49 protein-coding genes, 1 rRNA gene and 1 pseudogene (1 of these 51 running past the window's edge) are annotated in these 57,671 nt (G+C 41.5%); 21 read left to right on the top strand and 30 right to left on the bottom strand.

The genetic code is table 11. The features are described from left to right. The 3 genes in view from folK to aroQ are tightly spaced (at most 9 nt apart) and all read right to left on the bottom strand, a layout consistent with a single transcriptional unit that may run on beyond the window. Positions 1-138, bottom strand: partial view of a 2-amino-4-hydroxy-6-hydroxymethyldihydropteridine diphosphokinase gene (gene folK, locus OFO10_RS06415; RefSeq protein WP_270866547.1) — the start only. Its footprint begins 381 nt before the window's first position; 138 of the gene's 519 nt are visible here — the first part of the coding sequence; the start codon lies at positions 136-138; the stop codon falls past the left edge of the window. Beyond that, the gene (locus OFO10_RS06410) at positions 138-1,169 is read right to left on the bottom strand and encodes a M24 family metallopeptidase (RefSeq protein ID WP_270866546.1); all 1,032 of its coding nucleotides are present in this window, start codon (positions 1,167-1,169) and stop codon (positions 138-140) included. Before OFO10_RS06410 ends, folK begins: the two co-directional genes overlap by 1 nt. A gap of 9 nt (positions 1,170-1,178) precedes the next feature. Beyond that, a complete protein-coding gene (aroQ, locus tag OFO10_RS06405) occupies positions 1,179-1,646 on the bottom strand; it encodes a type II 3-dehydroquinate dehydratase (RefSeq protein ID WP_270859780.1) in 468 nt (155 codons plus the stop codon). Between the two features lie 121 nt (positions 1,647-1,767). Here aroQ and mqnF point away from each other — a divergent pair, with 121 nt between their 5' ends. Genes mqnF through luxS form a run of 4 tightly spaced genes read left to right on the top strand, consistent with a single transcriptional unit; the run spans position 1,768 to position 4,525 of the window. Then, positions 1,768-2,982, top strand: coding sequence for an aminofutalosine deaminase family hydrolase (gene mqnF / locus OFO10_RS06400; protein ID WP_270866545.1), 1,215 nt, complete (start codon positions 1,768-1,770; stop codon positions 2,980-2,982). Beyond that, on the top strand, positions 2,970-3,842 hold the full coding sequence (sppA, locus tag OFO10_RS06395; protein WP_270866544.1) for a signal peptide peptidase SppA: 873 nt from the start codon (positions 2,970-2,972) through the stop codon (positions 3,840-3,842). The genes mqnF and sppA overlap by 13 nt, the downstream gene beginning before the upstream one ends. A gap of 13 nt (positions 3,843-3,855) precedes the next feature. After that, positions 3,856-4,011: a hypothetical protein gene (locus OFO10_RS06390; protein WP_270859783.1), complete on the top strand. Its 156-nt coding sequence runs from the start codon at positions 3,856-3,858 to the stop codon at positions 4,009-4,011. A gap of 10 nt (positions 4,012-4,021) precedes the next feature. Beyond that, positions 4,022-4,525 (top strand): S-ribosylhomocysteine lyase, encoded by a 504-nt coding sequence (gene luxS, locus OFO10_RS06385; RefSeq protein ID WP_270866543.1) that lies wholly within the window; start codon positions 4,022-4,024, stop codon positions 4,523-4,525. A 198-nt stretch (positions 4,526-4,723) separates the two neighbouring features. On the opposite strand, the gene OFO10_RS06380 is transcribed toward luxS, so the two are convergent. The 4 genes from OFO10_RS06380 to OFO10_RS06365 all read right to left on the bottom strand — a co-directional run bounded on the left by OFO10_RS06380 (position 4,724) and on the right by OFO10_RS06365 (position 10,063). Continuing rightward, on the bottom strand, positions 4,724-5,221 hold the full coding sequence (locus OFO10_RS06380) for a flavodoxin (RefSeq protein WP_270866542.1): 498 nt from the start codon (positions 5,219-5,221) through the stop codon (positions 4,724-4,726). A gap of 245 nt (positions 5,222-5,466) precedes the next feature. Beyond that, positions 5,467-5,790 carry a DUF2325 domain-containing protein gene (locus tag OFO10_RS06375; RefSeq protein WP_270865353.1) on the bottom strand — a complete coding sequence of 108 codons (324 nt, stop codon included), beginning with the start codon at positions 5,788-5,790 and terminating at the stop codon, positions 5,467-5,469. 169 nt (positions 5,791-5,959) lie between these two features. Beyond that, a complete protein-coding gene (nifJ, locus tag OFO10_RS06370) occupies positions 5,960-9,511 on the bottom strand; it encodes a pyruvate:ferredoxin (flavodoxin) oxidoreductase (protein ID WP_270866541.1) in 3,552 nt (1,183 codons plus the stop codon). Between the two features lie 138 nt (positions 9,512-9,649). Further along, positions 9,650-10,063: a hypothetical protein gene (locus OFO10_RS06365; RefSeq protein ID WP_270862801.1), complete on the bottom strand. Its 414-nt coding sequence runs from the start codon at positions 10,061-10,063 to the stop codon at positions 9,650-9,652. 97 nt (positions 10,064-10,160) lie between these two features. On the opposite strand from OFO10_RS06365, the gene dut reads away from it, so the two are divergent. From dut to OFO10_RS06350, 3 genes are read left to right on the top strand one after another with little or no spacing between them, the layout of a single operon-like run. Continuing rightward, a complete protein-coding gene (gene dut / locus OFO10_RS06360; protein WP_270866540.1) occupies positions 10,161-10,853 on the top strand; it encodes a dUTPase in 693 nt (230 codons plus the stop codon). 9 nt (positions 10,854-10,862) lie between these two features. Further along, positions 10,863-11,612 (top strand): EI24 domain-containing protein, encoded by a 750-nt coding sequence (locus tag OFO10_RS06355; RefSeq protein WP_270866539.1) that lies wholly within the window; start codon positions 10,863-10,865, stop codon positions 11,610-11,612. Between the two features lie 55 nt (positions 11,613-11,667). Continuing rightward, positions 11,668-11,883: a hypothetical protein gene (locus tag OFO10_RS06350; protein WP_270859918.1), complete on the top strand. Its 216-nt coding sequence runs from the start codon at positions 11,668-11,670 to the stop codon at positions 11,881-11,883. 35 nt (positions 11,884-11,918) lie between these two features. Here the strand turns inward: OFO10_RS06350 and OFO10_RS06345 are convergent, their stop codons facing one another. Further along, positions 11,919-12,326, bottom strand: a complete 408-nt coding sequence (locus OFO10_RS06345) for an acyl-CoA thioesterase (RefSeq protein WP_270862798.1) — start codon at positions 12,324-12,326, stop codon at positions 11,919-11,921. Positions 12,327-12,448: 122 nt separating this feature from the next. Here OFO10_RS06345 and ciaB point away from each other — a divergent pair, with 122 nt between their 5' ends. Continuing rightward, the gene (gene ciaB, locus OFO10_RS06340; protein ID WP_270866538.1) at positions 12,449-14,269 is read left to right on the top strand and encodes an invasion protein CiaB; all 1,821 of its coding nucleotides are present in this window, start codon (positions 12,449-12,451) and stop codon (positions 14,267-14,269) included. Positions 14,270-14,896: 627 nt separating this feature from the next. Here the strand turns inward: ciaB and OFO10_RS06335 are convergent. Next, a complete protein-coding gene (locus tag OFO10_RS06335; protein WP_270866537.1) occupies positions 14,897-19,585 on the bottom strand; it encodes a hypothetical protein in 4,689 nt (1,562 codons plus the stop codon). Positions 19,586-19,809: 224 nt separating this feature from the next. After that, on the bottom strand, positions 19,810-20,337 hold the full coding sequence (locus tag OFO10_RS06330) for a hypothetical protein (protein ID WP_270866536.1): 528 nt from the start codon (positions 20,335-20,337) through the stop codon (positions 19,810-19,812). Between the two features lie 100 nt (positions 20,338-20,437). Here OFO10_RS06330 and OFO10_RS06325 point away from each other — a divergent pair, with 100 nt between their 5' ends. After that, a complete protein-coding gene (locus OFO10_RS06325; RefSeq protein ID WP_270866535.1) occupies positions 20,438-23,881 on the top strand; it encodes an acyl-[ACP]--phospholipid O-acyltransferase in 3,444 nt (1,147 codons plus the stop codon). A 131-nt stretch (positions 23,882-24,012) separates the two neighbouring features. Here OFO10_RS06325 and OFO10_RS06320 read toward each other — a convergent pair whose 3' ends face one another. From OFO10_RS06320 to OFO10_RS08255, 4 genes and pseudogenes are all read right to left on the bottom strand, one after another. Beyond that, positions 24,013-24,684, bottom strand: coding sequence for a DUF799 domain-containing protein (locus OFO10_RS06320; protein ID WP_270866534.1), 672 nt, complete (start codon positions 24,682-24,684; stop codon positions 24,013-24,015). After that, positions 24,681-25,043: a DUF4810 domain-containing protein gene (locus tag OFO10_RS06315; protein WP_270866533.1), complete on the bottom strand. Its 363-nt coding sequence runs from the start codon at positions 25,041-25,043 to the stop codon at positions 24,681-24,683. The genes OFO10_RS06320 and OFO10_RS06315 overlap by 4 nt, the downstream gene beginning before the upstream one ends. Continuing rightward, the gene (locus OFO10_RS06310; protein ID WP_270859927.1) at positions 25,043-25,699 is read right to left on the bottom strand and encodes a CsgG/HfaB family protein; all 657 of its coding nucleotides are present in this window, start codon (positions 25,697-25,699) and stop codon (positions 25,043-25,045) included. Before OFO10_RS06310 ends, OFO10_RS06315 begins: the two co-directional genes overlap by 1 nt. A 69-nt stretch (positions 25,700-25,768) precedes the next feature. After that, positions 25,769-25,888, bottom strand: a pseudogene (locus OFO10_RS08255) (DMT family transporter); the annotation flags it as partial. Positions 25,889-25,904: 16 nt separating this feature from the next. Here OFO10_RS08255 and OFO10_RS06305 point away from each other — a divergent pair. Then, on the top strand, positions 25,905-26,051 hold the full coding sequence (locus tag OFO10_RS06305; RefSeq protein ID WP_270866532.1) for a hypothetical protein: 147 nt from the start codon (positions 25,905-25,907) through the stop codon (positions 26,049-26,051). Between the two features lie 6 nt (positions 26,052-26,057). Here the strand turns inward: OFO10_RS06305 and OFO10_RS06300 are convergent, their stop codons facing one another. The 10 genes from OFO10_RS06300 to OFO10_RS06255 are packed head-to-tail and all read right to left on the bottom strand — an operon-like array spanning position 26,058 to position 38,250. After that, complete coding sequence (locus OFO10_RS06300) at positions 26,058-26,744, bottom strand: aspartate/glutamate racemase family protein (protein WP_270866531.1); 687 nt, start codon at positions 26,742-26,744, stop codon at positions 26,058-26,060. Between the two features lie 57 nt (positions 26,745-26,801). Beyond that, positions 26,802-27,695, bottom strand: a complete 894-nt coding sequence (locus tag OFO10_RS06295) for a DMT family transporter (protein WP_270866530.1) — start codon at positions 27,693-27,695, stop codon at positions 26,802-26,804. Next, positions 27,682-29,634 (bottom strand): hypothetical protein, encoded by a 1,953-nt coding sequence (locus OFO10_RS06290; RefSeq protein WP_270866529.1) that lies wholly within the window; start codon positions 29,632-29,634, stop codon positions 27,682-27,684. Before OFO10_RS06290 ends, OFO10_RS06295 begins: the two co-directional genes overlap by 14 nt. Next, positions 29,624-32,884, bottom strand: a complete 3,261-nt coding sequence (carB, locus tag OFO10_RS06285; RefSeq protein WP_270866528.1) for a carbamoyl-phosphate synthase large subunit — start codon at positions 32,882-32,884, stop codon at positions 29,624-29,626. Before carB ends, OFO10_RS06290 begins: the two co-directional genes overlap by 11 nt. Further along, complete coding sequence (gene mreC, locus OFO10_RS06280) at positions 32,884-33,633, bottom strand: rod shape-determining protein MreC (protein WP_270859932.1); 750 nt, start codon at positions 33,631-33,633, stop codon at positions 32,884-32,886. The genes carB and mreC overlap by 1 nt, the downstream gene beginning before the upstream one ends. Continuing rightward, positions 33,626-34,660 (bottom strand): rod shape-determining protein, encoded by a 1,035-nt coding sequence (locus OFO10_RS06275; RefSeq protein ID WP_270862807.1) that lies wholly within the window; start codon positions 34,658-34,660, stop codon positions 33,626-33,628. Before OFO10_RS06275 ends, mreC begins: the two co-directional genes overlap by 8 nt. A gap of 8 nt (positions 34,661-34,668) precedes the next feature. Further along, entirely contained in the window at positions 34,669-35,904 is a 1,236-nt protein-coding gene (gene clpX / locus OFO10_RS06270) for an ATP-dependent Clp protease ATP-binding subunit ClpX (RefSeq protein WP_270866527.1), read from the bottom strand. Then, positions 35,904-36,692, bottom strand: coding sequence for an acyl-ACP--UDP-N-acetylglucosamine O-acyltransferase (lpxA, locus tag OFO10_RS06265; RefSeq protein ID WP_270859935.1), 789 nt, complete (start codon positions 36,690-36,692; stop codon positions 35,904-35,906). The genes clpX and lpxA overlap by 1 nt, the downstream gene beginning before the upstream one ends. Position 36,693: 1 nt before the next feature. Next, a complete protein-coding gene (gene fabZ / locus OFO10_RS06260; RefSeq protein ID WP_270859936.1) occupies positions 36,694-37,152 on the bottom strand; it encodes a 3-hydroxyacyl-ACP dehydratase FabZ in 459 nt (152 codons plus the stop codon). Between the two features lie 30 nt (positions 37,153-37,182). After that, entirely contained in the window at positions 37,183-38,250 is a 1,068-nt protein-coding gene (locus OFO10_RS06255; RefSeq protein ID WP_270866526.1) for an epoxyqueuosine reductase QueH, read from the bottom strand. A gap of 67 nt (positions 38,251-38,317) precedes the next feature. Between OFO10_RS06255 and OFO10_RS06250 the strand changes: the two genes are divergently transcribed. The 8 genes from OFO10_RS06250 (at position 38,318) to OFO10_RS06215 (ending at position 47,869) form a co-directional block, all read left to right on the top strand. Then, complete coding sequence (locus tag OFO10_RS06250; protein ID WP_270866525.1) at positions 38,318-41,704, top strand: DUF748 domain-containing protein; 3,387 nt, start codon at positions 38,318-38,320, stop codon at positions 41,702-41,704. A gap of 578 nt (positions 41,705-42,282) precedes the next feature. Then, positions 42,283-43,044 carry a 4-hydroxy-tetrahydrodipicolinate reductase gene (dapB, locus tag OFO10_RS06245; RefSeq protein WP_270866524.1) on the top strand — a complete coding sequence of 254 codons (762 nt, stop codon included), beginning with the start codon at positions 42,283-42,285 and terminating at the stop codon, positions 43,042-43,044. Position 43,045: 1 nt separating this feature from the next. Then, positions 43,046-44,392: an amidophosphoribosyltransferase gene (purF, locus tag OFO10_RS06240; RefSeq protein ID WP_270866523.1), complete on the top strand. Its 1,347-nt coding sequence runs from the start codon at positions 43,046-43,048 to the stop codon at positions 44,390-44,392. Positions 44,393-44,394: 2 nt separating this feature from the next. Further along, positions 44,395-44,604, top strand: coding sequence for a tautomerase family protein (locus OFO10_RS06235; protein ID WP_270866522.1), 210 nt, complete (start codon positions 44,395-44,397; stop codon positions 44,602-44,604). A 34-nt stretch (positions 44,605-44,638) separates the two neighbouring features. Next, entirely contained in the window at positions 44,639-45,106 is a 468-nt protein-coding gene (bcp, locus tag OFO10_RS06230) for a thioredoxin-dependent thiol peroxidase (RefSeq protein ID WP_270866603.1), read from the top strand. 108 nt (positions 45,107-45,214) lie between these two features. Beyond that, the gene (locus tag OFO10_RS06225) at positions 45,215-45,979 is read left to right on the top strand and encodes a polysaccharide deacetylase family protein (protein ID WP_270866521.1); all 765 of its coding nucleotides are present in this window, start codon (positions 45,215-45,217) and stop codon (positions 45,977-45,979) included. A 215-nt stretch (positions 45,980-46,194) separates the two neighbouring features. Next, a complete protein-coding gene (locus OFO10_RS06220; protein ID WP_270866520.1) occupies positions 46,195-46,917 on the top strand; it encodes a hypothetical protein in 723 nt (240 codons plus the stop codon). A gap of 82 nt (positions 46,918-46,999) precedes the next feature. Beyond that, positions 47,000-47,869 carry a hypothetical protein gene (locus tag OFO10_RS06215; protein ID WP_270866519.1) on the top strand — a complete coding sequence of 290 codons (870 nt, stop codon included), beginning with the start codon at positions 47,000-47,002 and terminating at the stop codon, positions 47,867-47,869. 637 nt (positions 47,870-48,506) lie between these two features. Here OFO10_RS06215 and OFO10_RS06210 read toward each other — a convergent pair. The 3 genes from OFO10_RS06210 to OFO10_RS06200 all read right to left on the bottom strand — a co-directional run bounded on the left by OFO10_RS06210 (position 48,507) and on the right by OFO10_RS06200 (position 51,499). Next, positions 48,507-49,844 carry an acetyl-CoA carboxylase biotin carboxylase subunit gene (locus tag OFO10_RS06210; protein WP_270866518.1) on the bottom strand — a complete coding sequence of 446 codons (1,338 nt, stop codon included), beginning with the start codon at positions 49,842-49,844 and terminating at the stop codon, positions 48,507-48,509. After that, entirely contained in the window at positions 49,841-50,302 is a 462-nt protein-coding gene (accB, locus tag OFO10_RS06205; protein ID WP_270859945.1) for an acetyl-CoA carboxylase biotin carboxyl carrier protein, read from the bottom strand. Before accB ends, OFO10_RS06210 begins: the two co-directional genes overlap by 4 nt. A 147-nt stretch (positions 50,303-50,449) precedes the next feature. Continuing rightward, positions 50,450-51,499 (bottom strand): type II asparaginase, encoded by a 1,050-nt coding sequence (locus OFO10_RS06200; protein WP_270862513.1) that lies wholly within the window; start codon positions 51,497-51,499, stop codon positions 50,450-50,452. Between the two features lie 131 nt (positions 51,500-51,630). Here OFO10_RS06200 and dcd point away from each other — a divergent pair, with 131 nt between their 5' ends. The 3 genes from dcd to OFO10_RS06185 are packed head-to-tail and all read left to right on the top strand — an operon-like array spanning position 51,631 to position 55,635. Continuing rightward, positions 51,631-52,191: a dCTP deaminase gene (gene dcd / locus OFO10_RS06195; RefSeq protein WP_270866517.1), complete on the top strand. Its 561-nt coding sequence runs from the start codon at positions 51,631-51,633 to the stop codon at positions 52,189-52,191. 9 nt (positions 52,192-52,200) lie between these two features. Then, positions 52,201-54,429, top strand: a complete 2,229-nt coding sequence (gene topA, locus OFO10_RS06190; RefSeq protein WP_270866516.1) for a type I DNA topoisomerase — start codon at positions 52,201-52,203, stop codon at positions 54,427-54,429. A gap of 54 nt (positions 54,430-54,483) precedes the next feature. Further along, positions 54,484-55,635, top strand: coding sequence for a cation:proton antiporter (locus tag OFO10_RS06185; protein WP_270866515.1), 1,152 nt, complete (start codon positions 54,484-54,486; stop codon positions 55,633-55,635). A 72-nt stretch (positions 55,636-55,707) separates the two neighbouring features. Here the strand turns inward: OFO10_RS06185 and OFO10_RS06180 are convergent, their stop codons facing one another. From OFO10_RS06180 to rrf, 3 genes are all read right to left on the bottom strand, one after another. Then, positions 55,708-56,385: a hypothetical protein gene (locus OFO10_RS06180; protein WP_270866514.1), complete on the bottom strand. Its 678-nt coding sequence runs from the start codon at positions 56,383-56,385 to the stop codon at positions 55,708-55,710. A 203-nt stretch (positions 56,386-56,588) separates the two neighbouring features. Then, positions 56,589-57,131 carry a tetratricopeptide repeat protein gene (locus OFO10_RS06175; RefSeq protein ID WP_270866513.1) on the bottom strand — a complete coding sequence of 181 codons (543 nt, stop codon included), beginning with the start codon at positions 57,129-57,131 and terminating at the stop codon, positions 56,589-56,591. Positions 57,132-57,360: 229 nt separating this feature from the next. Beyond that, positions 57,361-57,479 (bottom strand): 5S ribosomal RNA (rrf, locus tag OFO10_RS06170). Positions 57,480-57,671: the final 192 nt, after the last annotated feature.

Below are 57,671 nucleotides of genomic sequence, written 5' to 3'. Positions count from 1 at the left end.
GTTTCCGCCAAGCCCTAAAATATAGCAAAATTTAAAATTCTCTTTTTTTTGGAATTTGCGCGGGAAATTCCGGCTTTTTATCACTCGCACGGCCTCATTTAGCCTTAAAAATCCGTTTTTTTGCGCTAGAATTTGCATTATTCGCTCATGACCTCGCAACCATTTTTTGTCACGATTACGGTATCTTCGATCCTCACGCCAAACTCGCCTTGCAAATAAATCCCAGGCTCTATGCTAAAAATCATGCCTTCCTCTAAAATGGCCTTCGAGCGCGGGCTAATAATCGGCAATTCGTGGATATCCACGCCCACGCCGTGCCCCGTAGAGTGCAAAAACTGCGCCCCAAAGCCCTCGCTTGCGATATAATCTCGCGCGATTTTATCTATTTCGCGCGCAGCGACACCGGGTTTTACGGCGTTTATGGCGCGTTTTTGAGCTTCTTTGACAATGCTATAAATTTTATCTTTTTTCATATCGCCAAAATTTTGATTTTTGCTAAAATTTATTCCCTCTTGTGCGCTAAATTTCGCCGTTCTTGTGCGATCCGAGCAGTAGTTTTTATACCTCACCCCAGCGTCCAATAAAAGCAAATCGCCGTCTTTTAACCTCTCATCGCTAGGCAGAGCGTGAGCCTTGGCAGCGTTTTGGTTAATCGCCACAATCGGCTCGAAGCTAAGGGCTAAATTTCCGCTATCTTTGAAAATCAAAGTCGCGTTATAAAATAGCTCTTTTTCGCTCATACCAAGCCCATTTTCGCTCACAAATTTGGCAAATTCATCAAATTTGCTAGCACCGATTTTAGCGGCAGTGCGCAGTATTTCGAGCTCATTTTCGCTCTTTATCGTGCGACGAATTTGGCTAAAATTTGGCTTTGGGATAAAGCGCGTTTTTAAATTTTTACTTAGTGCGTTAAATGCGCCAAAACTAAAATCATTAGGATCAAAAATCACAGCTCGAACCTTATAAGAGCGCAAAATTTTACGCGCAGAAAGGGTTAAATCCGAGCTTTGCACGATTTGCGCATTTTTGGCTAACTCGCTAGCTTCGAGGCTGTATCTAGCGTCTGTGATAAAAAACCGCGCGCCATTAAGAGCTAGAAATATGCAGTTATCGCACGCATATCCGCACTCCCAAAATACGGCGTTAGTATCCCTTAAAATGTAGTTCATCTGCTTTGATTACGCCTCTTTTTTCGCCTCTTTTGCAGCCTTGATTTGCTCGAAAATTTGAAGCATACCAATCATTGCTAAATGGTAGCCCACAGGGCCAAAGCCGATGATTTGACCAGCTGTAACAGGGGCTATCATTGATTTTTCGCGGAATTCCTCTCTGCGATTGATGTTTGAGATATGCACCTCGATCGTAGGCAACGCCACAGCCATAAGCGCGTCTCTCATAGCGATTGATGAGTGAGTGTAAGCGGCTGGGTTGATGATGATTCCGTCGCATGTGCCGTAGCACTCTTGGATTTTATCGACTAGCTCGCCCTCGAAATTGCTTTGGAAAAACTCGATTTCTACGCCACTTTGCTCTGCTACGACTTGCATTTGTCTGTGGATATCTTCCATTTTCATACGGCCGTAAATCCCTGGCTCGCGTAGTCCTAGAAGGTTGATATTTGGTCCTTGGATTACCATAATTTTCATTTTTTGTCCTTTTTAAAAAAATTTAATCGCTCATTATAGCCAAATATTGCTTATTTTTGACTATCTTAAATTTTTACTAATTTATTGTAAAATATTTCATCACAAATCACAAGGATTAATTATGAAAATTTTAAAGGCGAAGTGGATTTTAACCTGCGATGAAAAATTTAAAATTCACCGCGACAAAGCCGTAGTTTTTGACGAAAAAATAGAAGAAATTTTAAAACCAAATGAAGCTAGGGAAAAATACCCCGAGGCTGAATTTATCGATTGCGGAAGCGATATCGCTATGCCAGCGTTTATCAACACACACACGCATTTAGAATTTAGCGCGAACCGCACGCACCTAATCTACGGCGATTTCGTAAAATGGGTCGCCTCTATCGTAAATGCCAGAGAAGAGCTCTCCAAACAAGCCTTAGAAACGATAATCGAAAAAGAAATTTTAACTATGATGAAATCAGGCGTGGCTACAATCGGCGAAATTTCTAGCTTTGGCACAGAGGCTCAAATTTGCGCCAAATCGCCTGCGCGCTTCGTGTTTTTCAACGAAATTTTAGGCGCAGATAAAAACACAATCGACGCAAATATAGATAAATTTAGCGAGCGCTTCACAAGGTCTGCTGAGCTTGTAAGCGATCTGTTTATCCCGGCAGTCTCCGTGCATGCGCCATACTCCACACACCCAGAAATCACGAAATTTGCCACTGATTTTGCCCGCGATAACGAGCTTTTGATGAGTTCGCATTTCATGGAGAGTAACCACGAGCGCGACTGGCTCAAACACGGCAAAGGCGCGTTTAAAGAGTGGCTTGGGGCGTTTTTGCCAAATCCAAAACCATTTTATTCGCCAAAAAGCTATATCGAGTATTTCAAGGGCGTGCGCACGCTCTTTACGCACTGCGTCTTTGCAGATCTCAAACTTTTTGATAAAAAACTCCACTCTATCACGCACTGCGCGGTCTCAAACCGCCTTTTAGGCAGAGATAGATTAAAGCTAACTAGCGTTATTAAAAACGGCTATTTATTTTCTATCGGCACAGACGGGCTAAGCTCGAATATCAGCCTAAATTTCCTCGACGAGCTTAGGGCAAATCTCTTTGTGCATGACGGATTGGAGCTTAGCAAACTTGCGCGCGAACTTTTGCTAGGTGCGACAAACCGCGCGGCAAAATCGCTGGATTTGAATTTAGGCGAGCTAAGCAGTGGCAAAATCGCAGATATCGCCGTATTTGGGGGATTTGAGTGCGATGAGAGCCAGCTAGCGTTACAGCTGATTTTACAGAGTAAAAACGCAAAATCACTATATATCAAAGGCAAAAAATGCAATTTCTAAAAAACCTTTTTACGCCCATTTTAGCGGTGCTTGGCTTTATAAATAAATATTTTAAATCAATGATATTTTTGCTCATTGTGTTTTTGATTTTTAGCGGGGATAAGAGCACGCAAAGTCCAAATGCAAATTTAGCCACGATAAATTTGACTGGCGCGATTATGGACGATAGCCAAATTTTAGAAAAAATCAAAGAAATCGAAAACAACGGCGCAATCAAGGGCGTTTTGCTCATCATTGATAGCCCAGGCGGAGCTCTAAGCCCAAGCGTAGAAATCTCACAAGCGATAAAAGCCCTAAACGCCAAAAAGCCAGTCGTAGCATACGCTAAGGGCACAATGGCGAGCGGAAGCTACCTTAGTGGCGTGTGGGCTAGTAAAATTTACGCAAACCCAGGCTCGTTTATCGGCTCAATCGGCGTGATTATGCAAGGGCTTGATGTTTCGAATTTAACCGAAAAAATCGGCATTAGCGAGCAGGTCGTTAAGGCTGGGGAATTTAAAGAAGCTGGAACCATGATGAGGCCATGGAGCGAGGCTGAGAGGGAAAGTCTGCAAAGCCTAGTAAATCAAAGCTACGAGCTGTTTGCGCGAGAAGTGGCAAGTGCGAGAAAGCTTAAATTTGACGAGCGCGAGGTGTGGGCGAACGCTAGGGTATTTTTAAGCGCGCAGGCCAAAAAACTAGGCCTAATCGACGAGGTCGGCTCACTGCAAAGCGCCAAAACAGCGTGCGAAAAACTAAGTGGCGTATCAAATCCAATCTGGCTAGAACCAAGCCCGTATGAAAAAATGCTAAATAAACTCGCCACGCAGGGCTCTGCGATGATTTATAATCTTGCTGGCGCGCGTTTAATGGCATTTTAAGGGCTTTTCGCGCATGCTGATAATTCGCAAGATAATTTTCGCGGTTTTGATTTTTATGGCTATCGTCACGACCGCGGTGTTTTCGATGTTTGTTTATAATGTCTTTTTCTCTGACGAGAAAAGCCCTAGCGAAATTTTATTTGAAAAAAAAGAAATCAAACGACTTTAAAGGAGAAAAAATGCCACTGCTTGATAGTTTTTTAGTAGATCATACCAAAATGAAAGCCCCTGGCGTGCGACTCGCCAAAAAAATGACCACAAAGGGTGGCGATAGGATTTGCGTTTTTGATTTGCGATTTTGCAGGCCAAATTTAGAGATTATGAGCGAGCGCGCCACGCACACGCTCGAACACCTTTTTGCGGACTTTATGAGAGCGCATTTAAACAGCGCCGATGTCGAAATCATCGACATTTCGCCAATGGGGTGCAGGACTGGATTTTATATGAGTTTAATCGGCGAACCGCGCGAAGAGGAGATAATTCACGCATGGAAAAGCTCTATGCGCGATGTGCTAGCGGTAAAATGCCAAAGCGACATACCAGAGCTGAATAAATTTCAATGTGGCACCTACGAAATGCACTCTTTGCAAGGCGCCAAGCAAATCGCACAAAATGTGCTAAACAAGGGCATTTGCGTCATCAAAAACGACGAAATCAAACTTGATTTATCTTTGGTGAAATAAATCTGCCAAATCTCTCATCAAAAGCACGCTTTGCTCACGCAATAACCCAGCTAAATTTAAGGCTTTGCTTAAAATTTAGCTGATTTTATTTATAAAACACTTCGACTTTGTTTGCAACCAGAATTACAAGTGCTAAAATTTGTAAATTTTAAAATTTATATTTGAAAAATCAAAAAGAGACCATAAGGTATCTTAAAATCATTGAAGTTCTTGGGTGATTTGGGTCAACCAAGCCTTTATGCGACCTTCTGTGAGGGCGCTTTGGTTGTCGTTATCGAGGGCAAGGCCTACGAATTTGCCGTCTTTTATGGCTTTGCTTGCGCTAAATTCATACCCCTCGGTCGGCACCGCGCCTATGATTTTTGCGCCAGCGGTTTTAAATCTGGCATACAATTCTGCCATTGCGTTGCAGTATGCGCCAGCATAGCTCGAACTATCGCCCATGCCAAAAATCGCTACCGTTTTGCCGGCTATGTTAATTGCGAGCGAATCAAAATCAAAGCTCGCCCAATCGTCTTGGAGTTCGCCATCGTTCCAAGTAGAGCTTCCTACGATGAGTGCGGTGTAGTTTGCGAGGTCCGCTGGCGTGATATCTGCTACATTTTTGATTTCATTTACTATGCCTAAATTTTCGCTTATGAGTTTTGCGGCTGCTTCTGTGTTTCCCATCGAGCTACCGTAGATAATGCCTATCATTTAAAATCCTTTATAAGCTAAATTTCGAGGGTCTATATTACTAATTTTGCTATGAATTTATACTTAAATTTGATGATTAATTCGCATACAAATCGCGCAAAATGCGAAATTTGGATTTTGCTGAAAGTGCGATTAAATCGCGGTTTGGTTAAATTTAGCAAATTTTAAAAGGGCTAAATTTGGGGTTTGCAAAAAAGCTAAATTTCACCCAAAATTTCAGCAAGAAATTTGGGCGAAATTTTAGATTAATCGTTTTTGTCTTTGTCGCAACAAAATGTATTTTTTAGCCCGAAAATTTTACAATATTCGCAAAATACACAGCTCACGCTTCGTTTTGCGCACACGAGCGGGATATTGCGTTTTTTGACTTCGCTTTTTATTTTTTTCATCGTGTTGTGGTTTAAAAAACTAGTTAGCATTACCACGCAGTCGGTATTTTGCGGGATTGGTTTGCGATTGACGCGGTTTTCGTTGCGTGCGTCCCAATGCTCGATATGCGTCGCGCCAAGATTGTGCAAAACAGCCTTTATCGGAGTGATTTCATCCGCGCCTATTACTAAAACACTCATTTTATCCCCTTTTGTTTTGATATTGGTTATTATAACACAAAAAATTTAAAACTTTCTGATAATGGATATAAAAATCTCAGAATTTTTATAAATTTAAAAAGGCTAAATTTGGGGAATTTAGAAAGAATAAAGAAAAAAGGTTGCGGTAAATTTACCGCAACCTGCGAGATTAAATCTCGTCTGAATAATCAGAATTTGCTAAGCGTTTTAGCTGTCTGTATCGTTTTTGAGAGTCTTGTTTGTTTTTAGCATAAAGCTCGTCAGCGTGCTCTGGGTTGTTTTTCCTTAGAGCGTTGTAGCGAACTTCGTTCATCAAAAAGCTCTCGTATAGATCCCAATCAGGCTCTTTTGAGCTGATTTTTAGTGGGTTTTGACCAGCGTCTGCTAAGCGTGGATCGAAGGTATAAGTTGGCCAGTAACCGCATTTTGTCGCAAGCTCAGCTTGTGCGCCAGAGTGGTTTAGACCGCCTTTGATACCATGAGCGATACAAGGGCAGTAGCAGATGATGAGTGATGGACCATCATAAGCCTCTGCTTCCAAAATCGCTTTGATTGTAGCAGCTTGGCTAGCGTTTGAGTTGATTTGAGCTACGAAAATATTTCCGTAAGTCATAGCGATTTGTCCCAAATCTTTCTTTTGAACTGCTTTTCCGCCAGCTGTGAATTGAGCGATAGAACCGCGGCGACTAGCTTTTGAGCTTTGGCCACCTGTATTTGAATAAACCTCAGTGTTTAGAACCAAAACATTTACATTTTCGCCACTAGCTAAAACATGATCAAGTCCGCCATATCCGATATCATAACCCCAGCCGTCGCCACCGATAATCCATTGTGATTTTTTGCTTAGGTAAGATTTTCTCTCTAAAATTTCGCTAACGCCCTTAACGCCTTTGTTTTGCTCTAAGATTGGGATTAGTTTGTCTGCGATTTCGCGAGATTTTACAGTGTCGTTGCGATTTTCAATCCAGTCATTATATAGAGCTTTTAGCGCGTTTGGAGCTTCTTCCATTGTATTTAGCATAACATCTTCGATTTTATGGCGAATTGTCTCTGTTGCTACCTTCATACCAAGGCCGAATTCTGCGTTGTCCTCGAATAGCGAGTTTGCCCACGCGACACCGCGTCCGTTTGCGTCTTTGCGGTATGGAGTAGAAGGAGCAGAACCGCCGTAGATTGAGCTACATCCTGTCGCATTTGCTACAATCATGTGATCGCCAAATAATCTTGTGATAAGTGTGATATATGGAGTCTCACCGCAACCTGGGCATGCGCCGTGGAATTCGAAATATGGTCTAGCAAAGCCGACATTTTTGACATTGTTTTTCGGTGCCAAATCATCTTTGTAGCGAACATTTTCAAATAAATAATCAGCGCTTGTTTGCTCGCCTTTATCCATTTCTTCGCCAAGTGGAACCATAACCAAAGATTTCTCTTTGCTTGGGCAGTTTTCAGCACACAATGCACAACCGGTGCAATCTAGCGGGCTTACTTGAATTTTATATTTCATACCTGCAAAATCTTTGCCTTTTGCGTCAAGTAGGTGCTCTTTTGTGTATTGTGGAGCGTTTGCTACATCGTTTTCATCTAGCAAGAACGGTCTGATTACAGCGTGTGGGCAGACGAACGCGCATTGGTTACATTGGATACAATTTGCCTCGATCCATTTTGGCACAAGCACGCCTACACCGCGTTTTTCGTATTTTGTAGTGCCTGCTTCAAATGAGCCGTCTTCGTGTCCGATAAATGCTGATACTGGCAAATCGTTACCGCGCGCTGCATTTACAGGTTTTACGATTTTTTCGACAAATTCTGTGCCTTTGTATCCCACGCTATCAGATTTTACTTCGTCTTTCAAATTTGCCCATGCAGGATCGACTGGGACTTGAACTAAGCCGTCAGCGCCCTTATCAATCGCGTCATAGTTCATTTGCACGATTGCGTCGCCTTTTTTAGCGTATGATTTGTATGCAAATTCCTTCATATATTTTTGAGCTTCTTCAAACGGAATAATTTTTGCTAGTTTGAAAAATGCTGATTGCATAATGGTATTTGTGCGGTTGCCTAGTCCGATTTCGTGGGCTAGTTTAGTAGCGTTTAAAATGTAGAATTTAACATTTTTTTGCGCTAGGATTCTTTTTACTTTGTTTGGTATTTTTTTGATAGTTTCCTCTGCGTCCCAGATTGAGTTTAAAAGGAAGGTTCCGCCATCTTTGATACCGTCGATTACATCGTAAATTTCAAGATACGCTGCTACTGAACAGGCTACGAAATTTGGATTTGAAACTAGGTAGGTTGAGCGGATTGGTTTTTTACCAAATCTTAGGTGCGAGCGTGTGTAACCGCCTGATTTTTTGCTATCGTAAGCAAAATATGCTTGCGCATAAAGATCTGTTTTATCGCCAATGATTTTGATTGAGTTTTTGTTCGCACCGACTGTGCCATCTGCGCCAAGTCCGTAGAAAAGACACTCGATCTCATCTGCTTCGCCAAGAGAAATTTTCTCGCCGACTGGCAATGATAGGAAGGTAACATCATCTTCGATACCCACAGTGAAGCCATTTTTTGGTTGGTCTGATTTTAGGTTGTCAAATACAGCGATCATTTGAGCTGGATCGACATCTTTTGAGCTTAGGCCATAGCGTCCGCCGATGATTAGTGGAGCTTTTTTGCTGCCATAAAATGCTGATTTGATATCTAGGTATAGTGGCTCGCCGATACTTCCTGGCTCTTTTGTTCTATCTAAAACGCAAATTCTCTCTACTGATTCTGGTAGGACAGCAAATAGGTGTTTTACGCTAAATGGTCTGTAAAGATGAACTTTGATAACGCCAACTTTTTCGCCTTTTGAATTTAGATAATCAACTACCTCTTCAAGAGTTTGATTTACTGAACCCATTGCGACTACAACTCTTGTAGCGTCTTTTGCGCCATAGTAAGTGAAAGGCTTATACTCTCTGCCTGTGATTTTTGAAATTTTTTCCATATAATCAGCTACGATATCTGGCAAAGCGTCGTAGAATTTGTTTGTTAGCTCTCTTGTTTGGAAGTAAATGTCATCGTTTTGAGCTGTTCCACGAGTTTTTGGGTGCTCTGGGTTTAGTGCATTATCACGGAAAGCCTTAACTGCGTCATAATCGAGCAATTTGTCAAATTCAGCGTAATCCATAACCTCGACTTTTTGAATTTCGTGGCTTGTACGGAAGCCGTCGAAGAAGTGTAGGAAAGGAACGCGACCTTTAATCGCTGCTAGGTGAGCGATACCGCCTAGATCCATTACTTCTTGCACGCTGTCGCTTGCTAGCATAGCAAAGCCTGTTTGGCGACATGCATAGACATCTTGGTGATCACCAAAGATAGAAAGAGCTTGCGCTGCAAGGGCTCTGGCTGCTACATGGATAACGCCTGGTAGCATTTGACCAGCGATTTTATACATATTTGGAATTTTAAGTAGTAAGCCTTGTGAAGCTGTGTAAGTTGTAGTAAGCGCACCAGCTTGCAGTGAGCCATGCACTGTTCCAGCGGCACCTGCCTCGCTTTGCATTTCTACGACTTTAACTGGCATACCAAAAAGGTTTTTCATGCCTTTTGCAGCCCACATATCTGTATAATCAGCCATTGGTGAGCTAGGTGTGATAGGGTAAATTCCTGCAACCTCGGTAAAAGCGTAAGAAACATAAGCCGCGGCTTCGTTTCCGTCCATAGTTTTCATAACTTTTCCCATAATTTCTCCTTACTGTTCGGGATTGTGTAAAACCTGTAAATTTTAGCTAAAAGTTGCTTAATTTGTTGTAAGTAATTAAAATAAAAATGAAATTTTATGGATACAAATTCAACTGAATTTAAGTAAAAGGAGTAAAATTTACTCCTCTTTTTTGCGCTCCCAAACGCGCTTTTTACCGAAGGTTACGACATTATCGGTTAGCTTCATCCAATCAAGCCTAATGGCAAATAGCTCAGGGTTCATCGCCTTGGCAACGGCAAATCTTTTGAAGTAAATTTTAGCCTCGTTTTCATCTGCGCTACGAATTTTGCCCTTAAACTGAATTCCTTTAATCCTAGAAATGATTTTGGTATCCAAAGCAATCGTGCCAGAGACGAAACGATTGGTAAAAAGTGCCTTGATATGCGTAGAATCTTCATGCCCTGAGAAAATCAAGGTTTTGTTATCTTTATCGTAAGCGTAAAATGCGTTTGAGCAATACGGCAGATTTTCGACTAGCACGGCGATTGACATAAGCTTCATTTTGCTTAAAAATAGGTCAAATTTATCCATAAATCCCCCTGTAAAATTTAAAATTTCAAAAATTTGAGTAATTATACCTACATTTTCTTTTATGCGCTATAATTTCGCGCTAAATTTAGGAGAAGTTATGGAAAATTATAAAAAAATAAAAGAGATGTTTTTAATGCAACAACGCCTAAACGACGAAACCAACGGCGTGGGCTGGGAGGACGGATACACCAAAAATGGCAAACTAATCAACTGGAAGCGTTGCATTTATATGGAGTGTGCTGAGCTGATCGATAGCTTTGCGTGGAAGCACTGGAAAAACATCGCCGCAGCCCCTGATATAGATAATATCGTCATCGAAATCGTGGATATTTGGCACTTTGTGATGAGCTATGTTTTGGAACAAAACAAAAATTTAAAGAGCATTGATGAGATTGCTAGCGAAGTAATCAGCGTAAGCGCGTTTAGAGAATTTAGCGCGCACCGCGCAAATATCGAGGATTACTCGATTTATGAAATCGTAAATGATATCGAGCTTTTGATGCACGAGACGAGCGGATTTAATTTTAGCGTGGGTTCGCTTTTGCAGGATTATTTCAGAGTGGCGATTAAGTGCGGGGTAAATTTGGAAGTGCTTTTCGCCAAATATATCGGCAAAAATGTGCTAAATAAATTCCGCCAAGACAACGGCTACAAAGAGGGCAGCTACCGCAAAATTTGGAACGGCAAAGAGGATAATGTCGTTTTGGTCGAAATTTTAAATAGCGGCGTTTTGGAAGTGGGCGAAATTTACGCAAATTTAGAAAAAGCCTATAAAAACAGCGAAATTTAAAGAAATTTAATGGGTAAAATTTTTCGCCTTTCAATCAAAGATTTTTTTACGAAAAAATTCATCGCCCTTTCGCTTTTGCCGTTTTTTTGCGCGCTTTTGGTGCTTGGGTATTTTATGTATTTTGGCGGAAGCGAGATTTTTGCCCTGCTCGAAGAGGGGGCAAAAAGCGGGGATTTTAGCTTTTTGGACGAGGAGCGATTTCCGCTGATTGCCAAACTTTTAGCGTTTGGCGCCACAAAATGGATAATCGGCGTGATTTTTTACACCTTTGGGACATTTTTGGTGCTAATGCTAAGCGTGTTTTGCGCGCTTTTTATCGCTGGATTTCTTACGCCGATTGTTACAAAAGAGATAAATTTAAGACACTACCATTTAGAGCGCGCCGATGAGCCAAATTTGGGGCGAGTGCTAACCCTAATGGCGATTGAAATTTTAAAATTTATTGGAATTTTACTGCTTTGCTTGCTACTTTTAGCAGTTCCCTTAATAAATCTTTTTGTGATAAATATACCATTTTTTTATATTTATTATAAACTCATTTTAATCGATGTCGCTTCAAACACCCTAGATAAAAAAAGCTTTGAGAAATGCTATAAAAAGGGCGGTGGGTATAAATTTATGCTTAGCGTATTTTTGTTTTATTTAGCGTGTTTGATTCCGCTCGTGGGTCTGTTTTTCCAGCTGTTTTTTATCATATACTTATCGCATATAATATTTTTATCGCAACTAAAATTTAAAAAAATTAATGCAAATCAATGAAATTTATGCCAAATTTATATAAAATAGCGGTTTAGTTTATTTCAAAGGATTTTTCATGAAAACTGGCAATGTCTATATCTGCAATATCTGCTCACTCAAAAGTAGCGATGACGAAAACGCCGTATTCATCAAAGCTCACAAAAATGGCGAAACCGTGCATATTTGCACCGCCTGTATGCCAAGCGTAATACACGGCTCTGGTATGATTGTAAAAAGTAATGCGGAGCTAGAATCTGAATTTTTCGAAGAGTTTAAAAAACACACAAAATAAAAATTTGGCAAATTTTAAAATTTGCCAAATTTAGCCTAAAATCCCTTTAATTTTTTTAGCTCTGGATCGATTACGAGTTTGTTGCCCTCGCTATCGACGGCTACATAGGTTACTTCTGCGCTTGTTACATGCTGGCAAATGCGAGAGCGCGACTCCTTGCAATACCTCTCGGCTGTGACATTTACCAAAACCGTAATCGAAGTGTTGCCGATTTTGGTAACGGTTGCGTGGCAAGTGACTAAATCTCCCACGAAAACAGGCTGTTTGAAAATCACCTCTTTCATCGATATCGTGACCACGCGCTCAGGCGCAAACTCCCTTGCTGCGACCGTTCCAGCCAAATCAATCTGTGATAAAATCCACCCGCCAAAGATATTTCCGGCTGGGTTAGTGTCTGTTGGCATAGCGATGATTTTTATAACTGCTTCGCCCATGTGTTCCATATTTTCTCCTTATTTGTAAATTTAAGCTTGGCATTGTAGCAAAGCCAGATTAAATAAAAAGTTACTAAAACTCTCTTAAAAAAAATTTTGCTAAAATTAGCCAAAATTTTAAAGGGAAAAATATGAATAATTTCGATCGATTAAATGAATTGGTGAGCGAAACAAAGGCAAATTTAAACGCACTTTATGCAAATTCAGATAGCGAAATCATAAAACAAGGTCTGCAAATTTGCGGATTTAGCGACACACAAAGCGCGAAAATCGCGATTTTAAGGCGCATTGTGGATTTAAAAGAAGAAGCGATGATGCAAGAATTTCGTAAGCTAGGCTATGACGCAAACAAACAAAGCTTGCTACGCGAAAAAATGTATGATTATGTCAGGCAAATACACTCTGACATGCACGCCGCGCTTATCGCAAAAATCGAAGAGGAAAAAATTTTAAACCCATTTTATTTAGAACTTATCAAAAGCGTGCATAAAATCGGACTTGTAATCAATCAAATGCAAAAAAGCTGGCAAAAACTCATCATTGATACCAACAACAAACGCTTAGAGATGAATTTCGCCAGTATCGCGGACGCCAAAGAGTATCTTTTCGAAAACGAGCTTTTACAGCGCACGCCACACGATGAAATTTGCGATCGTTGCTATGGCGCGATTATCCAAGATAGCGAGGGCAAATTTGTCATGGCACCCTATGCCGTGGCGTTTGAAGAGGATAGCAAGGAGCTAATCGGCACATTTAATAAAGCGATTTTAGAGCTAGAAGACCTAGCTAGCAACGCCGAGGAACGGGCATATATCTACTACCTAGCCAAGCTTCGCACAGCCTTTGCCGAGCGCAACAATGTCTTTGTAATCGGCGCGTGGCGGGACGCTGAAATGGCGTGGATGGAGACCAAATCCCCGATTCAAATCGGCCACCCGCTTGAATACTACGAGGATAACTACACACACGCAGTCGCGCTAGAATGGGACATCAGACTATCTCAGCCGACTAGGTTTGACGCGGATAAATTTAAGGCCGAAATAAGTGCAAGTTTTGATAAAATTTACAAACAAATCGGCGCAAATAGCCCTGTAATGCGCTCACTCGTGCTTTCAAACATTGATAAAACCCAGCTTTATATCTCCACGCCGATGATTTATTACGGCGCGGATTTAAACGGGCTATTTTCGGCACAGGTCGTGCCAAACGACGAATTCGTCAGCACAAACTGCGGAAAGAAAATTTTCGCATTTGTAAATTTTGTCTATGAAAGCGCCAAAGCCAAGCCATTTATGAAAATTTCATCGCAAATTTTTGATTTGGATTATCTAAATTTTGGGCGCGAAATTTTATTCAAACAGCCTAAAATTTGGCGTATGGTTTATGAAATCTCCACAATCGGCCACGAGTTTGGTCATATATTTTTCATCGACGAGGACACAGAGTCGCTGATGAATAAATCAGGCGCTTTCAAGCTCGTCGAAGAATACAAGGCCACCACGGGCGGACTAATCAACTTCTTTTTCAACGAAAAACCAGAAATGCGCCTGCCGGTCCTTGACGAGCTAATCCGCCGTAGCGTGGGGCTCATCGCGTGGCAAAGGGTAAATGATGTGAGGCCGTATTATTGCGAGGGGCTAATTCATCTGACGCTACTATTCCGCGCTGGCGTGCTGAAATTTGACGGCGCGAAGCTCGCGGTCGATTTTAGCGAGGCTGGGTATGAGAGATTTAAGGAAATTTGCCTGAAAAATTATGAAATTTTAGCGAGCACTTATTACAAAAAGCTCGACGCTTACGACTTTTTGGACGGATTTGTCGAAAATACTAGCGGCGTGTATCTGCCAAAAGACGCGGTGTGTAGGGAGTTTGTGGAGTATTACTACGCGCTTTATGAAAAAATCGGCAACGAAATTGACGAGAGTGGCGAGCGCGAAAAATGGGCAAATTAGGGTCAAATTTAGCTTTTTTGGGGTTTTAAACACTGCGCCCAGGATTTTGAAATTCTAAATTTTGCTTGCCATTGTTATTGCGAGGAGCGACAGCGACGAAGCAAAACAAGCGTAGCGGTGGCGTGCGTAGCACGGCAGGTTTGGACGAGCCGTAGGCGAGGTCAATCCAGAAAATTTTTTAACCCTTAATTTGTCATTGCGAGCGAAGCGAAGCAATCTACGAGTTTAAAATTCCTTGTGCTAAATTTGCTGTCATTGCGAGCGTAGCGAAGCAATCCAGGGAAATTCAGATAAATTTCAATTCTTAAATTCTCTCTAAATTTTACTGGATTGCTTCGGCGTTATCACGCCTCGCAATGACACGCTTGTAAATGTTTTGGTTATTTTTACTCGTAGATTGCCACGAATTTTGCTAACGCAAAATTCTCGCAATGACAAATTAAACAAATTTCAGCTATTCCAACCCATAAAAAAACCCGAGATTGCTCTCGGGTTTGGGTAAAATTCGGAGTTAAATTCAAGGGTTAAATTTCGCAAATTTGGCAAAATTTTGCCAAATTTAGCGTTTAAAATTTTAAATTATTAAGGCCGTGGCAGGTTTCCCTGCCACGAAGCAATCAATTTTAACTAAAACGCAATGCTAAGTGCCATTTGTGCGCTTACGCCTTCTTGTTTGCCAGCGTAGCCTTTTACACCAGCGTCGAATTTAAGCGTTTCGGTTTTGTATTGATAGCCGATTTCGCCAATTCCTGTTAGACCTTTTAGATCTGGGCTTAGTATCTCGCCTGTGCTACCATTTGGCACGATAAATCGTCCTCCTGCTTCTGAGCTAAACTCATATTCGCCAGCCAAACCAACGAAGAATTTATTATGCTCATCGATTTTGAAATTATCTTGCAAGCCAGCTCTAATCTTGTGTGATTGTAGGGCGTCGAAGTGAGTATCGACTCCGTCTATTTTGATATCGGCTGCGTCGATATGGGTGTAGAAATATCTAGCATAAAAATCCAAATCGTTGCTTTCGCTTAGCGGGACGATTTTGCCACCGCCTACATGCACAGCGCAGTATGTAGAGTCTATGCCCCAATCATAGTATTTGCTAACGCCGTTGAAATTTAGAGTGCCGTCGAAATTCGTAGTTAGCTGACCTACTCTAAATGAGCCCTCATAGTATGAGCCAGTGGTGTTTTCTTGTTTGCCAAATGCGCCCACACCAGCATAGTATGCATCACCGCTACCCTTGGTGCCGTCATCTAGGTAGGCATCATAATCTACATTGCCGTATTCGATGAAAATACCCATTGTAAATTCGCCCTTGCTATTTGGTGCTTTGCCTGCAAGACCGGCGTTTGCGTTAAAGCCCAAACTATCTACATGAGAACCTGTGTTGTAGCGTTTGTCGTAACCCTCTACGATAGCATAAGGGAAAAGCTCGGTATATCCATCAGGTATAATGCGCTCTAAGTGGTTTGAGATGAGATATGAACCCTCCCAAACAGCCGCCATACCAGCAATCCTTGCTTCATTGAAAATTTTGGTTTGGTCAGTTGGCGTAATCGGTGTCGTTTTATCCACAGATAAATCTAAGGAATTTGTTACATCTATCATTAAAATTGAACCGATTTGATAGTTTGCACTTTTTGGCTTATTATTTGCCAATTCGTTATTACCGTCAAACAAATGCACTCTACCGCCTTGTTTCTCCAAATCATCCAAATTATCGACATATATCATTACATTTGAATTTGATAAGTCCGTATTAGAACCGTCACTTAGTTTGACAGCAGTTGTGCCGACGCCCGGATTTTTAGGCAAGTAGAAATTGATTTTTTCAAAATTTTGCACATCTTTTACTGTGATTTTATCCATTTCGATAGTATTGCTTGAATCTTTACCTATGTTTAGGGTATTTCCGCTTGGGTCGCTACCACCGATTGTGACATTGCTTAAATCAAGCGGTTTGCTCGGGTCTTTTGGATCGATTGTGATTGTGTTATCTATGATATCACCTCCGAATTTTGTAAATTCCTCATCCCCTAGCGTTTTGTCTAGCTTCTCCTCTACCTCGTTTTCAGCCGTGATATAGATATGGTTTTTGTCGCTATCAGCAAACATACCTTGTAAATTTCTAGTGTAAGTTTGGCTATCGATTATACGATATTCATTATTTGTTTGGATGACATTGATTGCGGTTGAGCCGTCTTTTATAGTTTTAGTCTCTTTGCCGTAAGCGTAGTTTTTAAGATCGTTGAAATTTACATTTTCTGCACTGTCTGCACTACTAGTGTGAGCGATGAGATACGCTTTTTGATTTGCACTTAATCCATAACTATTCTCTGGATTATATGTGGTGTCATTGATTTGAATTTCAACCTTGCTTAAATCAGTATTATCATCAGCTGTTAATTTTAAAGCTGCATTATCAGCAGAAGTCATTTTAGTAATATCGCCTGTAAAATTCATAACCTGAAAGTTAGCCACATTTCCTGCTTTTAGCTGAGTATCCTTTACATTTAGAGTATTGCCTGTGCCATTGTTTCCACCATAGATTGTTCCTGTAACTTCACCTTTTTCAAAGTTTGCAATATTGTTATTTGTAGCTTTTGATTGGCTATATCCTACATAAATATTACCATCTACTTTATCGCCTTTTATGTTGATAGTATTATTTGAGACTTCGCCACTATTGCTTTTTCCTACATAGATATTTGTAGCTTTTACATTTTTTACATCTAGTGTATTATTTGAAATATTTCCGCTATTGCTATTAGCTAAGATAAAATCCCCTGTTATTGTTATGTTCTCAGGCATTATATAAGTAGCTTTTTCTAATTTTGCAGAATCTGATTTAGCTACTGTTAAAGAGCCTGTTATTGTTTGGTTGTCTGCATTAATTAATTTATTTGTAGCTATATCTATGCTTCCGTCATCAGTTTGAGCTAGGATAATATCTGCCGTTACACTAGTATTGTTTAAATCAATGCTATTGCCTGAGACCTTGCCTTTTTGGCTAAATCCACCTATGATTGTAGCATTTGATAGGTTGGCGTCTTGATTAAGATAAATGTTGTTGTTTTCAACACTATTTTTAGTAGAATCATCACTGTCGCTATATCCGCCGTAAATAGTTTTTTTGACTAAATCACCAGCGTTTGCTTCGATATAGACATGATTTCCTGTGTTCGAAGGCTGATTAAATTTGCTAAATTCATTGGTGTCAAATTCGTTATCATTCCAGCTCTCTGTTATTTCATCTATACCTGTGATAAATAGGTCTTTATCGCCATTTTCCACAAACATACCGCGCAAATTTCTTTTGTATTCTGTGGAGCTTAAAATTTTATAAATTTGATCAGGTTGATATATATCGGCTATTTTTATACCTGAATTTTCTTTTAACTCCTTGCCAATCCATGTCGGATTTGCCGGATTTTCGAGTTTAATTTTATTATAGTTTTGCAAAGGCGCATTAGATTTAATGAGATAGTATTTTTTGTTTGGCTGTTTTAAATCGATTGTTTTGTATTTATAATTAAATGTATCGCCTATGCCATAACTTGTTTGTGGCTTTGTGCTACCGTCGCTTAGGGTTCTTTGTAAATTTTCTATTATATCATTTTTAGCTTCTGCGCCACTTACGACAACGGCGATTGTATCTAAATTTGCACCATATTTTATAGCATTTTTAGTTAGCTCGGTTATAGCATTTGCGCCACCGCCACTGTTTCGTTTTTTATTTACGCCTACTCCGTTATCTCCGCCGACGAGCACTTCGACAGCCCCGTCGCTAGAACTTTCGTTTAAGAAATTTATAGTAACGCCGTTTAAATCGGCTCCGTTTGCGCTATCTGTTAGAATAAGAACCGCATCAGCATTTGTGCCGTCTTTAACGGCATTAAATTGCAAAGTGTTGAAATTTGAAATTTGTCCTGCTTTTATAATACCAAGATTATCTTTGTCTTTTCCTAGGATTAGGGTATTTTTATTGCCGTTATTTCCACCGCCGACTATGCCAGAGACTTCGCCACCCATGAAATAAACAGCGTTTCCACTCGTTTCACCACCCTGAGTATATCCGCCGTAGATATTTTCGTTAATAGTGCCACCAGACATAATGACAAGGTTATCTTTTGCAGTTCCGTCAGCACCTTCTTTTACTTCGCCACTGTAAGCAGATTTTAGCTCGGTAGTGCCGTTGATGACAACTATATTATCGCTTGTGTTGCCTAGTTCGCTACTGCCACCGACTACGATACCTTTTGCAAATTTTAAGTCATTTATATATGCTCTGTTGCCAACTGCTTCTGAACTTGATAGAGTAGAGGTATTGGCCTTGATACCGCCCGCATATATAGTGTTGCTAGCGTTTGGTATTGTTACATTATCTAAGATAAGCTGATTATAGCGGTTGTTTCCTGTCGCTTTACCTTGCGAATAACCACCAAAAATACTAACAGTGTTGAAATTTAGCTTCGTTCCGCCACTTATAGATAGAGTATTGTATTCACTATCTCCCGCACCATAAGTGGTTCCGCCACGAAGATCTCCATATCTAGCTTTTGTTGAATATCCGCCACCTACTATAACGAGAGTATTATACTTGGCGTGATTTGCGCTATCTATTTCAGCCTGTGCTTGACCACCCCATGCGCTTGCAAATTTTGAATTTTCTATATAAACATGGTTGTTGTAAATTTCACTATCATTGTTTGCATTATTGCTACCTTTTCCACCATAGATACAATAGCTTACATCTGAGTTGCTTATTTCTACTGTATTATTTTTGGCTACACCGCCTTTTCCATCAATTCTACCGCCTATGACAGAAGGGTAAATCTCGATTTTCTTATTAGGGTCATTAGGGTCTGTTTGTTTATCGCCTATTTCAATAGTAGAATCTTTGATTATAAGTTTATTTTCTTGGACAATCGAATTTTCGCTACTAAGATCTGCTACTCTACCGGCAGCAATTATTCTTCCAGAGCTAGGACCTTTAAAATTTACTTGGTCTATTATTTTTATTGTATTGCCAGAAACATTTGAATTTGCAGCCCCTTTTGCATAACCACCATAAGCATCTCTTCTAGGGTCAAATGTGATGCCGTCTGTGGAGGTGCCGCTAATAGTAACCGAAGCACCTGTTGTCAGTAGGTTTCCTGCGTTATCTACGCCTATATAGGGGTTAGAACCTACGGAACCAGTAGGAGTGTTGGTTCCGGTAATTTTATTATCGGCATTTGCGATATTTGCTGCGCTAACAGCAAAGAGCACAGTGGCTAAGACAATGCTTCCTCTGCTTTGATTTAATGCTTTCATCTCAAACTCCTTTGAAATTTTATAAATAGCTGAAATTATAACTAAAATTACAGAAAAAAGCGGTAAAATTTAAAGAATTTATGGGAATTTTTGCATTTGTTTTAAAAATTTGACAAATTAGGCGTTTTTGGATGCAGATTAAGCGCAAATTCTCGCAATGACAAATTAAACAAATTTAGCTCGCTATTGTCATTGCAAGGAAGCGAAGCACTGAGAACGCAAAATCAAATTTTCTGATTTAAATCCACGCTTTCGATTGCTAAATTTCGAAATTTAGCCAAATTTTCCACTTCGCGCGCAGTATCCTCGGTGTAAGGCAAAACTATATGAAATCCGCGCTCAAAGCCCAAAAAATAGTTTTCGCTCGTTCTAGCTATGCGGTTTAAATCGCTAGTAGCGAACTTCTCGCTCGCACTCGCCTCTCCATTAGCGAAGCTAATCTCACTCTCGCTCCACAAAAAATTCATCACCACGCTCGAAGGCTCGATATTTTCGGCGTTTGCGATATGTTTGCGAAGCATTTTGCGATAAAATTTAGGGAAAAACACCAGCCACAACGCGCCCATGATTAGCGAAGCGACGCTTGCAATCGGGGCTGTTTTGAAAAGTCCGTCGATGATGATACCAAAGATCAAAAACTCAAAGGCGATCGCATAGGTGCTGACGATTTTTTGTTTTTTTGCTTTTTTGCTGTGAAGTAGCATAAATTTGTTAAGTGCGCTCACATCGCGCTCGGTGATAGTTACTTGCATAATTTTCCTTGATAAAATTTGGCGCATTTTATCAAATTCGGCTTAAATTTTCTATGTTAAATTTAAAAGGTTAAAATTCGCGCAAATTCAAGGAAAAATTATGAAAAATTTACTCAAAATCAGCGGATTTTTGCCCTTTATGATAATAATGTTTATCAACGCTAGCGTAGATCTCGCGCACAAAATCACTATCCAAAATGTCCTAGTTAAGAGCTTTTCGGGCGACACGCTCATTGCGCTGACCGCGCTAGTAAATATGCTAATCTTGCTTCCATATATTTTTTTATTTAGCACTTCTGGCTTTTTAAACGACAAATTCTCGCGCACGAAAATCACGCGCGCTTGCGCCCTGCTTGGCGTGGTTTTGTGCGCGCTAATCACGCTTGGATACATTTGCGGGTGGTTTTATTTCGCATTTTTTATGACGATTCTTTTAGCTGCGCAAAGCGCGATATACTCGCCCGCAAAATACGGCCTAATCAAAAAAATCGTCGGAGCGAAAAATTTAGGCGCGGCAAACGGCGCAGTGCAGGCTCTAACCATAATCGCGATTTTGCTCTCATCGCTTGTGTTTTCTGTGATTTTCGAAAGTTTCGCAAAGCAAGGCGCAGGTGCTGGCGAGCTTTTGCGCTCGGTGTGGTTTATAGGGCTTTTGCTCGTGGCTGGCTCTATGGTGGAGGCGTATTTCGCCTATAAAATTCCATATTTTGACGCGGCTGAGCCTGAGGCGAAATTTGAATTTGCCAAATTCGCAAAATTCGAGTATCTAAGGCAAAATTTAAAATTCGTAACTTCGGATAAAAATATCTTGCTCTGCACGCTTGGACTTTCGATGTTTTGGGCTGTTTCACAGCTCGTGATTGCGACATTTCCAGCGCATTTTAAAGCCATTAGCGGAAATGATAATGTGATGATTATCCAAGTCATTTTAGCACTAAGTGCGATCGGAATCGCGCTGGGAGCGGTGTTTGCAGGAAGCTACTGCAAAAAACATATCGAGCTAGGAATCGTGCCATTTGGCGCGTTTGGGCTTGGGGCCTCGCTGATGATTTTAGCAAACGCAAATTCGGCTTTTACGCTATCTTTGGCGTCGCTATTTTTCGGATTTAGCGGTGGAATTTTCATCGTGCCACTTAATGCGAATATTCAGTTTTTTACCCGCGATGAGCGCATGGGGCGCGTGCTAGCGGGGTCAAATTTTATCCAAAATATCTTTATGGTGCTGTTTTTGATAATCGCGATAATTCTAGTAAATTTTGCCGTGTATAGTGGCGAAATCTTTGTAATGTGCGCGCTGTGCGTGCTAATCTGCGGAATTTTTAGCGCGAGATACCTGCCGCACCTTTTCATGCGAATTTTGCTTTTGCCGTTTTTGAAATTTGGCTATAAAGTCCGCGTCGATGGGCTAGAAAATATCCCGCAAAGTGGCGGAGTTTTGCTACTTGGAAATCACATTAGCTGGATTGATTGGGCGGTCGTGCAGCTTGCCTGCCCGCGCGCTGTGCGCTTTGTAATGCATAGAAGCTATTATGAGCTGTGGTATTTGAAGTGGTTTTTGAAAATTTTTGGCGTAATTCCGATCGGCGCAGGGGTTAGCAAAAGTGCGCTTGGCGCGATAAAAGAAGCCCTAAACGCTGGCGAAGTGGTGGGGCTTTTCCCAGAGGGGCACATTAGTTACAACGGCAGAATTGATGAGTTTCAAGCGGGATTTGAGCACGCTGCAAAGGGCGCAAATGCCGTGATAGTGCCGTTTTATATTCGTGGGCTTTGGGGTTCGACATTTTCGAGGGCTAGCGAACATTATAAAAAAACAATCTCCAAGCTTGGCACGCACGCTTTGAGGGTGAGTTTTGGCACGGCTTTGGATATAAATGCTAAGGCGCACGAGGTCAAAAAGACCGTGAGAGAGCTATCGTTTTTTAGCTGGGAAAAATACCTTAGCTCGCTTGATCCCTTAGCGTATAACTGGCTAAATCAGGCGAAAATTTCGCCATTTAAAACTATCGCGGTCGATAGCACAGGGGTGAAATTTACAAATTTAGCGATGATGAGCGCGCTAATAATGTTTCAAAAACGCCTAACACCGCGCATAGGAAATGAAAAAAACATAGGCATAATCCTGCCTAGCTCCGTGATTGCAAGTGCGATAAATTTGACGATTTTAGCCATGGGGAAAATCAGCGTAAATCTCAACTACACTCTAAGCGAAGAAAATCTCGTGTATTGCGCTACAAAGGCGAATTTGCGCACCATAATCAGCTCGAAAAAATTTGTCGAAAAGCTAAAATCGCGCGGATTTGAGCTAGAAAGTAGCCTTGGCGAGAGATTAGTGTATTTGGAGGATATCGGCGCAGATATCACGCGCAAAGAGCGCATAAGCACGGCAATAAAGGCACTTTTGATGCCTAAATTTTTATTCGAGGTTTTGTATATCGCGCCACACGCAATCGACGATGAGGCTACGATTTTATTTAGCAGTGGAAGCGAGGGACGCCCAAAAGGCGTGGTGCTCACGCACAAAAACATAATGGCAAATGTGCGCCAAATCTCCGAACTCGTAAATGCCACGGGCGAAGACGCGCTTTTGGCCTCTTTGCCGATTTTTCACTGCTTTGGGCTAACCGTTACGACGCTATTTCCGCTAAATGACGGACTTTTGAGCATACATGTCCCAGACCCGACAGACGCGTTTTGTGTGGGTAAAATGAGCGCGAAATACGGCGCGTCGATTATGTTTGGAACCTCGACATTTTTTAGACTTTATGCCAAAAACAAACGCCTAAATCCGCTAATGCTTCGAAATTTGCGTCTTGCAATCGCAGGTGCTGAAAAGCTAAGCGAGAGCGTGAAAAAGGACTTTAAGGTCAAATTTGGCGTGGATATCTACGAGGGATACGGCACGACCGAAACTGCCCCAGTCGTCAGTGTAAATACGCCAAATATTTTAGAGCCTGATTTTTTCAAAGAACTTGCCTTCAACCGCGAAAAAAGCGTGGGTTTGCCACTAGCTGGCACGATAATAAAAATCGTCGATCCTGCGAATTTCGCCGAGCTTGGAAACGGCGAAGCAGGGCTAATCCTAATCGGCGGAGCGCAGGTGATGAAATGCTACTACGACGAGCCAGAGCGCACAGCGCGCGCAATTATCGAGATCGACGGCGTGAGGTATTATAACAGCGGCGATATCGGATACTGCGACGATGACGGGTTTTTGTTTATCACAGACCGCCTTTCGCGCTTCGCAAAAATCGGTGGCGAGATGATAAGTCTGGGCGCAGTAGAGGGGGCGATAGGCGAAATTTTAGGCTCTGCGGTTAGCTTTTCGTGTGTAAATTTGGCCGATGAGAAAAAGGGCGAGAAAATCGCGCTACTATATAGCGCCGAATTTGGCGAAGATGAAATTTCGCAGATGATAAAGGGTGTAAATTTAGCTCCGATAATGCAGCCAAGCGTGGTAAAAAAAGTGGGCGAAATACCGATTTTAGGGAGTGGCAAGGTGGATTTTAAAGCTGTGAAAAAAATGGCAGAGGATATGGGGATTTAAAAAATTTGCTTAGCGCGTTTTGTCATTGCGAGCAAAGCAATCTACAAATACAAAATTTAAAGTTTGCAAATTTGCAGAATTTTAAAATTTAGGGCAAATTTACCAAATTTGATAAATTTGCCCAGCAAAAACTAATTTTTTTGCAGTTGTTTATCTTTGCTGAAATTTGGCGAAAGTGGGCCATAAAGCAAGCAATCGTTGCAGTCTTGACCCAAAAGCAAAGCGTCGCTCATAGCCGATACATCGTAGCTTTTATCCGAGATACTTGACGCGATTTGCTCTATCGCGGCCGAGATTAGCATCACAAAAAGATTTCCGCCACCACTCCCTGAGCCACTTTGAGCCGAGGCTGTCTTTTGCCACAGCGTCGCGCCAGAGCCTAAATCGACTAGCTTTCCTTCGACGCTAACGATAGTGTTGCTAGAAACGACCTTGTAGCTCGAACCGTATTGTAGGACTTTTAGATACAGCGCGGCGTCTGCGCCAAAAATCTCTTTTAATTTCGCTGCTGAAACGGCGTGGATTTCGCCCGCTTCGCTAAGGCCGTTGCTTTTGAAGGTCTCGTGCGCTACGCTTACAGGCAGGACATAATACCCAGCCTCGCTTAAAGGCATTACGCTGTGAGCCAAAACCGCGCTTGCGCCCTTAACCTCAACGGATTCGTTTGTCGGCATTAAGACTAAAATCGAGGTTGGCTTTTTTTGCAAAAATGCTGAATAATCGGTCTTGGGAGCGTTGTTTGCGCAACCAGAAAGTAAAAATACGAGGCAAAATATAGCCAAATTTATAAATTTATTTTTCATTTTGCACCCTTTTTAGCTTTTTTATCACTGAGTAAAAACTCCATATATCCCCTTGATTGCGGGAACGCTGTGGCTTCTTTTTGGAAATACGACTTAGCTGCGGCTGTATTTCCTAGTGCATTGTATAAAAGCCCCACATGCGCATAAAGACCTGGCGGAACCTTTTTCGCGCTAGCTTCTGCTTTGGCGATAGATTTCTCTAACGATGAAATTTGCTCGTTTATATCGCCCTCTTCGTTAAGATATAAATAAAGCGATTTTTGATACTCGCCGTCCCAGTGATACAGGCTCTGCCTGCCACCGCCAGCACACCCCACTAAAAGCGCCCCGAGGCAAAATGCAAAAATTAAATTTTTCATTAAAACGCCTTATTATCGACGCCAAGGGCTAGTTTGTCGCTGGCTTCTTTGATCGCTAAGCTTAGGACTTTTCCATTTAGCGTAGCGTCGTATCCAGCCGTGCCACCAAAGCCGATAACTTCGCGGTTGCTTAGCGAATACTCACCAGCGCCGCTGCTTGAATACACGACCTCGCTAGTAGCGACATTTACGACATTAAGATTAACTTTGGCGTATGCGATTTGAGTTTTGCCTTTGCCCAAAATTCCAAAAAGCTGATGATCGCCGACAGTTTTTCTGCCAAACTCCACGACATCGCCTGTGATGATGTATTTCGCCCCTTTTAGACTTTGGGCTTTTTTCGAAATTTTGCTCTCTTGCTTCATCGCCTCTAAATTTGTGCGCTCTAAGACATTAAAACGCCCGCTTTGCTGTAAATTTGTGATTAAAATACTCAAAGCTTGGCTTCCTAACCTATCCTCGCCGTCTGAGAAAATACCGCTATTATAGGTCGATTGATTTGCGAATCTACCCACGCTGACGGCTACTTTTTCGCCGTGATATGGGCTAAGTGCGACTTGCGAAACGGGTGTTTCGATGACTCTTTGCTTTTCTGTGGCGCAACCTGTGAAAATCACTGCACCAAAAAGCGCTGAAAGTAAAATTTTCTTTTTCATAATAAATCCTTAAATTTGAAAATTTAAAAAGCTAGATTATACGCAAAATTTGGTCAAATTTGGCTAAATTTAGCCCTTTTTCGCTAATAAAAATATACACGAAAGTATCAGCACAAATCCTACGAAATCCAAAAACACAAATTTTGTCCCTAGCCAAAAATGCGCAAACACAGCTGCGCTTATAAATTCGTTTGTGGCAGCAAAAATGACGAAGTTAATCGGCGAAATTTACATTAGGTATTTGGACGAAAATTTCGATGAAATTTATGAGGGAGAATTTGATCCTGTTTCAAATTTAAATCGCCAAAAGATTAAATATATAATCACAAATAAGCTTATAATGGGAGATTAAATCCCATTATAACGCCATTTTAGCGCATTTTTTAGCGTGGATTATCGTCGTGTCAAATACCGGAATTTCCAAATCATCTTGCAAAATCAAAAGTCCGATTTCTGTGCAACCTAAAATCACACTTTTTGCCCCTAAATTCGCAAGTCTATCGATGATTTTTAAAAATTTCTCTTTTGAATATGACAAAATTTTACCTAAACAAAGCTCATTAAAAATGACCGAGTTTATAAATTCGATCTCGTCATCATTTGGGATAAAAACTTCTATACCTTGTTCGATTAATTTTTCTTTATAAAAATCCTGCGTCATCGTGTATTTCGTGCCAAGAAGTATGGTTTTATCGATATTTTGGGCTTTTAGTTCATCAGCAGTGGCTGTGGCGATATGCAAAATGGGAATTTGCAAATTCGCACTGATTTGTGGTTCAACCTTGTGCATTGTGTTGGTGCAAATAGCGATAAAATCGGCTCCTGCGAGTTCTAAATTTTTAGCGACACTGGCTAAAATACGACCAGCTCTCTCCCACTCGCCCTTTGCCTGACACTCTTCGATCTCGCTAAAATCCACACTATAAAGCAGAATTTTTGCACTATGCAAACCTCCAAGATGAGCTTTTATCTCTTCATTTATGATTTTGTAGTAAGTAGCCGTGCTTTCCCAACTCATTCCGCCGATTAGTCCGATAGTTTTCAAAAAAAAATCTCCTTGAAAAATTTAAAATTCAGATGATTTTAACAGAATTTGGTAAATTTAACCCTTTTTTGCTAACAAAAATATACACGAAAGTATCAGCACAAATCCTACGAAATCCAAAAATACAAATTTTGTCCCTAACCAAAAATGTGCAAACACAGCTGCGCTAACTGGCTCAATCGCGGCGATTAGGCTTGCTTTTGGCGCGCCGATTAACTTCACCCCAACCATATAAAAGCTAAATGCCAAAACCGTGCCGAAAAACACCACGCCCAAAAACGCCAAAACACCGCTTAAATCGCTAACGCCAGCTAAATTCCACACGCCCAAAACCCCGCCTAAAACCACTCCGCCAAGCACCATGCCCCAGCCTAAATTTAGCACGACGGGGTATTTTTGGTTTAGTTTTTTGGGCGCGAGATTATACACGCAAACGCAAGCTGCGCTAAGCAGACAAAAAATAAGCGCTTTTTGGCTGATTACAAGCGAGCCCAAATCCCCATGCGTAGCCAAAATCACAACGCCTAAAATCGCCAAAATCAGCGAAACAAACTCATTGATTTTAGGCAATCGCGCCTCCGTGATACACACAATCGCCAAAATCATCGCGGGCGCGGTGTATTGGATCACGGTGGCAACAGCGGCGTTTGAAAGCTCGATAGAATAAAAGTAAAAATATTGCGTCAGCATTAAGCCCAAAATCGAAAAAGCTAAAAACTGCGCCCTCAAATTCGCGTCCAAAATCGGCGCAAAAACTCGCCTATCTCGCAACGAAAAAGCACAATAAATCACCAAAACTCCCCCAGCACAAAGCAGGCGAAGCGGGACAAGCCAGTTTGCGCTCACACCCTTTATTTCGAAGAGATACTGACCGCAAACCCCGCTAAATCCCCACAAAACCCCACCAAGAAAGGTTATGAAAATGCCAAAAATTTGACTATTTGCCTTCATTTCGTCTTAGCATTTCATCATAAATTTCATCAATCGAATTAAAGCTTTTGCCTAAAAATTTGGTGCAAGCGTTTATTGTTTTTTTGCCAAATTTGCCGTCTATTGCGACATTGTAGCCGTTTTGGCGCAGGGTTTGTTGTATGAATATGACCTTTTGCTCGTAGCTTGGCGAAATTTCGCTGTTTTTGACAGGCAAAATTTCATTAGTGCAGTTTAGAGTTTTAAATTTCTCACAAATTTCATAATCTTTTATAAATTTTTCACTGATTTCAATCTGCTCTAAAACAAAATTTTCAACCCTATTTTCAAGGCGCAAAGTGGGATTTTGCGACGCAAAATAGCCATAAATTCCACCCACAATCCAAGCGAAAACTCCGCAAATCGCCATTTTTTTAAAAGGATCTTTATTTCGCATTTTTTGGCGATATTCTTTTGGGATTTTACGCCTTTTAAGTAGCGTAGAAAGCGAGCTTAGCGTGTAAAAAACTAGCCCTAAAACAAGGCTTAGCACAAACACTCCAAACGCGCTTTGAAAAATAGCGCTAAATGGAGTGCGCGAAAACGAGCTTTCTAAATTTAGCTCCGTTAAAATTAGCGCAAAAATCGCAAAAATCGCCCCTCCAAGCCCCCAGATTAGCCCAGAATACACAGGCGAAATCCTATCTAACACCCCCTTCATCATCGCACTTAGCCTAAGCGCGCTCTCATCGCTGATATAATCATCGCAACTTTGCCTTACCGCATAGCCTAACTCTTCGTTTTTATCGCGCCTAATGGAGGCGATTAGCTTCATTGATTTATCCAAAACGCTCTGGGAGGCGTATTTGTTAAAAAACGAATAAGCCTCTCTTTTGGTTATTTTGCCGTCAAGTCCGATTTTTTCTAAACACTCGATTTCATCGGCAAATAAATCATCGAAAAATTTCGATTTGATAAAGGCATAAGGCGGATTTGCAAACCCCACGCCAAGATATGTTTTGTCTAGAATTTGATATTGCAGTTCGCTAAAATGGCTATTTCCCTCATAAACGCAAAGCTCGATATCGCTAGAATAATTATTAAATTCGACCAATTCAAAAGGAATTTTCTCGCTTAAAAGCTCCATACCAGCACTTTGGGCAAATTCGTCAAATTCGTTAGCGTATTTTTTGGACGAGGTTTTTATATTTGCGCTTGATTTTGCCATTATGCTTACGGTTCTAACATCTGTGAAAATCCCGTATCCACTGCATTTTTGGCAGGTTACCTCCCCGCTACCTCTACACGAATTACACCTAAGGCTTCCAGAGCCATAGCACGAGCCACAGGTCTGCAAACCGCTTCCGCCACACGAGTAGCAGGTCGCATAATAGCTTTGCGAGACATACTCGCCGTTTTGATACACCTGCCTATATGAAAGCACGCTTCCAGTGCCCCCACAAGCAAAGCAGTTGCTTCTGCCACTTCCGCCACAAGATGAGCAGCCCACATTTCCGCGCCCGCCGCAGTTATTACAGCGAACTAAACCGCGCCCGCTACAACTACCGCAATAATACGAAAACGAAAATTTCTCATAATCGCCCAAATTTTTTGTAGAACCAGAAAATTTAATCGCTTCGTTTGCTTTGGTGGCTTTTAAATTTTCCACAAAATCTTGGCGACTTTGTTCGTCGTTTTGGGCTAAATCCAAAAGGCTTTGTGTGTATTCCTCAAAATCGATTTTGTTATCGCCAAAGTGTATATCAACGCTCGCGTCGCCTTTTAGGGTTTGGGTGGCGTATGAGCCGTAAAACTGCCAATAAACGAAAATTTTGGTATTAAACGGGAAAATTTGGCTTGAAATTTTTTTAACATCGTTTTTGCTAACTTGATTGCCATTAGCTAAATTTTGAATTTGGAGCAGGAGATTGTCCCCTAGCCCCAATTCATCGTCATTTTCAGACGAAATTCTATCTTGCATTTAGATACTCTTGCAAACTTTTCACTTCCAGTGCGCTTCCGTCTTGGACCGCACACACTGACATAGTAGCAGCGAGCGCGGCCTTGATATTTGTAAAATACGGCAGTTTAAATCTCACCACAGCTTGGCGGATTTTAAATGTATCTGACGAGCTTGATTTGGTGTCGCTGGTGTTGATGACAAGGGCGATTTCGCCATTTTTTAGCTTATCTTCGATATTTGGGCGACCTTCTGAAATTTTATAGACGAACTCGCACTCTAACCCTGCCTCTTTTAGCGCCTTGCAAGTCCCGCCAGTGGCAATCAGACTAAATCCAGTCTCAACCAAAGTCTTAGCTAGGCTTACCCCTTTTTCTTTGTCGCGATCAGTCAAGCTCATAAACACAGCGCCCTTGCTTGGCAAGACATTGCTGGCTGAAATTTGGCTTTTGGCAAAGCTTTTTGCGAAATTTTCGCTAATTCCCATAACCTCGCCCGTGCTTTTCATCTCAGGCCCTAGCGCGATATCGCTACCTGGGAGTTTATTAAACGGAAATACGCTCTCTTTGACACATACTCTGCCACTCACGCGCGGTTTTAAAATGCCCTTTTCCTCGCACAAAACGCCAAATTTATCGTAAAATTTAAGCGCCTCGCGCAAATTTCCTTGCCACATTACGCGAGTGGCGACTTTGGCCATTGAAATTCCAGTTGCTTTGCTCACAAACGGCACGGTTCTACTAGCTCTCGGATTGACCTCAATCATATAAAGCTCGTCCTCAAAAATCGCAAACTGAATATTCATAAGCCCCACGACGCCCAAATTTAGCGCGATTTGTTTTGTGGTTTCGTTGATTTTATCAATCATCTCATCGCTTAGGCTCATTGGAGGCAGTATGCTTGCACTATCACCAGAGTGGATTCCAGCCTCTTCGATATGCTCCATTATAGCGCCGATATAGACATCTTTGCCATCGCTTATAGCATCGACATCAAGCTCAGTCGCGTCAAGCAAAAATTTATCTAATAATACCGGTGAGTGGTAGCTCACGCTCACAGCCTCGCTCATATACTCTTTTAGCTCATCGACATTATGCACTCTTCTCATAGCCCGTCCGCCAAGCACATAACTAGGGCGCACAAGGACTGGATAGCCGATGATCGCGGCTTTTTCGATTGCTTCGGCTTCGCTTATGGCTGTGTCGTTTTTGGGCTGTTTTACGCCGATTTTAGTAATAAATTCGCTAAATTTCTTGCGATCTTCTGCGATATCAATCGTGCGCGCGCTCGTGCCGATAATCTTGGCTCCAATTGCATTTAAGCGTTTGGCAAATTTAAGCGGAGTTTGTCCGCCAAAATGCACGATTACACCCTCTGGCTTTTCTGTCTCGATTACGGTGCGAACATGCTCGAAATCAATCGGCTCGAAATACAAAATATCGCTCGTATCATAATCAGTAGAAACCGTTTCTGGGTTGCAGTTATACATAATGCTCTTTATGCCAAGGTCTTTTAGCGCGTAGCTTGCATGCACGCAACAATAATCAAACTCTATGCCTTGACCTATGCGGTTTGGACCACCGCCGATAATTAGGACTTTTTTGGCGTTTTGTGGCGTTCTGGTTGGCAGGTTTGGCGTGATATTTGTGCTAGAATACAAATACGGCGTGAGAGCCTTAAATTCGCCTGCGCAGGTATCGACTTCGTTATACTCTAAATTTATGCCGTGTTTTGCGCGCGCAAAGAAAATATCGTTTTGCGTAAGGCCTAGATTATCGACTTTGTTAATCAAATGCGCGATCATTTTGTCCGAAAAGCCCATAGTTTTGGCTTTGCGAAGCAAATTTGGAGCATTTAGGATATCCATGTCGATTTTGGCTTCAAATTCAACGATTTCGTGAATTTCGCGCAAAAACCACGGATCGATTTTGCTAAATTCAAAGACCTCATCTACGCTAAATCCCTCACGGTAAGCTTGCGCGACATATAAAATTCTATCCTGTCCTGCGTTTCTAAGCCCAAAAATCAAATCATCTTTGCTTAAATTTAACTCGATAAAGCCATAGTAGCTTTTCTCCATTGAGCAAAGCGCTTTTTGAATACTCTCTTTAAATGTGCGTCCAATCGCCATTACCTCGCCGATACTCTTCATTGCAGTGCCAAGGTGCGGGTTCGCGCCCGGGAATTTCTCAAAGGCAAAACGAGGGATTTTTGTGACGATATAATCAATCACAGGCTCGAAACTCGCAGGCGTGCCCGTGATATCGTTTTTGATTTCATCTAGGCTAAATCCCACAGCTAGCATGGTAGCGACTTTGGCTATCGGGTAGCCTGTGGCCTTGCTAGCTAGGGCTGAGCTACGGCTGACACGCGGATTCATTTCGATTACTATCATACGACCTGTGCGCGGATTTATGGCAAATTGCACATTACTTCCACCCGTATCGACGCCGATTTCACGCAAAATCGCAAAACTCGCGTCCCTCATGCGCTGATATTCTTTGTCTGTGAGCGTCAAAGCCGGTGCAATCGTAATGCTATCGCCCGTATGCACGCCCATAGGGTCAAGGTTTTCGATAGAGCAGACGATTATGCAGTTATCTTTATTATCCCTGATAACCTCCATTTCATACTCTTTCCAGCCAAGCAAACTCTCTTCAATCAAAATTTCATGGATTGGGCTGATATCAATGCCGTTTTGCGCGATTTCTTTAAATTCGTCGATATTATACGCTACGCCACTTCCTGCGCCTCCAAGCGTATAACTAGCGCGGATAATTAGCGGAAAGCCGATTTCTTCGGCTGCTTGATGAGCTTCTTCCATAGTGTAGGCGTATTTTGATTTTGGCAAGTCCATGCCGATTTTAATCATAGCTTCTTTAAAAGCCACGCGGTCTTCGCCCTTTTTAATCGCTTCTGGTTTAGCACCTAGAAATTTCACATCGCCTAACTCGCCACTTTCATAGACTTCCATTGCGACATTTAGTGCGACCTGACCGCCCATAGTAGGCAGTATCGCATCGACGCCCTCTTTTTTAATAATTCGCAAAATGCTCTCTTTTGTGATTGGCTCGACATAGGTCGCATCTGCAAAATCAGGGTCTGTCATAATCGTAGCTGGGTTTGAATTTATCAAAACTACGCGATAGCCCAAATTTTTCAAAGTTTTAGCAGCTTGTGTGCCACTATAATCAAATTCACACGCTTGACCGATGACGATAGGACCGCTTCCGATAAGCAATATCGTCTTTACATCTTCTCTTTTTGGCATTATCTTTCCTTTGTAACGACATACAAAAACGTTGGCATATTTGGATTTGCGTATGGCTCTATGACAGCGCTTTTGTATAATTTACCACTCTGAACTGATTTGACCCGCCCCACAGGCACGCCCTCGAAAAATATCTCGTCCTTTCCGCTCGTATAAACTTCATCACCGACTTTTGGATCTAGCCATTGTGGGATAAATTTCACCACCAAAGCATTTCCCTCGCCGTTTGCAACGCCTGGAATTTGGCTCTCGCCGATTGAGACAGAAAAATTGCTTTTTTCATCTTTTTGGAGTATGGCTAGGGGTTTGTTATCGCGATTTACGACGATTCCTGCGGTTTTGCCCTCGCTAATGAGACCATAGACTTTATCTGGATTGAAATTTTTAAAATTTATCCAAAATTTGTTGTAATCATTTAAACTAGCGTAACTTAGCGTCCTAACAAGCTCGACACGCGGTTCATAAGCGGAGCTGTTTTTATCAAGCAAAATTTTATTTAACTCCCCCGCAAAGGTGCCAAGAAGCATGGCGGATTTTTTCAGCTCCTCGTTTTCGGCACGCAGGGCTTCGATAGTGTTTGCTTGATCGATATGTTTTGAAATTTTGTTTTTTATAAAGCTCGTAATATCTTTGTAAGTATCGATAGCTCCTCCGCTAAGACCGATAAATTTACCATGAATTTGCGATCCAAAAATAAGCGAAGTAGCCACCAATACCACAGCGATGAGTAGAAACTTTACATTAGTCATTTGCTGCTTGTTTTAGCGATTTGATCTCTTCTAGGGCCTTGCCAGTGCCGTTTGCGACGCAAAGAAGCGGTTCATCTGCTACGAATACAGGCAGTTTCACAGCCTCGCTTAGATATTTATCTAGCCCTCTAATTAGCGCGCCTCCGCCGGTTAAAACCACGCCGTTTTCTACGATATCAGCTGCGACTTCTGGCTGGATACTTTCAAGCACAAATTTTAGCGCGTCAGCGATTTCGCGGATTGAGTCTTTTATCGCCTCTCTGACATCTTCGCTAGTTAAATCAACCGAGCTTAAAAGCCCACTGATTTGGTCCTTGCCTTTGACCGTGTAGGTTAAATCTTTTGGTTGTTGGATTGCGGTGCCGATTTTGATTTTGATCTCTTCGGCTGCACGCTCTGAGATAAGAAGGCTGTATTTTTCTTTGACATAATTTACAATGCTAGCGTCGATTTTATCGCCTGCTACGCGCACTGATTTTGCATTTATAATGCCCCCTAGTGAAATCACACCAATCTCTGTCGTGCCACCACCGATATCTACGACTAGCGAGCCTTTTGCCTCAGCTACTGGAAGCCCTGCGCCAATAGCTGCTGCCATTGGTTCTTCGATTAGATAAACCTCGCGCGCCCCTGCTATCATCGCACTTTCTCTCACGGCCTTGCGCTCGACTTGCGTTAGACCATAAGGCACAGAGATGATAATTCTAGGGCTTACAAAAAAGCGTCTTTTGTGAGTTTTTTCGATGAAATATCTAATCATCTTTTCGGTCATATCAAAGTCTGCGATAACGCCGTCTTTCATCGGGCGCACAGCCTCGATATCGCCTGGTGTGCGACCTAGCATTTCCTTAGCTTCTGCGCCCACAGCTATGATTTTTTGTTTGCCATAGCGTTCGTTTTGCACAGCCACGACGCTTGGTTCGTTTATAATTATACCTTTGTCTTTGAGCAATACAAGCGTGTTTGCCGTGCCAAGATCAATTCCCATATCACTAGAAAATAAGCCTAATAAAGAATCAAGTAACATTTATTCCCCTATGCAGTTAAATTTTGTTTTACTAATATCGGCTTTGCGCCCTCACTGACTACCTCTTTTGAGATAATCACATCATATCCACTAAGCTCTGGTAGGTCAAACATTATATCAATCATAATCTCTTCAATAATCGATCTAAGTCCCCTAGCACCAGTTTTGCGCTTGATAGCAAGTTTTGCTACCTCGCTTAAAGCTTCATCGTCAAATTTCAAATTTGCCCCGTCGATTGCGAAAAGTTTTTGGTATTGTTTTAAAATCGCATTTTTTGGCTCGGTTAAAATTCTAACCATTGCCGCCTCGTCGATTTCGTTTAAACTCGCCATGACATGAAGTCTGCCGATAAGCTCAGGGATTAGCCCATAATGCACCAAATCATCGGCCTCTACCATGCCAAGCAAATTTTGGTTTTCTTTTTTGCTTCGTTTTTCTTGCCCAAAACCAAGCACATTTTTGCCGATTCTGCGTCCGATAATCTCGTTTATGCCGTCAAACGCTCCACCGCAAACAAATAAAATATTTGTCGTATCAATCTGAATAAAGTCCTGGTTAGGGTGTTTTCTGCCACCTTTTGGCGGGATATTCACCACACTTCCTTCGATGATTTTAAGAAGTGCTTGTTGCACGCCCTCGCCACTGACATCGCGCGTAATCGAGCGATTTTCGCTCATTCTAGCGATTTTATCAATCTCATCGACAAATACAATGCCTCTTTGAGCCCTCTCGACATCGCCATCGGCTGCTTGAAGCAGGCGAGTTAGGATATTTTCGACATCTTCGCCCACATATCCAGCCTCTGTTAGGCTTGTAGCGTCGCTGATTGCAATAGGCACATCTAAAAACCTAGCCAAAGTCTGCGCCATAAGCGTCTTGCCACTTCCTGTCGGTCCGATTAGCAAAATATTTGATTTTGAAATTTCAGTATCGTCGCCCTCTATCTCATCTTTGCGAAAAATTCGTTTGTAGTGGTTATAAACACCCACGCTAAAAATCTTTTTCGCCCTTTCTTGGCCGATTACATATCTGTCCAAAACCTCCATTAAAGCCTTTGGTTTAATCGCCTCGAAATCTATCTCACCTGCGATTCGTTCGCTCTTTTTCGCGACCTCTCCGCCATGAAGTGCTGCATAAGCCTGATCTATACAATAGCTACAAATCGAAGCCGTGCCACTATCGTTTGGGAAAATCGTAAGTCCGTCCTTTTCGCTCGAACCACAAAAACTACATTTATCTAACATTAATTTCTACCCTTATCTAGCGGAATTCCGCGTTTTGTATTTAATATAAAATCGCACATTTTTTTCACATGCTCGTTATCTGTTTCGTTTATCAAAATTTCAGCCTGCTCTTTTAAGCCAACGCCTTGATTAAATAAAAATTTATACGCTTTGTTGATGATTTCGACCGTATCTCTATCAAATCTACGGCGAATTCCTGTTAAATTTAGCCCCCTGATATAGGCTCTGTTTCCCTCCGCTAGACAAAACGGCACTATGTCTTGTCCAAGCGCGCTAGCCCCTGCTATCATGCAACTCTCGCCGATTTTGACGAATTGATGCACGGGGGTTAGACCGCCGATTACTGCGTAATCGCCCATTTGCACATGCCCAGCCAAAGTGGCTGAATTTGCCAAAATGATATTATCGCCCAAAATACAATCATGCGCCACATGGCAATACGCCATCATAAAGATATTATCGCCAATGCGCGTAAATCCATCTCCCTTGTGCGAACCAGAGCTAATGGTGCAAAATTCGTGGATTGTGGCGTTTTTGCCGATTATAAGACCTGTTTTTTCGCCTACTTCGAAGCTGATATCTTGCGGGATATCGCCCACAATCGCATAAGAGAAAATTTTAGAATTTTCGCCGATTGTAGTATCGCCGATGATGCGCGCGCCCTGCTTTATGAGTGTGCCAGAGCCGATTTTGGCCTGAGCGCTTATGAACGCATAAGGCTCGATTATGACATCATCGCCCAAAACTGCGCCATCTTCTACGATAGCGGTGTGATGAATTTTGCTCATTTTATTTATCCATTACCATTGCTTGAAGTTCTGCCTCGGCTGCCAAAACATCGCCTCCTGCGTCATCTTTGATATACGCTTCGCCCTTTAACTGCCAAATTCTGCCTCTGTGTTTAATCGCCTCTAAGCGGTATTCTAAGCGATCGCCTGGGCGCACTGGTTTGCGAAATTTCGCCTTGTCGATACTCATAAAATACACAACCTTATCGCTTAAATCCGTGCCCTCAGCTTCCATTGATTTAAACGCCAAAATTCCCCCAGCTTGGGCAAGTCCCTCGATAATCATCACGCCAGGATAAATCGGGTGACCAGGAAAATGTCCTTGGAAAATTTGCTCGCCATAGGTGATGTTTTTGTAAGCGATTATCGTTTTTCCCATATCCATATCGGTAACTTTGTCGATCAAAAGCAACGGGTAGCGGTGCGGGAGTATGTTTAAGATTTCGGTTATGTCAATCATTTCGTATCCTTGATAAAAATTCTTGCCATTTTACCCTAACTTTACTAAAATTTCCCTAACATCTAAAAATATCCGAGATAGCGCGTAAATCTCCACTTTGGCTGGGTAAATTTCATCTACGACGATGATTGGCGAAAGCGAGCGCGCACCGCAAATTTTCGCGCGAATTTGCTCTTGTTTTTTCAGGCTTGGCGGATTTTTTAAAATTTCGGCTGTGTTTTTGAAATCTGTTTTTAAAATTTCGTTGAAAAATTTAAGGCTTAAAATTTTAATCTCGCCCCTATCGCAGTAAAATTTCTCGCAACTCTCATTTATGCTAAATTTGACAAATTCACGCCTAAAATGGGAGTTATGCAAGATAAATGAAGGCCTTATCTGCCCAGAGAATTTCACCCACGCCCTAAGCAGGCGGTAGTTTAAAAACTCATCTCTAATAATCTCAAATTTCACCCCCTCGCGCCTAAATTTCGCCACTTTTTTATAAATTTTAAACTTTTCCTCTATCGAAGCAGGCAAAATTTCCCCGCCAACTGGCGACATAAGTTCGTAAATTTCGCCCTCTGTGCGCTGTGCGCGTAGCGCAAACATGCAGCCGCAGTAGTTTTGGTGATAGAGGCTGTCTTTTTTGGCTAGGGCAAACTGCTCGTTCGTGCCGCCGTTTTTGCGAAAATCAGGCGCGATAAACTCCAAATTTTGCTCTTTGCAGATTTTTTCTAGCGAACGGGCGAGCTGGGCGTGCGATTTTTTGGGGCTCATTAAAAGCGTCGTGGTGATTTTTTGCTCGCCGACAGCGCACGCGAAGCAGGCGGTGTTTTGCATACGAAAATCGAAGCAAAACTCACAACGCTTGCCCTTTTCTGGCTCGTTTTCAAGGCCTTTTGCCCCACTAAGCCACGCCTCATAATCATATTCCCCAGCGTAAAATTTGATCCCAAGCCCATCGCACACGCTCTTTGCGTCCTCCAACCTCAGCAAATACTCGCTGTAAGGGTGTATGTTTGGGTCGTAAAAATACCCTACCAAGGGCTCATCGCACTCGCTTGCTAACCTACGCAAAAAATAATCACAATCCACCGCACAACAGATATGAACTAACAAAATCAGCCTTTTAATTTAATTTGCTATAATTTTAGATTATTAAATTTAACAATCAATAGGCGCAAAAATGGTGAAATTTTTAGCAAAACACAAGAAAAAATTTATTTATAGCATTTGTGGGATTGGCGCGTTTTACACGCTTTTTGGCTTTTTTGGCGTGCCACTTCTCATCGAAAAAGCAGTTCCAAAAATCCTAGAAAACGAGGCAAATTTCAGCGTTAAAAGCGCGAAATTTAACCCATTTACCTATGAATTAAATATCACAGCTCCCTCACTTTCGACCTTCAAACCGCTATTTTCTGCTGAAAAAATCGATGTCAAGCTGAAATTTGGCGAGCTGTTTAACAAAACCATAGATATCCAAACCCTGCGCCTTTTAAGCCCTAAAATCAGCATTTCGCGCGAAAATAACGGCTCGTTTAATTTCGAGAGCCTTTATGCTAATAGCGAGAGCGAAGAAACAGACGAAAATTCGAGCATAAATGTCAAACTGGATAATTTCAAAATCGAAAACGGCGGGGTTTTTTACGAAGATTTGAGCCTAGAACGGCCCTTTAAAATCGAGCTTGGTAACTTAAACTACGAAATAGCTGGGCTAAATTTGGCTAGTAATTCTATCGGAAACCACGATTTTAACGCCTCTTCGCAGACTTTCGATAATATCTTTCACTCAGGCTCAATCAGCCTAAATCCGCTTAAAATCGAGGGAAATTTAAGTGTAGAAAATCTCAAAATCAATCCGTTTTGGCTATCGTTTTTGGATATAAAAGAGCTTGATCTCCTTGGTGGGAAAATCAGCGCAAACGCCCTTTATGAGGTGATTTTGGACGAGGAAATCGCGCTAAATTTGAAAAAAAGCAAAATCGCACTAAATGACCTTGCCCTGCTTGCTAGCCAAAATTTAATCAAATCAGAGCAAATTTCGCTTGCAAATATTGATTTTGACGCCAAATTTGGAGAAAATTTAGCCGCAAACTTGCGCCTTGGCGAAATTTCGCTTAAAAATAGCGATTTTCTAAGCACAGAAAATAACGCGAGTTTGGGCGAATTCAGGGCTTTTGATTTTGGCTTAAAATTTGGCTTAGAGGGCGAAAATTTGGGCTTAAATGCGAATTTAGACAAGATAAATTTAAGCGAGTGCAAATTTAATGATAGCCTAATAAATTTAAGCGCAAAGGGTGGCGAAATTTCGCAAATCAGCGCAAATTTCAGGGGCGAAAACAACGCCTCTAAAACAGAGGCAAAAGTCGCAAAAATCGAAATTTTGCCACTAAATTTAGCCTTGGCGAAATTTGACAAGATAGATTTGGCAAATTTAAGCGCAGATGATTTTAGCTTCCAAATGGACGAAAAAGGCTCAAATTTAGCCCTAAATTTGGCAAAATTTGGCGAACTTAACCTAGCCAATAAAAACGAAAAATTTAGCGGAATTAAAAATTTAAGCGTGCAAAAGCTAAACTTTGCCCTAGATAAACTTGCCCTAAATATCGACAAAATCGGCATTGACGCGCCGTTTTTTAACTCAGAGATTAGCGAAGAGGGCGCAAAAAGTATAAACGATTTAAGCGTGATTTCTTACGCGCCTAGCAAGGCGGAAAATGCGAAATTTAGGCAAAATTTATTAGCTTGGATACACACACTCGCCCCAGAGGGAAATTTCACGCAAAATAGCGAAAATAACGGCTCCGCGCGCAGTATTTCACCAGCCAAAAATGAGCCAAAATTTAGCTTTGCTATCGCGCAAATCGCGCTAAATGGCGGCCACGCGAAAATCACAGAGAGCTTCGTAGCCCCACAGATGACCCACAATCTCGCTAAAATTGACGCTAGCGTGCAAAATCTATCTAGCAATTTTAGCGCCCCTTTTAGCGCCAAAGCAAGCGTGGCAAGCGACGAAATAAGCGCCAATGCGACCTCGAAAATCACCATAAATCCGCTGAACTTAGACATTGATTTCGATATCGCTCACCCTGATTTGCGTAAAGCAAACCCGTATTTGGAGCAGTTTTTAAACGCAAAAATCGCAAGCGGAAATGCGAATTTAAAAGGAAATTTCAAATTTAGCGATAAATTCGCGCTAAATGCTGAAATTTCGGGCAAAAATTTAGCCCTAAACGACGCAAAGGGAGCAAGAATTTTTAGCATAAATAGCGCAAAAGTGGGCGCGCTAAGCCTAAATGAGAGCAAAATCGATATCAAAAATATCGCCATAAACGCCCCTTACGCGAAAATCCATATCGCCAAAAACGGCGAGATAAACCTAGCCAAACTAGCCAAAGCTTCGCCAAAATCCACAAGCAAACCAGCCTCCAAATCGCCTGCGCCAAAAGCCCCAAACAATGGGCAAAAAGGCGCTTTTGGCGTAAATATTTCAAATGTGAGCGTGCAAAACGGCTCGTTTAATTTCATCGACGATACGCTCTTTATGCCACTAAATATCACAGTCTCCAAAATCAAAACTACAATCGATAAAATCAGTGACAAATCCCAAGCAAACCTCAAATTTAACGGCCTTGTGGGCAAAAGTGGCTTAGGGCAAATCGCTCTTAGGACCTATCCTTTCGCGCCAGAGCAAAAAAGCGATATTAGCGTGGTTTTAAAAGATGTCGCGCTTGCTGATATCACCCCATACAGCGCGAAATTCGTGGGCTATGAGATAAAAAGTGGCAAGAGCAATTTAAAGCTAAATTATAAAATCAACGCCTCCAAACTAAACGCCACAAACGACATAAACCTCGATAATCTCGTGCTTGGCGAAAAGGTTGAGAGTAAAGACGCGCTGGATTTGCCACTGGATTTAGCGATTTCGATTCTCAAAGACAGCGACGGCCAAATCAATGTCAGCCTGCCAATCAGCGGGAATCTAAACGATCCGAAATTTAGCTTTGGTGGCGTTATCGTGGGTGCTGTGACGAAGCTATTTAGCGATATCGTGCTAAGTCCGTTTAGGTTTTTGGGCAAAATCGCTGGAATCGATACTGCCTCGCTTGATGGAATCGACTTCGAGCCTGCTAGTAGCGATATTTTGATCAGCGAAAACGAAAAAATCGAGAATCTTGCCACGATTGCAAAATCAAAGCCAGAAATCAAAATCACCCTAACCCCAGCCTATAACGAGAAGCTAGATACTAGGGCGTTTAAGCTCGTCACGCTAAACGAAAATATAGACAAGCTAATGCTAAAAGAAAATCTCTCATCTGACGCTGCGATTGCAAGCCTAAGGGCGAAACACCGCATAAGCGAAAGTGGCGAAGAGGGGTTTGAAAAACTCATACAGGCGCAAAAATTCACAACCTCGCGCCTAAATGATTTGGCCGTCGCACGCGCCAAATCCGTGCAAAGCGCGCTTGCAAATTTGGGTGTTTCGGACTCACAAATCGTGATTAAAAAGCCTGCAAATGTCAGCGCGAAGCAAGATAGTTTCATCAGTGTCGGACTTGGCGTAGAGAAGTGAAATTTAAAATTTCGTAATTGCAAGAGAAATGCGAAGCATTTCAGTAAAAATAAAACCAGCTAAATTTTAAAAAGCAACGCTTTTTAAAATTTAGCCACCTTAAAAGCGTCGTCGGGGGTTGGGGGTTTGTAAGGGGGAAGGGGCGCGACCTCGCAATTCAAGCCCCCTTCCCCCTTACGAGAAAAGCACGGCGCAATCTAAAATTTAACAAATCGTTCAATACTAAATTTAGGTTGAATTATTTGCAAATTTTAGGCAAAATTTTGAAATTCTCTGTAAGGGGGAGGGCGCGCTTGTTTGCTCTGCTTCGCGCGCTGCGCTCGCAAGAAACCTGCTTCGGCTTCCGCCTCGCACCGCTACGCTGGTTTTGGAGACGCTACCCTCCCCCTTACCAACCCCCACCCCTGTAAAACCTTAGAAGTGGCTAAATTTAAAGCTTCGCTTTAAATTTAGCTGATTTTATTTTTACGGAAATGCTTCGCATTTCTTTGCGCTATAAATTAATCACAACACAATTCAGAAATAAGCTAAATTTGGCTATACTACGCCAAATTTTTACAAATTCAGAAAGGGTTAAAATGGTTAGGATTGGTATCCACGGCGGCAGCGGTAGAATGGGAAGTATGATTTATGAGTGTCTGAAAAACTACGAAAACGCGGTAGTTAGCGCAATTTATACTATCGAGGAGCTCTCATATAGCCCCAAATGCGTAATCACAGACGATTTGGCGAAATTTTTTGATTCTTGCGATGTGGTGATTGATTTTACCATTAGAGATGGGGCGATAAATTTATTAAAATTCGCCCAAACTCACCCAAAACCCCTTGTCATCGGCACTACTGCCCTAGGCGATGAGGGCGAAGCACTGCTAAAAGAGTGCGCGCAAAAAATGCCAGTTTTTCACGCGACAAATATGAGCCTTGGAGTAGCCGTGCTAAACAAGCTCGTAAATCTCGCTAGCAAGGCTTTGCGCGATTTTGATTGCGAAATAGTCGAAATGCACCACAAACACAAAAAAGACGCCCCAAGTGGCACAGCAATGACATTAGCTACTACTGCTGCAAATGCGCGAGATTTAGATATCAAAAGCGTGCGAGTTAGCGGGCGCGACGGACTAATCGGAGAGCGGGGCAAAGACGAAATCGCCGTCATGGCGCTTCGTGGTGGCGATATCGTCGGACGCCACACGGTAGGGTTTTACAACGATGGCGAGTATATCGAGCTAAACCATACCGCCACGAGCCGTGCAACCTTCGCCAATGGCGCGATTAAGGCTGGGATTTGGCTTGCCACACAAAAAAATGGCCTTTATAGCATAAATGATTGTTTAGGATTTTAAAATGTGCGCGATAGTAGGAGTTATAAATTCAGCCAATGCGGCTAAAACGGCGGTTTATGGGCTATTTTCGATGCAACACCGAGGCCAAGAGGCAAGCGGAGTAAGCGCTAATCACAACCACCATATAAACACGGTAAAAGGTCAAGGGCTAGTAACCAAAATTTTCACCCCACAAGCCCTTGAAATTTTAAAGGGAAATAGCGCAATCGGTCATAATCGCTACTCCACAGCAGGCAACGAGAGTATCCACGACGCGCAACCAATCTCCGCTAAATACGCCCTAGGCGAAATTTCAATCGTGCATAATGGAAATTTGATAAACAAAGATAGCGTTAGATCTGAGCTAATCGCCGAGGGAGCGATATTTCAGTCAAATATGGACACAGAAAATATCTTGCATTTAATCGCTAGAAGCAAAGAAAAAAAATTGCAAAACCGCATAATCGAGGCTGTGAAAAAATGCGCTGGGGCGTATTCGCTTTTGATTTTAAGTCGTAGCAAAATGTTTGCCCTGCGCGATCCGCACGGCGTAAGGCCTCTTAGTATCGGAAGACTAAATGATGGCGGATATATCGTAGCGAGCGAAACATGCGCCTTTGATTTGGTGGGAGCGGAGTTTATACGAGATGTGAAACCCGGCGAAATGGTGATTTTTGAAGAGGGCAAAGACGAGATAAAATCGCTTCAAATTTTCGAAGAGGTTGATCCTAGAATTTGCGCGTTTGAATACATATATTTCGCCCGCCCAGACAGCACGGTCGAGGGCAAAAATGTCTATAATATCCGCAAAAAACTAGGCGCAGTTTTAGCCGAAAAATGCAAAGACATCAAAGCTGATTTTGTCGTCCCTGTCCCAGATAGTGGCGTGCCAGCAGCTTTGGGATACTCAGGCGCAAGCGGGGTGCCTTTTGAGCTAGCGATTGTGAGAAATCACTATGTGGGGCGCACCTTTATCGAGCCGACGCAAGAAATGCGAAATTTAAAGGTCAAACTCAAACTAAACCCTATGAGCGAGGTTTTGAAAGACAAAAGCATAGTCGTCATCGACGATAGTATCGTGCGCGGAACCACGAGCAAAAAAATCGTCGAGCTTCTGCGCCACGCTGGGGCGAGGGAGATTCACATGTGTATCGCAAGCCCAGAAATCAAGCACCCAGATAGATACGGCATAGATACACCAAGCTACGCCGAGCTAATCAGCGCAAACAAAAGCACCGAAGAGGTGCGCGAGTATATCGGCGCAGACAGCCTGACATTTCTAAGCATAAATGAGCTTGTCGACGCGCTAGGAGATGAGCGAAAATATTCGCTAATCAGTTTTGACGGAAATTATTTTATAAAGGAGTAAAAATGCCAATCATCAATATCCACCTAACCAAACCAGCCCCAAGCAAGGAGTTGCAAGACAAAATCGCTGGTGAAATCACCAAAACAATGGTCGAAAACCTAGGCAAGGTGCCAAGTCGCGTGGTCGTCAAATTTGAATACGACGAGGCTGAGAATTTCTATTTCGGTGGCGAAAGCGTCGCAGATATACGAAAAAAGGCGCAAAATGGCTGAGACTACATTTAGCGCAGAGGATTTAGCGCGCAAAATCACGCTTGCTAAGGGCGATATGGCGCCAAATTTCGCCCTAGAAAACGCCGATGGAGTGCAAATTCGCCTAAGCGATTTTATCGGCAAAAGGGTCGTTTTGTATTTTTATCCTAAGGATAATACGCCCGGTTGCACCACTGAGGCGTGCGAATTTAGCGAGCTTTGGGATAAATTTATCGCCGAGGACGCCCTAATTATAGGCATTAGCCCAGATAGCACCAAATCACACGCAGGTTTCATCGCCAAGCAAAGCCTGCGCCATATCTTGCTAAGCGACCACGAACGCGAAGTCGCCAAGGCTTACGGCGTGCTTCAAGTGCGCAAAAACTACGGGCGCGAGTATCTAGGGATCGTGCGCTCGACATTTCTAATCGGCAAAGACGGCAAAATCGAAAAAGTCTATAAATCTGTCAAAGCCAAAGACCACGCCGCAAAGGTGCTTGGCGACATTTTGGCGCAAAAATAAACAAAATTTAAGCGCAAATTTGGGGTAAAATTTCGAAATTTAGCGAATTTCAAAATTTGCCCCTTTTTAAATTTAGCCAAAATTTAGCCAAATTTACAGGGGAAATCAATGAAAAAATTTTTAATTTTTATCTGCGCTTTGGGGGTTTTGTGTGGCGCGCAGGGCGAAAATTTGACCAAAGAGCAAATTTTGCAAAAATACTCTGACGCAAAGCCTAGCCTTTGGGGCGAGGAATTGCAGGGCGTGATTAAAAATTTCAAAACCGATAAAAAACAAATCGCCCTCACGCTCGATCTGTGCGGAAGTAAAACGGACGATTTGGACGAGCGAATCGTGGGATTTTTAGAAAAACACAGCCTGAAAGCGACATTTTTTGTAAATTTGCGCTGGATAGAGAAATTCCCGCAAAAATTCGAGCGTTTGCGCCAAAATCCAAATTTCGAAATCGAAAATCATGGCACCGCACACTCCCCAGCCTCGCTAAATGGGGCTAGCATTTACGGCATAAAGGGCACGGCAAATGCTGGCGAACTATATGATGAAATCGCGCGAAACGCGGAATTAATCGCAAGGCTTACTGGCGCGCGCCCGAAATTTTACCGCTCAGGCACGGCGTATTACGACGAGCTTGCCGTGGCGCAGATTTATGATATGGGATACACGCCCGTGGGATTTAGCGTGCTAGGCGACGCTGGGGCTACAATGAGCGCGGAAGGGGCGCGCACCGCTGTGTCTAGTGCGCGCGGTGGCGACATCATCATCGCTCACGCAAACCACCCCGAAAAGCCAAGTGGCGCAGGCGTGGTGGGGGGCCTTAAAATTTTGGTTAAAGATGGCTTTGAGTTCGTGCGATTAGACGAGGTTTTGGAGTAAATTTCGCCCGTTTTGTCATCGGCAAAATTTGCGAAATATTTTGTGGCGATTCAGAGAAATTCCCTAGCCCTTGATTTGTCATTGCGAGCAAGCTTGCTTGCGTGGCAATCTACGAGCTTGAAATTCAAAAGTAAGTTTAAATTTGTGAATTTAATAAATTCGGTATCGGCAATACTGACCGAATTTGAATTTGCCAAAAAATATAAAGGAATTATATGGATATTTTAATTGTTAATTTAATTGTGGCATTTGCTTGTGCGTTGTGTATAAGATATATCGCAAATTCGCAAATAAACAAATTTGCAAAAGTATTTTTTATCATCTTATTTTTGCTTTTTATTTTCTTTGGATTTTTTGTGTTTGTGTTTTTCTTAACTCTATTTTTATTATTTATCATAGATAAATATGAATTTGGAATTCAAAGAAAAGCAAAAAGAGCAGGAGATATAGAAAAATCCGAAAAGAAAATATACTTACTCAAAAAAACGCAATTTATAACTACTTTAATAGTTTTGTTTTTCACTTATGGATTTGTATTTGACGGGTTTAAAATGCTTAAATTTAGATACGAGTGCAACATTAAAAAGGATTTTAAGATTGAAATCGTAAGTGATGATTATGAGATAAAAGAGAGCGATTATCATAGATGGGGAAACGCATTGCCTTTTAATTATGATAGCAATATAAGCATTGAAAGAATATATGGTAAATTAGATGGTTCAGGTGGATTATATCATAGACAAAATGTATTTTACAATAATAATTTAATTGCAAAAATATATGAATATTTTATACCGTATAACTCTTTTATAACAAAAATGTTATCTGTCGAGACAGAACAAACTGGCGAATTATGTGGTTATAGCAACGATGAAATTTTAAAAATTTTAGAAAAAAATTTAATAAACAAAAATTTTAATGAAAAGGATAAAAGATGAGTAATCAATTCTCAACTTGCAAAATTTGTAAATTTAAAAAATTCGGTATCACAGATAACCAATACAACCTGAAAGGAAAATTATGGGAATAATTATAACTTTTGTATTTGCCGCTTATGTAGTAGTAAGCGTTATAATATGCGTTATTGTGGGTGCAGTTTCAAAAAGCAATAAAGCAGTGGCTATATCTGTTGCCTTATGTGTTTTGGTGCCGTTTTACGATGTCGTTCCTACTAGGATTATCGCAAATAAATATTGCCAAATAGAGCCTAAATCAAAGATTGATAAAATTGTAGAATATCCAAAAAGTGTATATGTCAAAATCAATAGTAGCGATAAAGATGAAATACTCTATAATGGTCAATTATGCGGGGAATTCGATGAAGCTATGTTGGACGGAATTCATGTTGAAAAAATGGCTGTTAATTGTTACGGCGAAATAATACAAAAAGAATTTGATACAAATTCATCAGATTATAAACAATATATAAATTTAATTTCGCAATATCAAAATTTACACGCCGATAAATCAGCTCAATTCGATTTTTATAGGAAAAATAAAAAGGCTATTGAAGAAGCTAAATTCAAAATAACAAAACGCAATGAAGTGGAAAAAGATAGAGATATTATCAAAAATTACAACTATTCTATAATAATAAATAAAAGTGAAAAAATCTCTGATAGTTTATTTGAAAATGCTTTTTATCATATCGTAAATGTATCTATTGTAGAAAATAAAACAGAAAAAGAAATAGCTTTTTGGAAAATGTATATTAGAAATAATGAAGCGACTTTTATTTTCCCTGAAATATTAATGCCACATTTTGCCGATGATTACCAATTTACGAATAAAGTATGTGGCAAAATACAAGAGATAGAAAAAGTCTTCGATATGAAAAAATGGAGTTTTGATTTTTCAAATTTATTTGACTATCGTATCTATCTCAGATAAAAATACAAAAATTTTTAATAAAGGAGAAATCTAATGAATACATTAGAGCAAAACATTACGGAATTTGGGCTGTTAGCCGAAATGGCTTATTTAAAGCAAAATAAAATTTTTAAAAAGTGAAATGGGTGCGTTTTGTGAATTTGAAACAAAAATACAGAATTTGTAGAAATATCAGATATATATTATTTTTCCCATTAATTTTAGTATTTGGTTATTTGGCGGGAGCATTAGTATCTATGATATTGTTATTGATTAGTGATAGTGTTGCAATAAGAATTACTATTAATCTAATTATAGCCTTGTTCGTTTGTATTTATCTTGTTAAATATTTTTATGCTAGATATAAACAATTCAAATACAGCAATTTATTTATAAAAAATCCAAAATTAAGTGTGATAGTTTTTTGCATTGAAAATTTATCATTGATAATTTTGTATGTTGGTTTTTTGTATTTTGTTGCAACAAAGTATTTATATGGCAATAGCGAATACATAAATACCCTTATAGGATTATTTAGTTTTTTGGTTGCACCGATTTGCGTGTTTGTTTTTATAATAACTTACATGTTTAATGAAAGGAAATAAAAATAAATAATTTAACTAAATTTAGCCCAAATTCATGGGCTAAATTTAGAATTTTAGTGTTTTGACAGATAGTTTGTATCGTAGTCGTTGTTGATAAAATCAGGGTTGTTCATCATTGCGATGTGGAAATCGCGGGTCGATTTGATACCGCCGATGACGAGCTGGGATAATGCGATTTTCATCTTAGAAATCGCGCGAAGTCTGTCTTTGTCATGCACGATGAGCTTGCCAATCATACTATCATAAAACGCCGGCACGCTGTATCCCTCATACACATGGCTATCCATACGCACATTGCGTCCGCCAGGTGCTATGTAGCGAGTGATTTTGCCCGGATTTGGCATGAAGCTTTTCGGATCTTCGGCTGTGATTCTGCACTCAATCGCATGTCCGCTAAATTTAATCTCGTCTTGGCTAGGGAGCTTGTGTCCCTCGGCTACCCTTATCATTTGCTCGATCAGATCAAGTCCTGAGCGCATTTCGCTGACCGTATGCTCGACCTGCAAGCGCGTATTCATTTCGATGAAATAAAAATTCTTATCCTTGCTGTCGTATAAAAACTCAAATGTTCCTGCGCTGACATAACCAATCGCCTTAGTCGCGCGAACGGCTGTTTCTAGGAGCTTGGCGCGGGTTTCTTCGTCGAGTATCACCGCCGGGCTCTCTTCGATTAGCTTTTGGTGGCGGCGTTGCATAGAGCAGTCGCGCTCGCCCACATGTAGGACATTTCCGTGCTCGTCGCCGATGACTTGAACCTCGATATGGCGCGGATTTGTGATGTATTTTTCCATATACATTGTCCCGTCGCCAAACGCGCTCATAGCCTCGCTCTCAGCCGACCAAAAAAGCTTTTCTAAATCCTCTTCTCTCTCGACCACTCTCATACCGCGTCCGCCACCACCAGCGGCTGCTTTGATGATGACAGGATAGCCGATTTCCTTGGCTAGTTTGCGTGCAGCCTCGACATCGGCAATCGCGCCATCTGATCCTGGCACTACTGGGATTCCAGCTCTCATCATTACTTGCTTAGCCTTGCTTTTATCACTCATTAGCGTCATAGCTTCGACACTTGGGCCGATAAATTTAATACCGTGTTTAGCGCAAATTTCGACGAAATTTTGATTTTCGCTCAAAAATCCATAACCAGGGAAAATCGCATCAGCCTCTGTCAGCTCGCATGCTGTGATGATTGCGGGGATATTTAGGTAGCTATCAGTCGAGCGCGGCCCACCTATGCAGATCGCAGCATCAGCGTATTTGACATAAAGTGCGTCTTGATCGGCTGTTGAATGCACGACAATAGCCTTTTTGCCCATTTCCTGAATAGTGCGAAGTGCGCGAAGTGCTATCTCACCGCGATTTGCGATAAGAATTTTATTTAGCTCTTTCATAGCTTTTCAACCTCAAATAGCGACATAGCGTATTCTACTGGCTGTCCGTCCTCTACTAGCGATTTGATGATACGACAATCAAACTCAGCCTCGACCTCGTTCATAATCTTCATCGCTTCGATAATGCCGATAGTATCGCCTTTATGCACGACTTGACCAGCGCTTACAAATGGGTTTGCGCCCGGACTTGCAGCCTTGTAAAAAGTGCCAACCATAGGGCTATCAATAGTATCCATGCTAGCCTTGCTAGCTGCGTGAGAATCGCCTACGACGACATTTACAGCTGGCACAGCAGCTGGGGCGTGCGGTGCAGGTGTGGCACATGCTGCGCCGGTTTCGATATCTGCGCCGAATTTTTTAATTTCGATTTCAAAATCGTCGTTTTTAATTTTAATCTTGCTCAGAGATGATTTTTCGTCGAAGAAAGTCATCAATTCCTTAATATCTTCTTGTTTCATTTATTTCTCCTAAAAATAGAAATTCCAAAGGCGCATTTTACCTAAATTTAGTTAATTCTTACATTAAATTTAAATTTGGCGAAATTTTGTGAAATTTGAAATTGAGTAAAATTTAAAAAAGGGCGCAAAATCTGCGCCCAAGAGTTATTAATGAGTAGCGTAAATTTCAGCAATTTTCGCTTTGTCTAGACCTTTTGAAAGGGCAAGTTGTAGTAAAACCCTAGCTTTGGCAGCGTTTAGGTTGTCGCTTGTTAAAAAGCCGTATTTTGCGTCATCAACCTCTGCGCCAACGCTTGTTGAGCCAGAACCTGTGCGAGAAGCGCGAACTACGACAACGCCATTTTCGCTAGCTTTTGCAAGCGCAGCTTCGACGGTTGGGAAAGGATTTCCATTACCCATACCAGCTAGCACGATACCTTTGGCGCCGTTTGCAACAGCAGTTTCAACGAAATCAGCGACATCTTGTGCGTGAGCGAACAAAATATCAACGCGAGGAAGCTCTTTTACATCTTTGATGTTAAACACGCTATCGACTGTGTGTTTGCGAAGTGGATTCATATAGAAATTTACGATTCCGTAATTTACGGTGCCGATTTTGCCAGCGTTTGGTGAAGCAAATGTATCCACAGCAGTTGTGTTTGTTTTAGTTACTTCGCGTGCAGCGTGAATTTCATCGTTCATTACGACCATTACGCCTTTTTCGCGAGCGCTTGGGTTGATTGCGACATTTACGCCGTTAAAGATATTTAGCGGGCCATCTGCGCTTAATGAAGTGCCAGATCTCATCGCACCAACCATTACGATAGGTTTTTTAGTTTTTACAACCAAATTTAGAAAATACGCTGTCTCTTCCATAGTGTCAGTTCCGTGAGTGATGACTACGCCATCGACATCGTTTTTCGTAAGTAGCTCATTTACGCGGTTTGCTAGTTTTAGCCAAACTTCATCGTTCATCTCTTGTGAGCCGATTTGTGAAATTTGCTCACCTTTGACATTTGCAATGTCGTTGATTTGAGGAACAGCAGCTAGCAATTCATCGACAGTTTTTGTGCCTGATGTGTAATCACCGCTAACAGCGCTATCACCTCCACCAGCGATTGTGCCACCTGTGGCCAAAATGTAGATATTTGGTTTAGCCGCAACTAATGATGAAGCGATAAAAAGCGCAGCGAACGCAAATTTGCCTAAGATTTTCATCTTATCTCCTTAAAATTTGATAAATTTATGCAATTAATTGCAAAATTAAATTTGAATTATAGCACCAAATTTGTAAATCGTGGAATTTTATTGCTATAATGCGCGAAAAATTTTTCAGTTTAAGGATAAATATGGGACTAAAAAGTGATAAATGGATTAGAGAAATGTCGCAAAAGCACGCTATGATAGTGCCATTTGCCGAGGAGCAAGTGGGGCGTGGCGTGGTGAGCTATGGCGTATCAAGCTACGGATATGATATCAGAGTGGGAAATGAGTTTAAAATTTTCACAAATATCGGTGGCACGGTCGTCGATCCTAAGAATTTCGACGAAAAAAATGTCGTGGATTTCGTAGGCGATATCTGTATCGTCCCGCCAAATTCTTTCGCACTGGCTCGCACAATCGAGTATTTTAATATGCCCTCTGATGTGCTTGCAATCTGTCTAGGCAAAAGCACTTACGCAAGGTGCGGAATCATCGTAAATGTAACGCCTTTTGAGCCGGGATTTAAGGGGCATATCACAATCGAAATCTCAAACACAACCCCGCTTCCAGCCAAAATTTACGCAAACGAGGGAATCGCGCAGGTGCTGTTTTTACAAGGCGATGAGCCGTGCGAAGTAACATACGCCGACAAAAAGGGCAAATACCAAGCCCAAGAGGGCATTACGCTACCAAGAATTTTAAAATAAGAGAGAAATATGAAAAATTTAGTCATAGTTGAATCACCAGCCAAAGCCAAAACGATAAAAAAATTTTTAGGCGAAGATTACGAAGTAATCGCTAGCAAAGGTCATATCCGCGACCTTCCGCAGAAAAAATTTGGCATTAAAATCGACGGCAACAAATTTAGCCCCGAATACGAAACCAGCGCGGACCACGAAGCAATCGTGTCGCAGATAAAAAATTTAGCCAAAAAAGCAGGTCAAATTTACCTAGCAACCGACGAGGATAGAGAGGGAGAGGCGATAGCATACCATATCGCAGAATCAATCGGCAAAGCCCCAACCAGCCTGCCTCGCATTGTATTTCACGAAATCACAAAAAGCGCGATTGATAACGCCATAAACTCACCACGCACGCTCGATATGAATAGCGTAAATGCCCAACAAGCGCGTCGCTTGCTAGATCGCATAGTAGGATACAAGCTAAGTCCGCTACTAAACACCAAAATCCAAAGAGGGCTAAGCGCGGGGCGCGTCCAAAGCGCGGCTTTAAAAATCATTGTCGATAAAGAGCGCGAAATAAGGGCGTTTGTGCCGGTAGAATACCACAGCATAGACGCTGTTTTTAAGAAAAAGTTAGAAGCCGAATTTGTCAAATTTAACGGCGAAAAAATGGAAAAACTATCCATAAAAACAAAAGCCCAGGCCGATAAAATTCTAAAAATTTTAAAAAGCGAAGAATTTAGCGTTAGCGCGATTGAGAGTAAATCTCGCAAAACAGCCCCAAGCGCGCCGTTTATGACAAGCACGCTTCAACAAGCAGCCTCAACTAGCCTTGGCTTTAATCCGCGCAAGACTATGAGCCTAGCCCAGAGCCTGTATGAGGGCGTGAATACGAATTTTGGCGGTGCGATTACATATATGAGAACAGATAGTCTAAATTTAGCCAAAGAGGCCGTCGCTGCCGCACGCGATATGATCGAAAAAACCTATGGTGCGCAGTATCTGCCAAAATCGCCAAACATTTACACCACCAAATCCAAAGGCGCACAAGAAGCCCACGAGGCGATTCGCCCTACAAACATAGCCTTTACGCCACAAATGGCAAAGGCCACGCTCCCACGCGACGAAGCTAGGCTTTATACACTGATTTATAATCGTTTCATCGCATGCCAAATGAGTGCTTCTACCTCAGATATCCAAACAATCACGATTTGCGGAGAGAGAGCTGAATTTCGCATAAGCGGGCGCAAGGTTACATTTGACGGATTTTACAAGGTTTATGGCGATTTGGATAAGGATAAAATTTTGCCTGAGCTTAAAAAAGGCGATAAAATGGAGCTTGAAAGCCTAGGAAGCGAACAACATTTCACAGAAGCGCCAGCTAGGTATTCAGAAGCTAGTTTGATTAAAAAGCTAGAAAGCCTAGGCATTGGCAGACCAAGCACTTATGCGCCAACTATCACGCTTCTAACATCGAAAAAATATGTCGAAATCGACAAAAAACAGCTAATCCCAGCCGAGGTCGCCTTTAAAATCACCGAGGTTTTGGAGGGGCATTTTAAAAATATCGTTGATAGCAACTTCACCGCCAAAATGGAAGAAAAACTCGACGAAATCGCCGAAAATAAGGCTGATTGGCAAGAAATTTTGGCGAATTTTTACTACCCATTTATGGACGAAATCGCCAAAGGCAAGAGCGAAATCGCTAGCCAAAAAATCTCCGAACCAATCGGCGAGAAATGCCCACAATGTGGCAAAGAGTTAGTCAAGCGCGCTGGGCGTTTTGGCGAGTTTATCGCGTGCGAGGGGTATCCGAAATGCAAATACTCTCGCAATCTAGGCGAGAGCGCAGATGAGGCAAGCAAATCTGAGCCTGAAAAAATCGGCGAGAAATGCCCACAATGTGGCAAAGAGTTAGTCAAGCGCGCTGGGCGTTTTGGCGAGTTTATCGCGTGCGAGGGCTATCCGAAATGCAAATACTCTCGCCAAATCGAAGGCGCTGCCAAAGCCCCAGCCAAAAAGGCCACCAGCACCGGCGTAATCTGCCCAAAATGCGCCAAAGGCGATGTGGTCGAGAGATTTTCGCGCAGGGGGAAATTTTATGGTTGCTCGAACTATCCAAAGTGCGATTTTGTGAGCAACTACGCCGTGCTTTCGCGCAAATGCCCTGAGTGCAAAAACACCTACATGGTGCGAAAAGAGCTGAAAAAAGGCAATTTCGCCGAGTGTCCGAAATGTAAATTTAAAGAGGAAATCGAATAAACAAATTTAGCCATTGCCAAATTTGGCGTGGCTAAATTTCGAAATTTAACCAAAATGAGCGAAATTTTAATTTTAATCACACTAGGATTTTTTATATTTACCTCGCCGTATCTAGCCAAAGTGCTAAAAATCCCAGTCTCGCCCACAGAGATAATCCTAGGCATAATCGCTGGAAATTTGGGCCTGCTTTATGCCAATCCTACCTTTGATTTCGCCTCTAAAATCGGGTTTTATTACCTTATGTTTTTGGCTGGTGCGGAGGTGGATTTTCGCTTTTTGTTTAAAATTTCACGCCAAATTTTAAAAAAATCGCTTCTGTTTTTGACCCTGCTTTATATCTTGGGCGCGATTTTGGTAGCGATTTTTGATTTGCCAAATTTAATCATCATCGCCGTGCCACTTATGAGCGTGGGACTGCTCTCGACGCTGTATAAGGACTACGGCAAGGACGAAGAGTGGCTCAATCTAGCCATGCTAGTAGGCGTGCTTGGCGAGATAGTGAGCATCGTAGCCCTTAGCGTGGTGGGGATTTACCTAAAAGATGGCTTTGGAGCAAGCATGCTGCTTAAAATCGGCTCGCTTGTGGGATTTATCGGCGCAATCGCGCTAGTGTTTAAGTCCCTAGAAATGGTGTTTTGGTGGTATCCAAGCCTAAAAACCATAATCATGCCACATTATGACAAAAACGAAAAAGACATACGATTTGCTATGGCGATTTTTTGCCTAATTTGCGCGAGCGCGTCGTGGCTAGATATCGAAATCTTTATCGCGGCCTTCATCGCGGGGGCGTTTTTGCCGACATTTTTCTCGCACAAAGAGGGTCTCGTGCCAAAGCTATCGTCATTTGGCTTTGGTTTTATCGTGCCGATATTTTTCATACACACAGGCGCGGCGGTCGAGCTGGACGCACTGCTAATGCCCGGGGTTTTGAAATTTTGCCTGCTGCTAGCTGGGATAATGATTTTTACGAGAATTTTGTGCGCTGGGGTGTTTTGGGAGATACTGCACGCGCGAGCAGGCGCGCTTTTTGCGCTTAGCCTCTCAATGCCACTGACACTTTTGATCGCGACTGCGACGCTGTTTTTCGAGGCAAATTTCATAAGCAAAGAGATTTATTACGCAATGATTGTCGCCTCGCTGATAGAAGCTCTCGTGGCGATGATACTGATAAATTTTATTTTTAATTATAAAAAAGAAGTTAATTGAAAAATTGCGCAGTATCGTTGAGGCCAAAATTTTAAAAATGCAATTTAACAAACTATTATCAGATAAGTTCGACTAAAATTTTCCAGAAAGAGACTTATATCTCCTTTTTATTAAAATTGTTAAAGTTATTTGTAAAATCAAAAGAGCCAAAGCTCCACCGCCCCATTTTTTATAAGTGTTTCTGTAATAATCGGAAGTTATATAATCGTAATACTCCATACGACCATCGTATTTATACTTAAAAAAATATTTATCATTATCTGCATATTGAATTTGTTCTATTAATCTCATATCTGGTTCTTGTGTAGGAAACCAAATTTTTATATTTTTCCCAACTAATCGTAAATAATCATCGTATGTGTGGTATATACCATTGCCATAAAATACAATATGAGTTGTATTATTTGTATCTAAAAATTCAATTCTTCTATGGTCTTCTTTTCCGACTACTTTATTATTGACTTTTATGATTTGCCCCGTTAGCATTTGCATTTCTTCTAATTTGTGTGGTGGTTTTTTCATATAAGAAGCACTTAAAAATCCAAGCCCGTGAAATGCAAAGAAAAAAAGCACAAAAGCAAGTATAATATTCATACTACTAAAACTTTGAAGTTCAGTTTTACTATATTCTTTACTAAGAATTTTATCTATAAATTTCACAAATTTATTTTCTGATTTAGAAAAGATAAATTTATATAAAAAATCTATCGGTTTGTCAAAAATAAGTTTGTCAATAATTCTTAAAATCATACTTCCCTTTCAAATAATATTTTTGTAAATTAAAACTATGTCAGCACAGCAAGGCGGGCATCCTTGCCCACCGAATTTATTTAAATTCACAAATTTAAACTTACTTTTGAATTTTAAAATTTAGGCAACGAGTAAATTTAAATTTATAAATTCGCTTACGGCTCCTAGATAAATTTCATTTTTCATTACAAAATATAAACTTATCACCATTTTTTTAGTTTTTTATACTCATCGCAGGCGGGTGCATAGCCAAGGTCGCAAGATTTGCCAAAATAATATTTGGCTCTGGTTTTATTGCGATCTGCATAGACCCCAGCGATAAAGCACGCGATTTCATGCCACAAATCGCAGGCTTTTTGGGCAAATTCTTTGGCTTTTGCCTCATCGCGCTCCACGCCTTTGCCATAATAATACGCCTCGCTTAGCCTCGCGCAAGCCAAAGCTTTGCCGTGCTCGTTGCACCAAATTTCATTGAGGCCCAAATTTCCAAAATGATAAGAGACATTTTTATCACCGACCCTATCCACCCACGATCGTATCGCCTCATGGCATTTGTTTAAATTTTCGCCACCAAGATTATCTTTTAGGCAAATCATAGAAAACGCCATATTTACCAGCTCGCAAACCTGCGCGCCACTAGCATTGCAATCTGAGTTTTGGGCGCTCAGATTTTCGGCATATGGAGCGTTTTTGGCATTTACAAACACGGCAAAAATCATAAAAAAACATAAAAACAATCTTTTCATTTTTTGCTTTCAATTCTAAAATTTGATTTTCATCAAAACTAGCATTATACCACAATGACGAGCTAGAAACTTGACAACAAGCGCCAAAAAACTCGAAGCAATCCAGCAAAATTTAAGGCAAAATTCCGCTTAAATTTTAAAATTCTGCAAAATACTGCCCTATAATTGATTTAAAATTTGATTGACATAAAATTTTAATTGATTTAAAAAAGCATAAAGAATAAAACAAAGTCCGCAACGACCTACTTTCCCGACATCCGAGTAACGGAGAGTATCATCAGCCATGATGAGCTTAGCTTCTTGGTTCGGTATGGAGCAAGGCGTTTCCTCATCTGTATAGTCACGGACAGTGTTAAAAAAGGAAACTTTGTAAGTTTGCTTTTTTAACACTGCAAAAAGTCATCAAGTTTAATAAATCTTTTACCATATTGTTAAAGGATTTCTAATACCTTTAACAAGGAAGTAATGCTTAAAAAGATAAGCAAACGAGCTATTAGTACCGGTCAGCTAAATGACTTTCATCACTTACACATCCGGCCT

The sequence above is a fragment of the Campylobacter sp. VBCF_06 NA8 genome, assembly GCF_027737825.1.
In the GTDB taxonomy this organism is placed as follows: Bacteria; Campylobacterota; Campylobacteria; order Campylobacterales; family Campylobacteraceae; genus Campylobacter_B.
This window is presented reverse-complemented; position numbering and strand designations above follow the sequence as displayed.

Bases quoted from the DNA above. Each gene is read 5' to 3' on its own strand.
- purF (WP_270866523.1), top strand. From the start codon at position 43,046: ATGTGCGCGATAGTAGGAGTTATAAATTCAGCCAATGCGGCTAAAACG.
- mreC (WP_270859932.1), bottom strand. From the start codon at position 33,633: ATGACTAATGTAAAGTTTCTACTCATCGCTGTGGTATTGGTGGCTACT.
- OFO10_RS06200 (WP_270862513.1), bottom strand. From the start codon at position 51,499: ATGAAAATCTTAGGCAAATTTGCGTTCGCTGCGCTTTTTATCGCTTCA.
- OFO10_RS06335 (WP_270866537.1), bottom strand. From the start codon at position 19,585: ATGAAAGCATTAAATCAAAGCAGAGGAAGCATTGTCTTAGCCACTGTG.
- OFO10_RS06295 (WP_270866530.1), bottom strand. From the start codon at position 27,695: ATGAAGGCAAATAGTCAAATTTTTGGCATTTTCATAACCTTTCTTGGT.
- OFO10_RS06220 (WP_270866520.1), top strand. From the start codon at position 46,195: ATGGATATTTTAATTGTTAATTTAATTGTGGCATTTGCTTGTGCGTTG.
- OFO10_RS06330 (WP_270866536.1), bottom strand. From the start codon at position 20,337: ATGCAAGTAACTATCACCGAGCGCGATGTGAGCGCACTTAACAAATTT.
- OFO10_RS06380 (WP_270866542.1), bottom strand. From the start codon at position 5,221: ATGATAGGCATTATCTACGGTAGCTCGATGGGAAACACAGAAGCAGCC.
- OFO10_RS06375 (WP_270865353.1), bottom strand. From the start codon at position 5,790: ATGAGTGTTTTAGTAATAGGCGCGGATGAAATCACTCCGATAAAGGCT.
- OFO10_RS06320 (WP_270866534.1), bottom strand. From the start codon at position 24,684: ATGAAAAATAAATTTATAAATTTGGCTATATTTTGCCTCGTATTTTTA.
- OFO10_RS06210 (WP_270866518.1), bottom strand. From the start codon at position 49,844: ATGAAAGAGCTAAATAAAATTCTTATCGCAAATCGCGGTGAGATAGCA.
- OFO10_RS06350 (WP_270859918.1), top strand. From the start codon at position 11,668: ATGAAAACTGGCAATGTCTATATCTGCAATATCTGCTCACTCAAAAGT.
- luxS (WP_270866543.1), top strand. From the start codon at position 4,022: ATGCCACTGCTTGATAGTTTTTTAGTAGATCATACCAAAATGAAAGCC.
- OFO10_RS06290 (WP_270866529.1), bottom strand. From the start codon at position 29,634: ATGCAAGATAGAATTTCGTCTGAAAATGACGATGAATTGGGGCTAGGG.
- OFO10_RS06365 (WP_270862801.1), bottom strand. From the start codon at position 10,063: ATGGATAAATTTGACCTATTTTTAAGCAAAATGAAGCTTATGTCAATC.
- OFO10_RS06310 (WP_270859927.1), bottom strand. From the start codon at position 25,699: ATGAAAAAGAAAATTTTACTTTCAGCGCTTTTTGGTGCAGTGATTTTC.
- dut (WP_270866540.1), top strand. From the start codon at position 10,161: ATGGAAAATTATAAAAAAATAAAAGAGATGTTTTTAATGCAACAACGC.
- OFO10_RS06225 (WP_270866521.1), top strand. From the start codon at position 45,215: ATGAAAAAATTTTTAATTTTTATCTGCGCTTTGGGGGTTTTGTGTGGC.
- accB (WP_270859945.1), bottom strand. From the start codon at position 50,302: ATGAAACAAGAAGATATTAAGGAATTGATGACTTTCTTCGACGAAAAA.
- clpX (WP_270866527.1), bottom strand. From the start codon at position 35,904: ATGTTAGATAAATGTAGTTTTTGTGGTTCGAGCGAAAAGGACGGACTT.
- OFO10_RS06325 (WP_270866535.1), top strand. From the start codon at position 20,438: ATGAAAAATTTACTCAAAATCAGCGGATTTTTGCCCTTTATGATAATA.
- OFO10_RS06275 (WP_270862807.1), bottom strand. From the start codon at position 34,660: ATGTTACTTGATTCTTTATTAGGCTTATTTTCTAGTGATATGGGAATT.
- OFO10_RS06315 (WP_270866533.1), bottom strand. From the start codon at position 25,043: ATGAAAAATTTAATTTTTGCATTTTGCCTCGGGGCGCTTTTAGTGGGG.
- OFO10_RS06390 (WP_270859783.1), top strand. From the start codon at position 3,856: ATGCTGATAATTCGCAAGATAATTTTCGCGGTTTTGATTTTTATGGCT.
- OFO10_RS06175 (WP_270866513.1), bottom strand. From the start codon at position 57,131: ATGAAAAGATTGTTTTTATGTTTTTTTATGATTTTTGCCGTGTTTGTA.
- lpxA (WP_270859935.1), bottom strand. From the start codon at position 36,692: ATGAGCAAAATTCATCACACCGCTATCGTAGAAGATGGCGCAGTTTTG.
- topA (WP_270866516.1), top strand. From the start codon at position 52,201: ATGAAAAATTTAGTCATAGTTGAATCACCAGCCAAAGCCAAAACGATA.
- sppA (WP_270866544.1), top strand. From the start codon at position 2,970: ATGCAATTTCTAAAAAACCTTTTTACGCCCATTTTAGCGGTGCTTGGC.
- ciaB (WP_270866538.1), top strand. From the start codon at position 12,449: ATGAATAATTTCGATCGATTAAATGAATTGGTGAGCGAAACAAAGGCA.
- OFO10_RS06410 (WP_270866546.1), bottom strand. From the start codon at position 1,169: ATGAACTACATTTTAAGGGATACTAACGCCGTATTTTGGGAGTGCGGA.
- OFO10_RS06215 (WP_270866519.1), top strand. From the start codon at position 47,000: ATGGGAATAATTATAACTTTTGTATTTGCCGCTTATGTAGTAGTAAGC.
- OFO10_RS06185 (WP_270866515.1), top strand. From the start codon at position 54,484: ATGAGCGAAATTTTAATTTTAATCACACTAGGATTTTTTATATTTACC.
- nifJ (WP_270866541.1), bottom strand. From the start codon at position 9,511: ATGGGAAAAGTTATGAAAACTATGGACGGAAACGAAGCCGCGGCTTAT.
- dcd (WP_270866517.1), top strand. From the start codon at position 51,631: ATGGGACTAAAAAGTGATAAATGGATTAGAGAAATGTCGCAAAAGCAC.
- dapB (WP_270866524.1), top strand. From the start codon at position 42,283: ATGGTTAGGATTGGTATCCACGGCGGCAGCGGTAGAATGGGAAGTATG.
- carB (WP_270866528.1), bottom strand. From the start codon at position 32,884: ATGCCAAAAAGAGAAGATGTAAAGACGATATTGCTTATCGGAAGCGGT.
- mqnF (WP_270866545.1), top strand. From the start codon at position 1,768: ATGAAAATTTTAAAGGCGAAGTGGATTTTAACCTGCGATGAAAAATTT.
- fabZ (WP_270859936.1), bottom strand. From the start codon at position 37,152: ATGATTGACATAACCGAAATCTTAAACATACTCCCGCACCGCTACCCG.
- OFO10_RS06180 (WP_270866514.1), bottom strand. From the start codon at position 56,385: ATGATTTTAAGAATTATTGACAAACTTATTTTTGACAAACCGATAGAT.
- OFO10_RS06235 (WP_270866522.1), top strand. From the start codon at position 44,395: ATGCCAATCATCAATATCCACCTAACCAAACCAGCCCCAAGCAAGGAG.
- OFO10_RS06250 (WP_270866525.1), top strand. From the start codon at position 38,318: ATGGTGAAATTTTTAGCAAAACACAAGAAAAAATTTATTTATAGCATT.
- OFO10_RS06345 (WP_270862798.1), bottom strand. From the start codon at position 12,326: ATGGAACACATGGGCGAAGCAGTTATAAAAATCATCGCTATGCCAACA.
- OFO10_RS06355 (WP_270866539.1), top strand. From the start codon at position 10,863: ATGGGTAAAATTTTTCGCCTTTCAATCAAAGATTTTTTTACGAAAAAA.
- aroQ (WP_270859780.1), bottom strand. From the start codon at position 1,646: ATGAAAATTATGGTAATCCAAGGACCAAATATCAACCTTCTAGGACTA.
- OFO10_RS06305 (WP_270866532.1), top strand. From the start codon at position 25,905: ATGACGAAGTTAATCGGCGAAATTTACATTAGGTATTTGGACGAAAAT.